Source organism: Bradyrhizobium sp. RD5-C2 (assembly GCF_019972155.1).
Classification (GTDB): Bacteria; Pseudomonadota; Alphaproteobacteria; order Rhizobiales; family Xanthobacteraceae; genus Bradyrhizobium.
Window position 1 is genome coordinate 51,597 of record NZ_BOVL01000019.1, and the last position, 51,808, is coordinate 103,404.

The following is a 51,808-nucleotide window of genomic DNA, read 5'->3' on the forward strand; positions in this document are numbered from 1 at the left end:
ATCTCCCCTGTCTCTGGAATCCTTGATCACCCGGTTTCGCGGGTGATGACAGTCATGCATGCGGCGGCTTCAGGCCCGGCGGCGGACGTGCTAGAGCCGGGACATGAGTTCCCTTCCCTCCACGGTCGATGTCGCCATCATCGGCGCCGGCGCAGCCGGCCTCGGCGCCGCGCATGCGCTGAAGGGCACCGGCCTTTCCACCATCGTACTGGAAGCCCGCGACCGCCTCGGCGGCCGCGCCCATACGATCCAGGCCGCGCCCGACGTGGTGTTCGACGTCGGCTGCGGCTGGCTGCATTCGGCCGACCAAAACAGCTTTGTCGGCATCGCCGAACAACTCGGCTTCGTGCTCAACAAGGACCTGCCGCCGTGGCGCGAGCGCGCCTACGGCAAGGCGTTCCCGCAGGCCGATCGCGACGCGTTCATGCTTGCGCTCGACCAGTTCTACGATCGCATCGAGCAGGCCGCGCGCGGCGACAAGGATGGCTCAGCCGATCGCTATCTCGAGCCCGGCAACCGCTGGAACCCGATGATCGACGCGATCTCGACCTATGTGAATGGCTGCGAGCTCGACCAGCTCTCGATCCTCGACTTCGACGCCTATGAGGACAGCAACGTCAATTGGCGCGTCAGGCGCGGCTATGGCGCGCTGGTCGCGGCCTATGGCGAGCAAGTATCGGTCGCGCGCAATTGCGAGGTCCGGCTGATCGATCACGCGGGCCCGCGCCTCCGCATCGAGACCTCGCGAGGCGTGCTTGAGGCGGACAAGGTGATCGTCACCGTGCCGACCAGTCAGATCGCCGACGAGGCGATCCGCTTTTCGCCTGCGCTGCCGGGCAAGCTCGATGCCGCGCGCGGCCTGCCGCTCGGCCTCGCCGACAAGGTGACGCTGGCGCTCGCCGAGCCTGAGGCTCTGCCCAAGGAAGGCAATCTGCGTGGCGCCACCATGCGCACCGAGATGGGCACCTATCACATCCGCCCGTTCGGCCAGCCCTGCATCGAGGGCTTCTTCGGCGGCCGCTTTGCGCAACAGCTCGAAGACGCCGGCGACGGCGCCATTGCCGCCCACAGCATCGATGAGATCGTCTCCTTCCTCGGCAACGATTTCCGCCGCAAGCTGAAGCCGCTCAACGAATCCCGCTGGGCGCACGACCCGTTCGCCCGCGGCTCCTACTCGCACGCATTGCCCGGCCACGCCGACAAGCGCGCCGTGCTGGCCGCACCGATCGACAGCCGGCTGTTCTTCGCAGGCGAAGCCACTTCGCCGCATTTCTTCTCGACCGCGCATGGCGCGCGGGACAGCGGAGAGCGGGCGGCGAAGGAAGTGTTGGCGGCTTTGCCGCGCAAATAGCAGCATCGTCATTGCGAGCGGAGCGAAGCAATCCATCGCGCCGCATTCGGATAGATGGATTGCTTCGTCGCTTTGCGCCTCGCAATGACGGCAGAAACTACTCCAGCACCCTCGCCCGCATATCGGCATCCGGCACGAAGCACGTCTCATACTTCCCGAAGATCTTGTAGCGGTTGCGGGCGATGAGGCCGTAGACCGCGTCGCGCAGCGGTTTTGGGACTGCGAACAGCGTGCCGGTCCAGCCCCAGCCGGGGAGATGGCTCAGCACCGTCAGCGCGGCGTCGGATTTCATCCAGGCGATGCCGTCATGGACCACGGCGTTGGTGTCGGGATCCTCGGGGTCGATGCCGAAGGTTTTTGCCAGCCGCGTGCCGTAATCGGACTGGATCGGCGTGAAGCGGAAGCGGCGCGCTGTGTCGCGCGCGATGACGAAGCGGACCCAACGCGAGCAGAAGATGCAGACGCCGTCGTAGAGGATCACGTCGTCGTCAGGCCACTTGCTCATCTTGATTTCCTTCGACGCGTTTTCTTCACGCGAACCGGTTCCCACTTCGCTCGAAAACGCTATCGGTTATCCAGCATCAAGAGCGCCACCAGCATCAGCACGATCGCAGGCCCGGTCTTTACCAGCGCGCCGAGCGGCTCGATCCAGAGATCGGGCGTCAGGATCGCCGATCCGGCCATGTAGCCGAGCGAGGCGATGATGCCTGCAACAAGACCGAACGCCGCGGTGCGACGGAAGGCGATCAGCACACCGATGCTCATGTCCGTCAGGCTGGTCAAGACCGTCACCGGCCCAACCAAGGCAGGCGGGAAATGATGCGCGCTCAGGATGCCGGCCGCAGCGTCGTAGGAGACGACCAGCGAGATGAAGCCGGACGCGACCCAGAACAGCACGAGGCTTGCGAAGATCAGCGCCTTGATCAGGAACAGCCGGGCAAACCATTTGTCCTGAATGGTCGCCGGCCGCCCGCCGACGGCTTGCGCGATGGTCTTCGGCACGATGCCGGTCGCTTCCATCCAGGCTGTGGGATCACCGGTGACGCCGCGGCGCAGTTCGGCGATCGCATTGGAGCGCAGCGGCGGCATCCACCCCAAGCGACTCGTGAGATCGCCGAGGCGGGCGCCGAGATCGATCAGGAACGGCGGCGTCGGAAGCCGAAAATGTTTTGCCGTGCCGAACGACCAGCGGAACTGGGCGATGACGCCGCCGAGCGAGATCGGCTGCGGCTGCATCAAATCCCATGTCACCGATCGCACCGCCTCGTCGGCGACGTCGCGCGAAGCGAGCCAGGCGATGGTGGCGGCGATATCCTCGACCGCGACCGGCTGAAACGGCGTCGCCGCCTCGTCGGCCGGCAGATCGACCGGCAGCGCCGCCAGCGCGCGCAGCATGGCGCTGCCGCCATTGGCCGAAGGCGCGATGACAAAGCCCGGGCGCAGGATCGCATGCGCGATCCCGGACGCCGCGATCAGCCGTTCGGCCTCGCGCTTGGTGGTGCTGAAGGCCGTGCGATCCTCACTAGCCGCGCCCGGAATCGAAATATGCACGAGACGGATGGCGCGATGGCTGTCGCTGATCGCTTGCAGCAGCCGCGCCACGAAGTCGCGATGCACCGCGCTTGTGTCGCTGCCGGGACCATCCTGCAAAACACCGAGGCAATTGACGACGATGTCCGCCTCCTGCGTGCGAAGCAGCTGCGCCAGCGCCGCAGCATCCATCGACATCACGGGAAGCTCGAGGTCGGCCGCACTCATCTTCTGTGCTGGCGTGAAATGCCGCGCGATCCCGATCACGTGAAAGCCGCGCGCCCTCAGATCGTCGGTGACATAGCGACCGATCAGGCCCGACGCGCCGAGCACGAGGATATTGTGTGATGCATCGTCACTCATGGGAGCCGGATCATGCTCTAAAATGGTTTTGCGATCATCAGCCACAGGATGACCATCACCGATCCGAAACCGGGAATCCCGAACAGAAACCAGCGGCGAAACAGCGCATCGTAACGCGGCGGCAGCGGAAGACCCTTGTCGACAGCCGCCTGCGCGAGGTCGCGCATCTCCATCTGCATGAAGATGACGGGAACCCAGAACGCGCCGGCCAACGCGTAGAGCGCCAGTGAAACCAGCAGCCAGCGCTCGGTCAGGCTCGTGGCCGACAGCATCATGAGCAGTCCGCCGCTCACCGGCTGCAGCAGCACGGCGCTCAACGTGAAGATCATGTCTGCGATCACGACGGTTGCCGCCGTGCGCGCGATGAAGGCCGCATCGCGCGTGCGATGCGCCGCCAGCATGAAGAAGGCGATGCCGGTCCCGGTGCCGAGGATCACAATGGCGCCGAGCACATGCAGGTATTTGATGAGGAAGTAGAGCGTCATTGCGGTCCGCTCGTGATCAGGCCGGTCTCGGCGCGTACAGATACCGCCGCTGCCATAGGCCGGACGCGCGCGGAAATCCACTGCGGCGGCGCAGAAGCAGAACGCGCGATGCACCCGCGTTGCGCCTGGATTCGCTCGCAAAATTCCTGCGACGAATCAGCGCCGAACGGCCTATTTCCGAGCTGCGGCATTGTCATACGGCGCTCGCGAGCCACGCTTTGCACAGGCCGGGATCGGCGATCGGTCCAGCGAACCCGACGAGTGTCCTCTTTCGGTACATGTTTTCATGACACTGATGCAAAAAATCCACACGTTAACCGATAATTAACGATGGACCTTGAAGGCGGCCCTCCGACTTGCTTTGATTACAAACATGAGCACAACGCTAATCGAGGTCCGGCCGGCCAAAGCTGCAGACGCAGCCTCGGTGGCGTCTACCCATGACGAAGCCTGGCGCTCGGCGTATCAGGGAATCATCCCCGGCGCCGAACTCGAAAAGCTGATCAATCGCCGTGGCCCGCAGTGGTGGGACAGCGCCATCCGCAAGGGCAGCCGCGTCAGCGTGCTGGTGTTCGGCGACAGGATCGCAGGCTACGCCAATTACGGCCGCAACCGCGCCCGCAGCCTGCACTTCGAAGGCGAGATCTACGAGCTCTATCTGCGGCCCGAATTCCAGGGCCTCGGCTTCGGCCGGCGCCTGTTCGCCGCAGCCCGCCGCGACCTCCTGCAGAGCGGTCTGAAGACCATGGTGATCTGGGCGCTCTCCGACAACGAGCCGGCGACCGAGTTTTACCGGGCGCTGGGCGGCCGCATGGTGGCGCGCTCCTCGGAGCGGTTCGGGCCGAAGTCGCTCGACAAGGTCGCTTTCGCCTGGACTAACTGAAAATCCTGCTTCTCTCGCAGCTGCAGCAAGGCTAAACAGCCTGAGCGTTTGCGCGCGACGGCCAGCCCGGCCCCACGGCCGGGCCTGATGCTGTTTCGCGGCCTGGCGGCGCCAAGCAAAAAATCACATCGTTCTCAACTTCCAAAGGCCACGCGGAGCAATCCATGCGTATCGACGCCATATCGATCGGAAAAAATCCGCCCCACGACGTCAACGTCATCATCGAGGTTGCCGTCGGCGGCGAGCCCATCAAGTACGAGATGGACAAGGAGGCCGGCACACTGGTGGTGGACCGCTTCCTCTACACGCCGATGCGCTATCCAGGCAATTACGGCTTCATCCCGCACACGCTGTCGGGCGACGGCGATCCCTGCGACGTGCTGATCGTCAACACCCGCGCGATCGTGCCGGGCGCCGTGATGAGCGTCCGCGTCGTCGGGGTGCTGCTGATGGAAGACGAGGCCGGCGGTGACGAGAAGATCATCGCGGTGCCGTCCTCGAAGCTGACCCAGCGCTACGACAAGGTGCAGAACTACGACGATCTGCCCGACATCACGCTGCAGCAGATCCAGCACTTCTTCGAGCACTACAAGGATCTCGAGAAGGGCAAGTGGGTCAAAGTGCTGCGCTGGGGTGACGCCGAGGAAGCCCGCAAGCTGATCCTCGAAGGCATCGAGCGCGCGAAGAAGAAGTGACGGTGTAGCCGTCATTCCGGGGCGATGCGTTAGCATCGAGCCCGGAATCTCGAGATTCCGGATTCGCGTCTTCGACGCGCTCCGGAATGACGGCGGACTACACCGCCGGCGCCGGCAGGCCGGCAATCGCGCAGGCGGCGCGCAGCGTGTTGACCAATAGGCACGCCACCGTCATCTGCCCGACGCCGCCGGGCACCGGCGTGATTGCGCCGGCAACGCCAAGCGCTTCCTGGAATGCGACGTCGCCGACCAGCTTCGGCTTGCCGCCGGGCACCGGAATGCGGTTGATGCCGACATCGATCACGGTCGCGCCCGGCTTCAGCCAGTCGCCACGCACCATCTCGGGCTTGCCGACCGCCGCATAGACCAGATCGGCCCGTGCGCAGAGTTTTGGCAGATCACGCGAGCGCGAATGCGCGATCGTCACCGTCGCGTTCTCGTTCAGCAGCAATTGCACCAGCGGACGGCCGACCAGATTGGAGCGGCCGATCACGATCGCGTTCATGCCCTCGAGCGAGGGGTGCACGCTCTTGGTCAGGATGATGCAGCCGAGCGGCGTACAGGGCGACGGCGCGGCCAATCCGCCGGCAAGCCGGCCGGCATTGTTCGGGTGCAAGCCATCGACGTCCTTGGCCGGGTCGATCGCGTTGATAATGGTCTCGGTGTGCAGCGATTTCGGCAGCGGCAGCTGCACCAGGATGCCGTGCACCTTCGGATCGCGGTTGAGCTGTGCGATCAGCGCCAGCAGATCGGCCTGCGACACGTCCTCCGGCAGCTTGTGCTCGAACGAGGCCATGCCGGCGGCCTGGGTCTGGGTGTGCTTGCTGCGGACATAGACCTCGCTCGCCGGATCATGGCCGACCAGCACGACGGCGAGCCCTGGCGTGAGCGCATGGTCGCGCTTGACGCGGGCGACCTCGTCGGCGACGCGGGCGCGAAGCTCGGCGGCGATGGCTTTTCCGTCGATGATGCGGGCAGTCATGTCAGTCCCTTGTCTCCTGCTGGGTCAGCTTCCTCAACATTTCGCCAAGCGCTTTCGGGTCACCGTCGACCGCCACCTGCTTCAGCCGCGAGGTGGCGCCGGACAGCAGCTTCACCCTGGCCTTGGGCACGCCGAGCGCCTTGGCGAGCAGCTCGGTCACCGCGCGGTTGGCCTCACCGCCTTCTGCGATGGCGCGGACCCGAACCTTCACCACCGAGCGGCCATTGGCCAGCGTCTCGATCCCGTCGATGTCGTCGCGGCCGCCGCGCGGCGTCACGCGCAACGCGATGCTGATGCCCCCGGTGGAATAGCGCCAAGGATCCATCAGCCCTCGCGCAGGATCAGATCACGTTGGGATAGATGTAATAGGCGATCACCCGCTGGATGAACATGATGATCAGGATCACGATGATCGGCGAGATATCGAGCCCGCCCAGACTCGGCATCACGTTGCGAATCGGCCGCAGCACCGGCTCGGTGATCCGGTACAGGAACTCGGCCACCGCGGAGACGAACTGGTTGCGCGTGTTGACCACATTGAAAGCGACCAGCCAGGACAGGATGGCGGAGGCGATCAGGAGCCAGACATAGAGGTCGAGGACGATGATGACGATGTCGAGAACAGCGCGCATATGATGGGGGCTCGCGGGTGGGACGACCAAGTGAAGCGCAACGGGACCGGACTGGGCCGCCAGCGCGCTTCTCGTTTGAGCAGGATCTTTTCGGAAAGCCGCGACGCACTTTTTGCTGGCGCGGCCCGCCGGGTCCGGATCATGCTCTAAATATCGGTTCATCCCCCCGCAAACAAGGGAAGTTCCCGGCGGGAAAGGCCGAAAACCGTTGTTTCAGCGTTCTTGACTTGGCCTTGGGCGGGACTGTAAATGGCGCCCGACTGACGGCCGGGATACTCAGCAACACCCGGCCGCAATGGGGCCATAGCTCAGCTGGGAGAGCGCGTCGTTCGCAATGACGAGGTCGGCGGTTCGATCCCGCCTGGCTCCACCACGCTTCGCCCTTCGGGCTACGCGTGGCGCAGCCGCGCAGAGCCCGAAGGCCGAAGCGTGGTGTCCGGCGAAGCCCAAAGGGCGAAGACGGACCTTAGCCCAACCCCTCTCCTCAAGTCCCGGTAAACCTCGGCGGGCGCTTCTCGACAAAACTCGCAACCCCCTCCCGGAAATCATTGCCCTTCAGCGCGATCTGCATCTCGCGGTTGGCGTCGATGGTGGCTTCGGCGAGCGACTGGAACGGCACGTCGTAGACCTGGCGCTTGATCACGGCGATCGCGCTCGGCGAGACGAAATCGGCGAGATCGCGGGCATAGGCATAGGTTTCCTCGCGCAGCTTCTCCGGCGAAGAGAGCCGGTTGACGAGGCCGATGCGCAGCGCCTCCGCAGCCGACACGCGCCGCGCCGACATCAACAGATCGAGCGCGTTGGCGTGGCCGACGATGCGCGGCAGCATCCAGCTGATGCCGTGTTCGGCGATCAGGCCGCGCCGCGCGAAGGCGGTGGTGAACACCGCGCTGTCGGCCGCGAAACGCAGATCGCAATACAGCGCGTGGACCAGGCCGATGCCGGCGGTGGCGCCGTTGAGCATCGCGATCACGGGCTTCTTGATCGCGGGGTAATAGGCGTAGCGCGTCTGCCAGTCGGCGCGGCGATTCATGTCGAACGGAATATTCTCGCCGCGCCTGACCTCGTTGGGATCGATCCCCTTCAGCGCTTCCATGTCGGCGCCGGCGCAGAAGCCGCGGCCCGCGCCGGTCAGCACGATGACGCGAACGTCGTCGTCGTTGGCCGCCGCCTCCATCGCGTGGCGCACGTCACGCTCCATGATCGCGGTCCACGCATTCATGCGGTCGGGGCGGTTGAGCGTGATGGTCGCGATCCTGTCGCTGACCTCATAGAGGATGTGTTCGTAGCTCACGGCGATCTCCCTGTGCCTTGTTGTTATTGATACGCGCGGCGATGCGGGCCGCGCGCGAGCAGCCGCGGCAAGACTAGCACATCCCTGCAAATGAAAAGGCGGCGTGAAATTCCGCGCGGCGGCTATTCCGCGGCCTGCAGCATCACCGGCCGCGGCACGCGCGCGATCCAACCATCGATGAAATGCTTCAGCCACGCGCGCTCGGCGGCATCGTGCACGGCGCGCGCGGCGAAGTGCAGATGACCCGGCTGCGCGCCCGGCGAATCCATCCGCGCGCAACCGCGCGTGGTCCAGCGATGCATCATCGCGTAGGTCACGTCGGGATGGAATTGCAGGCCGAAGGCATTGCCGAACTGGAACGCTTGCACCGGGAAATCATCGCCCGCCGCGAGCAGGTCCGCGCCGTCAGGCAATTGAAAGCCCTCGCCATGCCAGTGATAGACCCGCGCCGGCCAGTCCGGGCACAACACGCGGCCAGCCTCGGTCGGCCGGACCGGGTAATAGCCGACCTCGACGCGGCCTTGCGGATGCGGCGCGACCTCGGCGCCGAGTTGCCGCGCCAGCATCTGCGCACCGAGGCAGATGCCCAGGAACGGGCGCTGCTCGCGCAGCGGAACCGAAATCCAGTCGATCTCGCGCCGGATATAGTCGTCGGGATCGTTGGCGCTCATCGGGCCACCGAAGATCACCGCACCGGCATGTGCCTCGAGCGTGTCGGGCAGCGCGTCGCCGAAACGCGGGCGGCGGATGTCGAGGGGGTAGCCCAGCGCGCGCAGCGCGTTGCCGATTCGGCCGGGGGTCGATGTCTCCTGATGCAGCACGACCAGCACCGGCCGCAGCGAAGCCTGGTCCGAGATCCGATCCTTGGGCGTGATCGCGGCCGGCCTTCGGCTCGCGAAGGGCACCACGACACGGCTCTGGTCAGACCGGAACAACATTGCCTTTGCTTAAAGTTTCGGCACGTAAGGCACGATCATAGCTAAGTGGTCGTTAACATCGTGTGAGTTTGCGCACACCCGTGCGAAGCAAATCGCGGGCCAGAAACAGGCTTAACGGCGATGAATGTGCTTTTGCAGGTGAAGCTAGCGCTTGCGCAGCTGAAAGCCGCCGACCGCGGTCAGGATGAAGGAGCGCGGAAACAGCCGGAGCAGGAACGGCACCATTTTGATGAAGGCGCCCGGCAGCACGGCGCGCTTGTTGGCCATCAGGCCGCGATAGGCCTGGCGGGCGACCTCGGCCGGCGCGACGTTGAGGATGGCGGAATCGAATCCGGGGGCAAAGCCGGCGCGGTCCTGGAATTCGGACGGCACGGGGCCCGGACAAACCACGGTGACGCGCACCCCCTTCGGCGCCAGTTCACAGCGCAACGCCTCGGAAAACGACAGCACATAGGCCTTGCTGGCGTAGTACACCGCCATGCCGGGGCCCGGCAGGAATCCGGCGATCGAGCCGAGATTGAGGATGCCGCCGCGGTTGCGGATCAGCTGGTCGGCAAAACGCAGCGTCAGGTCGGTCAGCGCGCGGATATTGAGGTTGATGATGTTGAGCTGTTCGGCGCGGTCGCGCTCCACGGCAAGCCCGAACAGGCCGAACCCGGCATTATTGACGAGATATTCGACCTCGACGCCGGCCTCGGTCAGGGCCCGCGCGATCTGATCACCCGCATCGGTCTGCTGGAGATCGCAGGGAATCACGATCGGCGCCGCGCCGCCCTTGGCTCCGAGCTCGTCGGCGAGGGTCTTCAGGCGATCGGCGCGCCGCGCCACCAGCGCCACGCGGTGACCATTCGATGCAAACACGCGCGCCAGTTCGGTGCCTATGCCCGCCGATGCCCCGGTTATCAGCGTCACACGCTCAGTCACGTTTCAAACTCTTACTGCAAATTCTAGTGAGGTCCCCAACGGGGCGACGAGAGCATAGGGACGCGGTGTGACGCAAGCCGCGTATGGGCTTGTGGATAGCGGCGGGGCCGCTGGTTTCGTGACGAAATGACCGATTTTCAGTCGGATCGCCCGCAATCGCGGCGGACATTAAAATTTCGTCATCCGCCATGCAGGCAGGGGGCGTCCGCCAGCGCCAGGCAGCCGTGTCAGATTGCCGCGTCGGCCGTGCCCCAGGGGCCCTTTGGCAGCTCCGCCTGCTTCTCGGCGACCCGGTGCTTGAGATCGATGCGGTCGCGTGAGGAAATGCCGAGCAGATCGGCGGCGCGCCAGACGACATTGTCCTCGAACTCGCTGACCTGGCCGTCGGCATAGACCAACTCCCACATCATCTCGACGATGCGCAGCCGCCCCTCCTCATTCACCGAGCGCATGATCACACTGGTAAAGTGATAGAGATCCACGGCCTCGCCCTCGACGCGCATGGCGGAGGCGATCAGTCGGTCGGCAGTGCCGGGATCGAGCTGGAAGCGGCCCTCGATCAGGCTGTGCAGCTTGAGCTTTTCGGCAGGCGTCGGCTCGCCGTCGAGCGAGACGACATGCACCAGGAGCGCGGTCGCCGCCAGACGATAATCGCTGTCATCGAAGGCGCGGTCGGTCTGGGCATCGGGGGAGACGATATCGGCAATGAATTGGCGGAGTCCGTCGAGCATCGCTCTCTCTGTGGAATGAAGCCTGGAAGCTTTGATTGAGCATCTGTCCGGAAAACCGCTACGCACTTTTCCGGACCATGCGCTGTTGAAATCTATATGGCGTGGAAACAGAACCGGCGCAATCCGCGCGGGTTCCCGCTGCGGCATTACGTTTCAGCAAGCATTACGTGTCGGCAATGTGACTACGGTATCTCGTACACCACGAGCTTGTCGGCAATGCCGCGCAGCGCCGCTTCCTTCTGGATCGGCTTGATCGCCGCGCGATCGAGGATGCCCGCGACCTCCGCTGCTTCCATCACCGGCTGGGTCAAATGGATTTCCTGTGACGTCGACAGGCTCTGTACCCGTGCGGCGATATTCACGGTCTGGCCGAAATAGTCCTGCCGCTCGTTCAGCGTCACCGCGAGGCACGGCCCCTCATGGATGCCGATCTTGACGACCAGATCTTCCTTGCCGCGCTCGGTGTTGAGCTGCTTCATCGCGGCCCGCATGCGCAGGCCCGCCGACAATGCGTGCTCGGGCCGGATGAAGGTCGCCATCACCGCATCGCCGATCGTCTTCACGACGGCGCCGTGCTCGGAGGCGATGATCTCGAGCAGTGCGTGGAAATGCGCGCGCACCAGATCGAATGCGGCGAGGTCGCCGACCCGCTCATAGAGCGCTGTCGAACCCTTGAGATCAGTGAACAGGAAGGTCAGCGCGGTGATCTTCAGCCGCTGGTCGACGGTGAGGTTGTCGGCCTTGAACACGTCGCGGAAAGTCTGGTTCGACAGCATCCGCTTCGCGGTGAGGATCGGCTTGCGCTTGCCGAGCAGCTTGTGCAGCGGATCGCCCGCGATCCACACCGAAGGCAGCACGCGAACGTCGGCGTGATTCTCCAGCGAGAGCCGCAGCGGCCCCGGTCGCATCGTCGAGGTGCCTGTCGGCGCATGCGAGTTGTTGAAGGCGATCGAGAACTGCTGACGCTCGGTGGTCGGCTCGCCCTCGACAGCCAAGAAATGCGCCGAATGCGTCACCGGCTCGAACAGGATGACGAACTGGTTGGGCAGGTTGAGCGACAGGATCGCCTTTTCGCCTGGCGGCAGCTCGAGCCCCTCCAGCGTCACCTCGTTGATCAGGGTCGACACCGAGCTCTCGTCGAACTCGATCCCCGAGCTCCAGAACATCTGCCGGAAGTATTCCCAGATCGGCAACGTGTTGGGATCGTGCGCGGCAATGCGCCGAACGCGCGGACTGACAGTGAAGGCAACCTCGACTTGCTCGTCGACCGAAGCCTCGTAGCCGGCCGCGCACAGCGCGCAATTGTAGTCGTCATGGCGCAACGACTTCAGCGTGGTGTGAGCATCGAGCACGCCGCCACAGCCCGGACACAGCACGTTCCAGCTCATGTCGAACAGGCCGAGCCGGGAAGCATGCAGGAAACCGGAGATCACCTTCTCCTGGTCGAGGCCGGTACGGCTGGAGAAATCCAGAGCGTTGATGCGATTGAGCTCGCGATCGTGACCATCGGCGATCAATTGCTGCATGGCATCGACGACGGCCGGATCGGTCGTCTGCCTGAGGACTGCGAAGTGGGCTTGCGTATCGCTCATGGTGAACCCCTAGAGCATGATCCGGAAAAGTGCGTAGCGGTTTTCCGATAAGATCATGCTCAAAACAAAAAGAGATAGAGCGGGATGACAATTCGACGAAGAGTCATCCCGCTCAAGATGAGCATTTGGACACCGCCGCGCAAGATCAGCGCGGCTTGATCGTGAACACCGGGGAGCGGTTCGGCTGTGTCGTCACCACGCCGATCGGAAGCACCGGCTCCTTGTCCACCAGCGCGACGCGGAACGCACCGATGATCTTCGCGAGCGCGAGCGTCGCCTCGACCAACGCGAAATGCGCGCCGATACAGACCCGCGCACCGACCCCGAACGGCAGATAGGCGAACCGATCGGGCGGCGTCTCCGTCATGAAGCGCTGCGGCACGAACGCGTTCGGCTCGTGCCACAGCTTTTCATGCCGGTGCAACAGCCACGGCGCGATCAGGATTACGTCATGCTTCCTGACCGGACGGCCCGCGATCGTATCGGGACCGGCAGCCGCTCGCGCGATCAGGAACGCCGGCGGATAAAGCCGCATGGTTTCGTCGACCACCGCGCGGGTGAATTTCAGCCGCTCGATGTCGAGCGCGCCCGACGTCGTCACGCTCCTGACTTCTGCTGCCAATTGTTCCTGGGTCTCGGGATCGAGCGCCAGCAGATAGAGCGCCCAGAACAGCGCGGTCGCGGTGGTCTCGTGGCCGGCCAGGATCATGGTCGCGACCTGGTCACCGAGCTGGGCGTCGGTGAAGGCCTCGCCGGTTTCAGGATCGCGCGCAGCGTCCATCAGGTCGAACAGGTCGCGCCCCGGCGCGTTGTCATCCTTGCCGGCGGCGCGACGCTCGGCCATCAGCTGGCCGACAAACGCGGTCCAGCGCTTGCGGAAACGGGCGCGCCGGAAATCCTGCGGAGTGGGCCAGTTCAAGGGCAGCACCAGGTCGAGCATATGCGGCCGCGCCAGCGTGTCGCCATACTCCATCACGAAGTCGCGCAGCGCGGCGCCGTGGCGATCCATGCCGAACGAGAACATGGTGCGGCCGGCGATCTCCAGCGTCATGCGCTGCATCACCTCGCGCAGATCGACCGGAGCGCCGCTCGCGACCTTCAGCTTGGCGATGGTCTCGTCGACCGCCGCGATCATGTACGGCACCAGCGTCGTCACCGCGCGCGGCGTGAACGCCGGCGCCAGCGTGCGGCGCTGATACTTCCAGGCGCGGCCCTCGGCGATCAGCAATCCCTCGCCCAGCATCGGACGCAGCACGCGAAGGCCGGCCGGCGTGCGGGTGTAGTTTTCGTAATTGTCGACCAGCACGTGGCGGATCGCATCCGGCGTATTGAGGATAAAGCTCGAGTGATTGAGGAAGCGGCCCTGGACGATGTCGTCCTCATAGGCGCGCTGGCCCCAGGTCTCGATCGGCGAGTTGCGCATCACCCGCATCCGCTGGAACGCGCCCATGCCTTCGGGCGCGCGCGGCGGCGCCGGCGGGACCAGGGGACGCCGCGTGACCGTGACGTCGTAGACTTCGGCTATGCTCATGGTCCTCGCTTCCTGCCTCACGCAATGGCCGATCCGGCCACGCGATCCCGGCGCCACAAAGGCGCGCGGACCCCGCACAAGACCTAATAAGTCAGCTCGGCGACTGCAATCCGATTCTCCGACGCCGGCCAAGCCCGTGCCACGATGCGTTCGCCGTTGAAGATCGCGGCCACCGGACGGCTGAGATCGGCCGCGGGGAGCCGCAACGTCGTCACCGCATCGGTCGGCACGCCGGATTTGACATCGGCCGGTTCCTTGCCGTCGAACAGCACGATATCGCGCGGTAGCCCGAAATAGCCGCGCGGCCGTGACATCAGCATGACGGCGCCCGCACCGGCATCAGCAGGCAGCAGCGGTCGCGCCGCGCGCAGATGCACGATCTCGGACGAGCGCGGAAACGGCGAGCGATAGATATGCGTCGTCACGGCATCGGGCGAGGTCAGTACGAATTCGAGCGACCAGGATGGATCGACCTGCGCGGGCCCCCAACGGCCGTCGGCGCCGGTCTGCGAGCTGTGCAGCGGGCCACTGAGGCGCTCGCCGGTTTCCGCCGACACGCGATAGATGTCGACCGTGGCACCCGGCACCGGCCGGTTGGTCGGCACGCCGCCGGGCGTGCCCGTGACGAGGCCGCTCAGCCTCACCGCCGTCTCCGGCACGATCTCGATCCGCGACGGCTCGTGCCCCGCGATGAATTTGTAGATCTCGCGAAAGGCGCGCGGATGATATGCGGTCTCGCGATGATCCACGGCGCCGAGCACCAGATTGGTCGCGCCTTTCAGTGCCGGACCTTCAGCGGTGACGTTGGTCGGCGTGCCCGGCTTGCCGATGAAGCGGCCGTCGGCCTGGGCATATTTGTCGAGGCCATCGCTGCGCAAGGTCAGGAAGGCGGTGACAGCAGTCACTTCGCTGTCGCCATCGTTCAGCCCGAGCAGGAACGGACCGTGCCCGTTGAACTCGTTGCCGAGCCCATCGTCCGAGGCATACACACCGTGATTGGGCGTGCCGCACAGCACCGCGTGGCTGATGTCGCCGCCGCCACCATTCTTGACAAAGTTGCGGATCGCATTGCCGCCGCGGGAATTCCCGACCAGCGCGATACGCGCGGCGCCGCTCTTTTGCTTCAGCTCCCTGACCGCCTCGGCGAGCTCGCGGCGCGCATCCTCGGTCGAGGAGCGGCCCGCCTGCTCGACCTTGTCGTCCGTGCGCGCCAAGGGATCGGTGAAGTTGATCGCGGCCATGCGCTCGCGCGGCACGCCGTTGGATTCCATCCGCCAGAGCGTCGTCAACCAGAGCGCAGCGTGATCGCCATTGCCGTGCACGAACAGGATCGGCGGGATGTCGCTGGCGGGCGCGGACTGGGCCAAGGCCGACTGAGACAGGGCCGAGGTACCGAATTGGCCCCCCAGCAAGGACAGCGCGCCTGCCCCCTTCAAGATCGTCCGTCGCGACAGGTCCATGCGTTCCCCCCAAACTTTTCAGCACTTTAGCTGTGCCCACGGCCGCGAACAGGTCATAACTGCCCGGGCATGAGACGCTTTTCGCAGTCATTTGCGACCCTGGCTCGGATCATCAACAAGCCGGAGCAGGGCAAACGGAACCGGATATGAGCGAACCGCCAGTACGCACCGACAGTATCACAGCACCGCTACGTCACTCGATCTTCAGGCGAATCTGGCTCGCCAGCCTGCTCTCCAACCTCGGCATCCTGATCCAGGGCGTCGGCGCCGCCTGGGCGATGACCCAGATGACCGCGGAGGCCGACAAGGTCGCGCTGGTGCAGACCGCGCTGATGCTGCCGGTGATGCTGATCGCGATGCCGGCAGGCGCCATCGCCGACATGCATGACCGCCGCATCGTGGCGCTGGTGTCGCTGGCGATCGCCCTCTCCGGCGCCACCACGCTGACGGTGCTGGCCTGGCTCAATCTGGTGACGCCGAACATCCTGCTTGCGCTGTGCTTCGTCGTCGGCAGCGGCATGGCGCTGTTCGGCCCGGCCTGGCAATCCTCGGTCAGCGAGCAGGTGCCGTCGGAGACGCTGCCCGCCGCGGTCGCGCTGAACGGCATCAGCTACAACATCGCGCGCAGCTTCGGTCCGGCAATCGGCGGCATCGTGGTCGCATCCGCAGGCGCCGTGGCGGCCTTCGCGGCAAATGCGGTGCTGTATCTGCCCCTGCTCGTCGTGCTGTTCCTGTGGAATCGCGTCAGCGAGCCGTCGCGGCTGCCGCGCGAACGGCTGAACCGCGCCATCGTTTCCGGCGTGCGCTACATCACCAATTCGCCGTCGATCAGGATCGTGCTGACCCGCACCATGGTGACCGGCATCATCGGCGGCTCGGTCTCGGCGCTGATGCCGCTGGTGGCCCGCGATCTGCTGCATGGCGGCGCGCAGACCTACGGCATCATGCTCGGCGCCTTCGGCATGGGCGCGGTGATCGGCGCGCTCAACATCAGCGAGATCCGCAGCCGGCTCAGCGGCGAAGCCGCGATCCGCGTCTGCGCGTTGACGATGGGCGCGGCGATCGCCGCTGTTGCCGTGAGCAGGCAGCCGGTGATCACCGCCGCCGCGCTGGTGGTTGCCGGCGCGGTGTGGATGCTCGCGATCGCGCTGTTCAACATCGGCGTGCAGCTGTCGGCGCCGCGCTGGGTCGCAGGCCGTTCGCTGGCGGCCTTCCAGGCCTCGATCGCCGGCGGCATCGCAATCGGAAGCTGGTGCTGGGGCCGCATCACGGACCTCGGCGGCGTCGAGATGGCGCTGTTGATCTCCGCCGGGCTGATGCTACTGTCGCCGGTGCTCGGCTTCTGGCTCAGGATGCCGCCGATCGGCGCGCGCAACGAGGACGCGACCGATATGCTGGCCGATCCCGAGGTGCGGCTGCAGCTGACCGGGCGCAGCGGGCCGCTGGTGGTCGAGATCGAATACCGGGTGGCGCAGGACAATGCCCGCGCCTTCCACAATGTGATGCAGGACGTGCAGCTCAGCCGCCAGCGCAACGGCGCCTATGGCTGGTCGATCGCCCGCGACATCGCCGATCCCGAATTGTGGACCGAGCGCTATCATTGCCCGACCTGGCTCGATTTCCTGCGCCAGCGCAACCGCGCCACCCAGATCGAGCGCGCGCTGCATCAGAAGGCGGCCGACTTCCACATCGGCGCCGAGCCGATCCGCGTGCGCCGGATGCTGGAGCGTCCGTTCGGCTCGGTCCGCTGGAAGGACGAGACCCCGGACCGCGCCGCCAAGGAAGTGATCCCGGTAGTCGCGACCGCGGCGGGCAGCAGTACGTAAATCTCTCAATCGTCATTCCGGGATGGCCCGAAGGGCCAGGCCCGGAATCCATACTCACGATCGTGGTTATGGATTCCGGGCCCATCGCTTGCGCGATGTCCCGGAATGACGGTTGGTTAGTCTACTGCCCGTTATCGATGAGCGTCTGCTGGCAGGCCTTGCTGAGGCGGCTGCGGTGCTCCTTCAGGCAGGCCAGCACGACCTGATCGCCCTCGCTGAGATGGGCGCGGCAAAACCGCGAGGCGTCGCGTGAGCAGGCATCGCGCCCCTGCTGCTGTGCCGAGGCGGCCGACGTCAACAGAACCAGTGCAACGACGGCGAACAGAAATCGGGTCATCTTCAAAGCCTCTAAGGAATGCAACGCTGGTTCTATAGTGTTTCAGGGTCGCGAAGAAGCTCGAAACCGCCCGCGCGAACCGGCCGGTTCCGGTCCGGGGCGACCGCTCGAAGACGGCTTGCGTCTCGTCGCCGCAGGTCTGCCCCGTTAGATGCCGTGCAAGATCACTCGGCGGCGGCCCTGCGCTGCGCGGCGAGATCGCGGTCCAGCACGACGCGGCAGCCGCTGCTCAGCTGGGAGCGATTCTTGACCATGCAGGCAGTGATCCTCGGGATGTTCGGGATCTCCGCGCTGCACAGCCGGAACGCATCGCCCGAACACATCTGCTGCGCCTCGGCGCTGAACGCAAAGCTCGCGGTCGACGACAGCACGGAAACGGCTGCCGCAAACGCCAGCGTGACGCCGGCGCTGCGAACGGCACGTTCCAGAACCCGACTCTTCACGATGGTGGTCATGATCGGCTCCAATCGGCGCCGCAAATGGCGGGGCCCTCTGTTTGATGGGTCCGATCCTGCACGGCAGCGAGCTGACCGACTGTGATGGCCGTCACGCAGGCGTAAGCCGCACTTTTTCTTGCCCTTCCGGCGTCGTGTTGGGATCGCGTTAAGACCTTGTTGGCATTAATCGCTCGTTACGGGTGTGGCGTATCCTTGAGTTCCGAGAGAGTGTAGCGATGCGTAGTGCGTTGGGCCTGATGCTGGCCAGTGTTGTAGCGGCGATCGTGATCGCCGGCGTGTGGTTCTGGACCTCCTCGCCGCGTGCCGACGCGGCTCCTCCGCAGACAACTGCCGCAGCCAAGGCCGAGCCGCTTCCTGCGGCCGCGGCAAAGCAGGCTGCCAGGGACGATGTCGAGACGACGGCCGCGCTGTCGAAGCGCGCCGATGCCAGCCAGCCGGCAGCCCCGGCCGCTGCACCGGCACCAGCACCGGCCCCGGTCGCGGCCATGCCCAAATGTGCCAATCCCGATGCGCTCGGCATCACCCGCACCGTCGTCGTCGACACCACCGGCGGCCCGGGTTTCGGCTTCCTGCAGTACAAGCAGTATGACTTCCTGACCGACCATGAGGTCGTGCTGACTTTCGACGACGGTCCGTGGCCGACAACGCCCGCCGTGCTCAAGGCCCTGGCGGACGAGTGCACCAAGGCGGTATTCTTCCCGATCGGCCTGCACACAACCTATCACCCGGACATCCTCCGCCAGGTCGCCGCCGCCGGCCACACCATCGGCGCCCATACTTGGTCGCACGCGCATCTGGCGGGCAAGAAGATCACCGAGCAGCAAGCCAAGGACGAGATCGAGAAGGGTTTCAGCGCAGTGAAGCTGGCGCTGGGTGCGAACCCCGCTCCGTTCTTCCGCTTCCCAGCGCTGGCGCACACCCCGGCGACGACAGCCTATCTCGGCACCCGCAACATCGCGATGTTCTCGGTCGACGTCGACTCCAACGACTTCAAGTCGAAGAGCTCCGACGAGGTCATCAACAATGTGATGACCAAGCTCGACAAGGAGCACAAGGGCATCATCCTGATGCACGATTTGCAGAAGCACACCGCGCAGGCACTGCCGACGCTGCTGCGCAAGCTGAAGGCAGGCGGCTACAAGGTGGTCTGGATGAAGGCCAAGACCCAGATCGAGACGCTGCCCGAATACGACGCGATGATGGCGAAGACCGAGAAGCCGATCGCAACGGGCCGGCCGATAGGCAACGTCGTGCAGACGGTCGCCGAGTAACGCAGCGAACTCACTCAACGCAAAGCGCCCCTGGATCCGATCCAGGGGCGCTTTCGCTTTCCGATCGCAGCCACCTTCTGCTGGTCCGATACGGCCGAATGACCTTCAGCGCGCCGATGCGCCTCCGAGAGTGGCGCCATCGCGCCCGGTAGCTGCGGCTGCCACCAAATATCGAAAACAACCCCATGCGAAGTAGCCGGCGCCGGCGCTCGGCAAGGCGTGGCTACCAGTAAATCCCGTGGCGATGCAGCTCGCCGATGATGCGGCCCTCGGTCCAGCGCCGGGCGTGGCGGCGACGGCTCGACCTGTACGAAGTCGTCCGCTGCTCCGGCGCCGGCCTTGCGTATGACACCGCCGAAGGCTGGACATTCGCTTGCTGCTGCACGGGCGCCTGCTGCAAGGCCGGCTGGGCTTGCGGCTGCGGAGCGGGAGCCGCAACCGGCGCTGCCCGCTCGACATATTTTGGCGCTTCCGGCGGCATTGGCGGCGGCGCGACGGCGGGCGCCGCCGGCGCATCGGCAACCTTGTCCGCCGCATTGACCGAATTCGACGCGGCGGCCGGTAGCGAGCCTGCCCCGCCCAACGACAGGCTTCGTTCGCCGGCCTGCGCGGAAGCGGAAGCCAAAACCACCGCCGTGATCAGGATGAGTTTGCGCATTGTTGTTCTCCCGTTGGTGGCGGGAGACTAGCCACGTCGTCCGAGCCACAGTGTGAGCTGCTTCACGCAGCCATCGCGCGCCGCCTTCATCTCCCTGTGATCGTCAGTCCCAACAACGCCGCCACCTCGGCGGCGTCCTGGACAGAGTCATCTCCGCCTTCCCCGCCTTGCGGCAGCCTTGATCTGGATCAACGGCGGCTTCTCGTTGGGTCGTTCAATGGGATTGCAGGTTCGGTTCGTTGTGTACGTCGCATTTGCTTGCCTGAATATCCCAGCGCAGCGCGGCTCTTATGAAGACCTTCGATATCACGTATCGCTATAGCAGCGACGATGTCTCGATCAGGCCAACCCCGCCGGACAGTCATGCGGCTTTGCTGCGTCTGGAGCAGGGCAACAAGAGCTTCGCCACGTTCCTTGACTGCGACGAGGGGGCGAGCGTGGTACAGCAGATCATCCCGGTCGATCTGCGTGACCTGGGCCTGCCGGCCGACAGCGCCGTACCGAAGCAAAGACCGTTTGCGGCCGTGCTCGGCTGCTCGGACGCCCGCGTACCCGTTGAACTGATTTTCAACGAAGGACCCAATGATCTCTTCGTGGTCCGCGTCGCGGGCAACGGGCTGGGAATTGAGGTGCTTGGAAGCCTCAAATACGCCGTCGAGAATCTTGGCGGGAGCCTCAAGCTCATCGTCGTCCTCGGCCACAGCGGATGCGGCGCGCTCACGACAGCCGTCGATGTATTCCTGAATCCGCGTGAATACTTGCCGCTCGCGACCAAGCGTTCGCTCCGCAGCATTCTCGACGGCGTGCTGGTCGTGGTGCAGACTTCCGAGAGAAAGCTGGTCGCCGCGTTCGGGCCAGCGGTGGTACACGAGCCCGGATATCGAAAAGCCTTGATCGAGACGTCGATTGCCACCAACGCCGCGCTGGCTGCTTACTCAATACAAGAAGAATTGAGGAGCAACGCCTACACCGGGATCGAAGCGGTTTACGGCGTCTATCTTCTGGAGAGCCGCGCGATATGGGCTCCCCGTTCCAGTGATGCCGATGGGATTGGGCTGGCGGCGGCACCTCGAGACCTTGCAGCGTTTGTGGAACTCGGCAACGCCATCGTGCGCTCGCGGCGTATTGAATCGCTTGTGAACGAGAAAGATTGATCGGAGCCGTCTCCCCTTCCCTATCCGAACGGAGACCATGCCCGTGCCGGGAGACCAGCCGCGTCGGGCCCAGGATCCCATGAGCTGCATCACGCCAGGAGAATGGTAGCTGCCAAAAGGCTGGCATGGTTCAGCCGGATTGTTGAAACTCGGTCCTATCGGTCGGCTCGCATCCGCGTACGGTTGTGCACCTTGAGACACGGTCTCGGCGCAACGTCGTTTGCCTGCGCACGCCAGCGCCCACAGCACTGACTTGTGTGCCGCCCCTCAGGCGGGGAGCCGGGAATAGACTCGTCGATTTGGGTTTCTCCTTCGCACAATGCCTGAACTCTGGAGACCTCAGTGAGTGCATTTGAACAAGGTCGCGTACGGCCCGGCGACGATGGCTTGGCGAATGCGGCCGCCGAAAGGCTCCGTTCGATGATCCCGGCCGCCGGCGCGATCGCCTATCCGTTCCTGCTCGATGGATTTCATCTCGCGGTCTCTCCCGCGAATGGCCACCCCTCGCCTGGCCGGATGGTTCTGGCGGCGTTTTGCCTGCTAGCCGCGACGGCCGCGCCCTTGCTGGGTCTGGCCTGCGCCTATTGGATGACCAAGCTGGCGCCTTCGTCGTTCGAGCTGCGCGCCCGGCGGCTTGCGTATATCAGCATCGCCGCGCCGCCACTGTTCGTGTTGACCGGCGTCGGCCTTGGACTGCTGCACATCCCTGTCAGCGATGAGCTCGTCTGGGTCGCAGGTTGGCTCGCCGCGTGTCTTTACGTGCTGCTCGGCAACGAACAAGAGCGGCCGGCAACATCAACTGCGATGGCTCCGTCCATTGCCAGATGGCGTGTCACGCATGGCATCGCCGCGGCGGTCATCCTTCTCTATGTCGCGTTTCACCTCACCAATCACCTGCTGGGCCTGCTTGGACCGGAGGTTCATGGCGCCGTGATGAAGCTCGGCCGCACGGTCTATCGATCCTCCGTGGTCGAGCCGATGCTTGTCGCCTTGATGCTGTTCCAGGTCACCATCGGCGTGCGGCTTGCCTGGCGCTGGAGCTCGCGGCCGGCGGACGGATTCCGCGTGTTTCAGATCGGCTCCGGCGTCTACCTCGCGGCGTTCATCGTCACCCATCTGAACTCTGCATTCGTCTCGGCGCGGGCCGTGCACCACATCGACACCAATTGGGACTGGGCGTCGGGCGCACCGACCGGCCTGATCCACGACGCCTGGAGCATCCGCCTGGTGCCGCACTACGCACTCGGCGTCTTCTTCGTGCTCGCGCATCTCGCTTCAGGATTGCGCGGCATCCTGATCGCGCACGGCGTGACCACCGCGGTCGCTAACCGAATCTGGGCAACCGGGCTCGCAGCAGGCGCGCTGATCGCAATCGCGATCATGAGCGGACTGTGTGGCGCGCGGATCTAGAGCGTTTTCGAGCGAAGTGGGCACCGGTGCGCGTGAAGAAAACGCGTCAAAAATGCTCTAGGCAGCGCAAATCGTTTGATAGGCGGCCAATTGAAGCGCGACGACCCGCCGCGCGGAATGACACTTCTCAAACCACAGACGCGCGGCATCGCCGCGGCCATTGCCGTCCAGCGGGTCAGCAAGTACTTCGAAAATCCGGGCCGCGCACGTCTTTACGCTGTCGGCGGCTAGGCAGGGCGGCGCTACTCCAAAGAACTCCGCTGATTGGGTTTCATCAAGATTGGTTATGACTCGGCGTCCGAGCGCCATTGCTTCAAAGGTAACGCCGCCGATCGCCGGTATCCTGAACTGATCGACGACGACATCGCTCGAACAGTAAAGCTGTCGAAGCTCCGCCTTGTTCAACGACGGTATCCACGAAACCATCTCTTCAATTCGAAGTTCCTGAATCAGGTCCTTGCTTCGGTGAACGTCAACACCCCACTCGACCAGGATGATACGAAAATCGCGGTCGGTCTGCGCAACCTGCGCTGCCGCCCTCAGGAAAAGGTCATTGCCCTTCTGCATCGAAACAGGTGCAGCCTGCCAGTGATGGCGCGACGGACTAAAGAATGTGGTGACCTTGGGGTCCAGCTTCGGGATTTTGAGTCCCGCTCGAAAGGTTGAGATTTTTTCATCGTCGAAGGCATGCGGAAGATAAACGGTCCGCTCCCTCTTCAATTTCAGCCGCGCCACGGACGGCAGCACATCCGAATTGGTTACGAAGGAGAAAGCCGCATTCTTGTACGACGCCGAACAAAGAATGCCATTGTAGGTTTTCTCGAAAGGCAGTTCGCGCAACGTGCCGTGCTCGTAACACGTGTAATTCTTGAGCCCGTTGATGAACGGAATGAACCCGTCGATCGAATAGCCCTGAATGATGTCGTAGTGCTCCAATACGTCGGCGAATTCATTGGCAATGGTGGATGCGAAGGCTTCGACCAAGACCAGGGCTTCTGCCGGATAGTCCGTGAACTGTCGCAGCAGGTCACCAAGAAGCACCTCACGTTGCGAGGCGTTTCGATCCTCTCCCTTGCCGTAATTCTCGAAGTAGCGAAACTCCGGGCGGTCGATGATCTCCGGCTTGGTCACCACCAGAATTGCTGACGAACCGACGTCAGCGGCCGCGCTGTTGCCTGTAACCGGTGTCACAGCGTGGGGATCTGGGATCGTGAAGCCATCGCTTTCGCTTGCAACCGGCGTCGCGGCGTCAGGATCCGGCATCTCGAAGACGTCAGAAGGAAATTCGAAGTCATAGCGCGGCAAGCCGCGGCTGCGCCTCTGACTTCGCCAGATTGCGACCGCCAAACTCGGCCTGGCGGCAACGCCGCTTTCCGCCTCACGCCGCAAATGAGCAAATACATATTTCGTCAGCAGGGAACGATAGATCGATGTAAGGCCGCCTGGTCCTTTGGGATTTGGCGACCGCGAATCGCGAAACGTCGCATCTTCATTGCTTTCGCCTGTAGCCGGCGTCGCGGTGTCAGGATTCGGAGTTGTGAAGACATCGGCAGGAAACTCGAAGCCGAAACACGGCAAGCCGCGGCTGCGTCTCTGACTTCGCCAGATTGCGACCGCCAGACTCGGTCCGGCGACAACCCCGGTTTCCGCCTCACGCTGCAAATGAGCAAATACATATTTCGTCAGCAGGGAACGATAGATCGATACGAGACGGCTTGGTCCTTTGGGATTTGGTGACCGCGAATCGCCGAACGTCCGATATTTATCGCTTTCGCTTGCAGCCGGCGTCGCTGTGCCAGGACTCGGCATCGTGAAGACGTCAGCAGAAAACTCGAAGCCAAAACGCGGCAGGCCGCGGCTGCGTCTCTGACTTCGCCAGATTGCGACCGCCAAACTCGACCCGTCGACAACCCCGGTTTCCGCCTCACGCTGCAAATGAACAAAGACGTACTTCGCCAGCAAGGCGCGATAGGTTGATACGAGGCGGCCTGGTGCTTCGGGATTTGGATATTCGTTGGCGAGAGATCGGCTTTGCTCCGGCCGCGGATCTAGCGAGGCCGACTTTGATGAGGTCAGCGAAATCGGAGAGGATGCAGATTCAGGTTCTATGGTCACCCCTGGCAGGACGATGGTCGGCTGATCGGGCGGCTGCGGGATTGCCTTGCTTGCCTGGAAGTCCTGAAACTCGCGCGCAATTGAAATTGTATCTGCCAGATGCTCCGGCATCGGTGGACGGACCCGGCTCTCTGCGGCAGCGATGCCATCGAGCATCTCCCAATATCTTGCCTGCAACAGCGTCCAGAAAAATGCTGCGGCTCCGCTGTCACCGGCGTTCTTCGCACGAAGGTACGAGAGGCAATCGAGAACGGGACCTTGCACAAACCAATCCGGTCGACGCCAACCGCCCAACTCGGTGGCCCACCAATCCGGGAACATGTTGTCGACGTTGCCGTCGAAGCTTGCGGCCTCCCACTCCGGGCAACCCATGACGTGATAGTAGTTATAGCAAATGACGTCCGCTTCGATTCCGAAGCGCCGCTGAATCAAGGCATTGTTGTAGGCGTTGTTCGCGATGTTGCCGATATGCAAGACGCGCAGCGGGCGATCGTGGGCGCGTTGGAACTCCCTCAGGAAGGCAAGCTGTAGTTGAAAGTCGCTATCACGATCCTTCGGCACGAACGTCATTCCCCAGCAATCGTAGTTCAGGTATTAGGCTTCCGCGCGAGAACGCACAATCTACGAACACCGATTCCGCCGCGCTTATTCTGCTCCATGTCGCGCCTCATCTCACCAATCATTTAGTCGGCTTGCGCATCGGATGCGGTTGGTGTTGCGCTGGAGTTCGCGACCGGAGGATGTGTTCCGCGTGTTGCAGATCGGCTCGGGCGTTTACGTCGCCAGATTCACGTCACCCATCTGAATACCGCGTTCGTCTCGGTGCGGGCCGCGCATTCGGCGTTTTCTCCGTGTTTTCGCATCTCGCGCCGGGGTTGTGCCATGTCCTGACGCACCGCGGAGCCGCCACGGTCGCCAACCGGGCAGCCGGCGGACCGGTCGCGATCATATGCAGATTGTGCCGTGGGAGAATCCAGGCGAGTAAATCTCGCCTGCGCATCGAGACGGGGGATGTTCCTGAGGAGTGGTGCCGCAAGAGGGACTCGAACCCCCGACCCCGTCATTACGAATGACGTGCTCTACCAACTGAGCTATTGCGGCGAACCGTTCGGCAACGGTCTGACAGCGCGAACCTGATATCGGGCATGACCCCGATTGGCAAGGAAAACGCAGCTATTGAACCGCACACCGGTTATCTAACCGCCGATTAGCTTCCCAAACGTGACAGAAATCCGCGCCAACCGCCGATCTGGGCCTTGGCCGGGCCGATTTGTTCCGCAAATTCGTCCACGGCGCCGTCCTCGTCGACCCCGGGGTCGTCGGGGGCCCGGACGATGGGGATCACGGCCGGAATGGGCGCGGGCGCCGCCTTCGGCAGGTCGGTCCGGGAACGGAACAGGGGGGCGGGGGCCGGGGGAGCCGATTCGGCGGCCGGCGGCGGCTCCGGCACCGGCTCCGGGGCGGGCGGATCGGCCTGAATTGGGGCCGGGTCGACCTCGATCGCCGCCGGCACCGGGGTGTTGTCCTGCACAGGCAACGCGACCGGCTCGACGGGCTTGATATCGACCGGCTCAGGCGGCTTGGGCGGAGGCGGCTCGCTGGCGACTTCCTTTGGCGGCTCGACCCGGCGCGGCGCCAGCATCGCCTCCTCGAACGGCGAGGGCTCGATCGCATTGCCCTTGTCGGACGGCAGCGCCGCCACCGGCGTCTGCCACTGGAAGGCATCGAGACGGCCGGTGACCGGCGACACCGGACGCCAGCGGTCGGAGACGTAGCCGTCCGCGGTCCACACCGGATCGTGCAGCGCGCGCACCGCGCGCAAGGTCCAGGCCCGCGCCCGGCCGCCGTCGCCATGTTCGGTGCGCTCGAGCTCCGCCATCAGCAGCGCGACCCGCTGCGTCGGCGCTGCGGTGAACGGCTCCAGCGCCGCACGCGCCTTGGCGAATTCGGTCGCATCGATCGCGGCGCGCGCGATCGCCAGCGCGCCTTCGATATGCCCGGGCGTTTTCGCCGCCAGCGTCTCGACCCGCACCAGGCGCTGGCGCGCGGCATCGCCGAGCCGCACATGCGAATAGGCATCGGCGAGATCGGGATGCGGCTGCGCCAGCCACGCGGTCTCGACGATCCGCATCGCACGGCGCACCTGATGCGCCTCGCTCTCGAATTTGGCGGCAAGCACCGCGGCCGGGATCAGCGTCGGCGCCAGCTTGAGCGCCTCCATCACGCTCGAGCGCGACAAATCGCGATCGACGGTCTCGAACTCCAGCGCACGCGCCGTGAGCAGCACGCCGCGTTGCCGCCGATAGGTCGCCTTGTCGATCAACCCGGCGGCCTGGTTGTTGTCGATGATCGACAGCGCACCGGCCCAATCGCCCTTGGCGCAGCAGAAGCCGAGCACCGCATGCGAGGCCCATGACGACGACGGCGACATTTTCAGCGCTTCCTCGGCAATCATTACTGCCGCCACCGGATCGTCGGCGCGCTGCGCCTCGATGAACAGGCCGCGCAGGCCGAGCAGCCGCGTGTCCGCGCGCTCGGCCATGGCACGGAAGGCGCGCTGCGCGCCGTCGCGATCGCCGTCGAGCTGCGCCGATTGCGCGTGCAGCAACAGCGCCAACGGATCGCCGCCGGCGTGGCGCCGCGCCACTTCGGCATGCGCGCGGGCGCCTGCGGAATCGCCATGCCCGATCGCGAGCAGGCCTTGCGTGATGGCATGACGGCCACGCGCGTGGCGCCGCTCGCGCCTGCCGCGGCGGACGTGACCCGGGATCTTCCACAGGCCGCGCAGGATTACGCCGGCGACCATCGCAACGACGATGACGAGACCGAGCAGATACATCGGCTGCTTGGACGTGAAGCGCAAGCCGCCCCAGTTCAGCACGAGATCGCCGGGCTGATCGGCCAACCAGGCCGCACCCGCTGCAGCGAGCGCGATCAGCAGCAGGAACAGAATGATCCGGATCATCGAGAACCTATTGCAAGGATTTACTGGTTGACCGTGGCGAGCGCCGCCATGGCGTTGTCGGCAAATTTCCGCGACGCGTCGAGCGCGGCGCGGCGCGCGTCCACCTTGGCGAGCCAGGCTTGCGCCGCGGTGCGATCGGCCGGCGGCAACGACTTCAATTCGCGCTCGGTCAATGCGAGATCATTATGCACGGCGGCCGATGTCACGCGCGCGACGATGCTGCCGCGGTCGGTCCCGGTGCCGTCGGTCCGCTCGATCTGGATCAGGGTGGAGGCGCCGGCCTTCAAACGATCGACCAGCCCGGCGCTGGACGCCGCAGCTTCCGGCGGCGCGAGCTGCGGCACGATCTCGATCAGATCGCGGCACAGCTTGTTCGGACTAGGCACGCCTGACGCAGCGAAGACGTCGAGCGGCTTCAGCACGTCGGGATTGTCGGCGATCGCTTTCGCGGCCTCGAGCGCCGAGGCGTAGGGATCGCCGTGACGAACCGCGACGTCGAGCAGCGATGCCGCGACCACGCGGCGCAGCGGCACGTCGTCCGCCTTCGCCTCGGCCTTGGTGTCGGCGATCTTGCTGTCCTGCTTGGCGATCGCGGCACCCTGCGCCTTCACCGCACCCTCGACCTTGTCGATGCGTGCCGTGATGCCGGAGATGTCGGGCGCAGCCGCGCCATCGCGCGGCGCGGCCTTCACATCATTGACCGCTGCCGCAAGCTTGTCGGATTGCGCTCGCGCAGCAGCGAGCTCGGTGCGCAACGCGGCGATCGATTTGTCGAGCGCCTCCAGCCGCGCGGCCGCCGCGGGATCGGCGGCCGCAGCGACCGGTCTGCCGGCTTTCGATTCAAGCGCGGTCAGGCGCGTGCCGAGCTCGTCCACCGTTGCGGCGCTGGGCTGCGGCGCCGACGCCGGCGGCACCGCGGGCCAGCCGAGCAACCAGCCGACCCCGATCACCAGCGCTGCCGCGACCGCGCCCGATACCGGCGCCACCACCCAGGGAGATACCGGCCGTGACGGCTCGGCCTGGGACGCCGCGGCGGCGGGCTCGGGCTGCGGCTCGGCGTGGGGAGCAGGATCGGGATGAGGCTCCGCCTCGGGCGCGGCGGCCTCCGCTGCCTTGTCGGTATCCTTTGGGGCTTCCTCGCCCCCCTCGGCCTTTGGCGGCTCGCTGGAGATCTCGGTCGCCTGAAGATCGATGGTCGGCGGCGCGCGCTTGGGCCGGGAATCCGGCGAAGGTCCTGGGTCGTCGGGCCTTTCATCAGCCATCGCGAGGGTCCTCAAAACTACTGGCCGCACATTGTAGCAGAATCGGCCGACGTTCTTAGAGCACGATCCGAAAAACGGAGCATTGCCTAACATCATGGTCAGACGAAAGAATTATTCCGCTCACGGCCGCAGGGTGCGCACCAGCGCCTCCAGCAGGGCGTTTTCGTCCGGGCGCGCCGCCACCACCACCTTGGTCGCGCCGGCATCATGGAGCACCGCGGCGACCGCGGGCGAGATGCAGCATTGCGGCAGTGCGAGCGCCGAAATCTCGATTCCGTCGGCCCGTATGGTGTCCAGGAACGCCTGCGCGCTGCGGCGGGAATAATGCAGCACCGCGGTGATCCGGTTGCCCAGGAAGGCGTCACCGACCTCCGTCGGGAAGCCGGCCACCGGCGCCATCCGGTAGGTGGTGTGGGTGACGACGGTAAGCCCCGTTTCGCTGAGCTCGCCCGCCAGATCGCGCGACAGGTCGGCGCCGGCGAGATAAAGGAGCGTGGCTGACGCCGCGAGTTCGCCGGCCTTGACCCGCGCGAGCACGAGATCGCGCAAGCTCACCGCATCGCCCTTGGCCACCATCACCTTGTCGAAGCCCGCGGCGCGCGCGGCGTCGGCGGTGTGCGCGCCCACCGCGAACAGCGGCAGCCGCAACAGCCGGCTGCCGGCGAGATCGATGGCACGCGGCGCGTTGGCGCTGGTCAGGATAACCGCGTCATAATCCGCATCGTCGTCATGGAACGGTAACGGCTCGAAGCGCAGCACCGGCGCCGCGAGGGCCTCAAAGCCGCGTTGGCGCAGCGTCGCCAGCGTCGCGTCATTGTCCGGATGCGGTCGTGTGACAAGGATGGTCACGGATCAGGCCTCCCGCCCTGCGAATTGGACCTTGCCGACCGATTGCACTTCAAGACCTCGCAATGCTACCCCGGAGGGGACAGTTTGATGAACATGATCTTGCCGGAAACCGGTTCCGGCCTGTCCGGATCATGCTGGTAGCACAAGGGCCGAAATTGGGACACGAACCGCCGATGCTGGTGCTGGGGATCGAGACCACCTGCGATGAAACCGCAGCCGCGGTGGTCGAGCGCCAGGCTGACGGGCAGGCAAGGATCCTCTCCAACGTCGTGCGCTCGCAGATCGACGAACACGCCCGCTTCGGCGGCGTGGTGCCGGAGATCGCGGCGCGCGCCCATGTCGACCTGCTCGACGGGATCGTCGCCTCCGCCATGAAGGAGGCCGGTGTCGGCTACGGACAATTGTCGGCGGTCGCAGCCGCCGCCGGCCCCGGCCTGATCGGCGGGGTGATCGTCGGCCTCACCACCGCGAAGGCGATCGCGATGGTGCACGATACGCCGCTGATCGCGGTGAACCATCTCGAGGCGCACGCGCTGACGCCGCGGCTGACCTGCGCGCTGGCGTTTCCCTATTGCCTGTTCCTGGCCTCGGGCGGGCACACCCAGATCGTCGCCGTGGTCGGCGTCGGCGAATATGTCCGGCTCGGCACCACGGTCGACGACGCGATGGGCGAGGCGTTCGACAAGGTGGCGAAGATGCTGTCGCTGCCCTATCCCGGCGGGCCGCAAGTCGAGCGCGCAGCCGCCGGCGGCGACCCGACGCGATTTGCGCTTCCGCGCCCGATGCTCGGACGGCCCGATGCGAATTTCTCACTGTCGGGATTGAAGACGGCGGTGCGCAATGAAGCGAGCCGGCTGGAGCCATTGGAGCCGCAGGACATCAGCGATCTCTGCGCGAGCTTCCAGGCCGCGGTGCTGGAATCGACCGCGGATCGGCTGACCGTCGGCTTGAGGTTGTTCGAGGAGCGGTTCGGCACGCCGCGCGCGCTGGTCGCGGCCGGCGGCGTTGCCGCCAACCATGCGATCCGCAGCGCGTTGCAGGACGTCGCGGCGAAAGCGCAGACCACGCTGATCATCCCGCCGCCGGCGCTCTGCACCGACAATGGCGCGATGATCGCCTGGGCCGGCGCCGAGCGAATGGCGCTTGGGTTGACCGACACGCTGGAAGCGCCGCCGCGGGCCCGCTGGCTGCTCGATGCCAACGCCAAGGCGCCGGCCGGCCACGCCAACAGCCGCGCCGGATATTGAACTGAGGGTTCCGATGCCCGCGCATATGTCAGTCAGCGTGATCGGTGCCGGCGCCTGGGGCACGGCATTGGCCGAGGTCGCGGCCCGCGCCGGACGCACGGTGACGCTGTATGCGCGCAATGCCGAACATGCCGCGCAGATCCAGGCGACGCGGGTCAATCCGAAGCTGGCCGGTGTCCAGCTTCAGCCCGGCATCGCGGTGACATCGGATATTGCGGCGGCCGCGCATGCGGACATCGTCCTCGCGGTCACCCCGGCGCAGCATCTGCGCGCGGCGGTCAGCCACATTGCGTCGCACCTTGCGCCCGATACGCCCGTCATCGCCTGCGCCAAGGGCATTGAGCACGGCACGCACAAATTCATGACCGAGGTGATCGCCGAAGCCGCACCGCGCGCCGTGCCTGCGATCCTGTCGGGACCGAGCTTTGCCGACGACGTCGCGCGCGGATTGCCGACGGCCGTGACGTTGGCAACCACGGACGAGGCGCTGGCACGCGCGCTCGTCCAGGCGCTCGGCTCGGCGACCTTCCGGCCCTATCACACCACCGATGTGCGCGGCGTCGAGATCGGCGGCGCGGCCAAGAACGTGCTGGCGATCGCCGCCGGCATCGTCGTGGGCAAGAATCTCGGCGCTTCCGCGCTCGCCGCGCTGACCACGCGCGGCTTCAGCGAGCTCGCAAGATTGGGCCGCGCTTGCGGGGCGCGCACCGAAACCCTCGCCGGCCTCTCTGGATTGGGCGATCTCCTGCTCAGCTGCTCGACCGCGCAATCGCGCAATTTCGCGCTCGGCCTCGCGCTCGGTCGCGGTGAAGCGGCGCCGGTCGGCAAGCTCGCCGAAGGCGCGTTCACCGCGCCGGTGCTGTGCGAGCTCGCCGCTGTGCAGAAGGTCGATATGCCGGTGTCAAACGCGGTCGCCGCGATCCTGAGCGACCGGCTGACGATCAATGACGCGATCGAAGGCCTGCTGACGCGGCCATTCAAGGCCGAAGGCTAGCGCTTGTCGCATTGACGTTTTCTCCACGCGAACCGCTTCGCGCAATGACGCCTGATCACCGCGCCGTCGCGAAGGCGACGAGGTCGTGCAGTCCCGCCCCCGCTCCATCGGGCGTCACGCCGAGTTCCTCGGCTGATGCGTTGGTGCGGTTGACCCAAAAGGTCGGATAACCGAACCATTTTGCGCCGGCCACGTCCCATCCGGCGAATGCGGCGAAAATGATCTCCTCTTTCTTCAGTCCGAACGCGTCGACACCCATCTGATAGGCGCGCGCATCCGGCTTGAAGGCCGCGACCTTGTCGGTGCTGAGGTGTTCTTCGAACAGTCCCTCGAGCCCGGAATTCCTGATCACCGCGTCCAGCATCGGCGCGGTGAAGTTGGAGAGAAACGCCAGGCGCAAGCCGGCAGCACGAAGCTGCACGAGCGCCGGCGCGACGTCCGGCCACGCCTTGAGTTCCAGGTAGGTCTGCATCAGGCGGTCGCGCTGCTCGGGCGAGAGCGAGATCTTCGTCGCCTTCGCCGCGAACAGCAGCGCGTCCTCGGTGACGCGCCAGAAGTCGGCATATTTCCCGCCGAGCGTCCTGAGCCAGCCGTATTCGAATTGCCGGGTTCGCCACACAGCGCCCAGCTCCGCGCCCATGCCGGGGAACATCTCTTCCAGCCGGGCGGATACGGGACGGGGATCGATCACGGGGAAACCGTCGAAGGCGACCGCCCGAAAAGGCGAGCGGCCTGCCGCGCGCGACCGACCGGACAGCACTGTCGCAGCCGTGACGGAAGCCGCGGCCATGGTCGTAAACGTCCGGCGATCCAGAAGCATGTCGTCTCCCCGCATTGCGTGCAGCCAGCGTTCACACAATTGCGTGTTGGCACAATCGCCCGATTTCAGCAGAGATCATTCCGTGTTTCAGAACAATCAGGGAGGGGATGACGATGGATCGGCTCGATGAGCTCCGCCTGTTTCTCGCGATCGTCGACAGCGGACAATTTGCGGCCGCCGGCCGCAAATTCGCACGCTCCCCCTCCTCGACGACACGGATCGTCGCCGAGCTCGAGCGGCGCCTCGGCACCCGGCTGCTGCAACGGACCACGCGAAAGCTGTCGCTGACCGACTCCGGCGCGCGGCTTGCCGCGCAGGCGCGCCGCCTGCTCGCCGATTACGACGACGCGATCGATGGCGCCATCGGCGAGGCCGCAAGCCTGCGCGGCAACATCAAGCTGTCAGCGCCGACGCTGTTCGGCAGCCGTCACGTCGCGCCGCTGGTGCGCGGATTCCTTGAACGTCACCCCGACATCACGCTGCAACTGACGCTCGAGGATCGTCTGGTCGATCTGATCGACGAACGGATCGACATCGCGCTGCGGATCGGCCATCTGACGGACTCCTCGCTGAGGGCCCGGCGCGTCGGGGAAGTCCGGCGCATTGTCGTCGCAAGCCCCGATTATCTGAAGCGGCACGGTCGGCCGCGCAGACCCGACGATCTTGCGCAGCATCACGCCGTGACCTTCGTCAATCAGGCGAGCCCCGCGGCGTGGTTGTTCCAGAACAAGCAAGGGGCTCCGCAGAAGATCAAGGTATCGAGCCGCATGGAGGTCAACCGCGCCGAGACGGCGATCGGACTGACGCGCGACGGCATGGGCTTGACGCGCGTGCTGTCCTACCAGGTTGCGGATGAACTCGCGGTGGGGTCGCTGGTCCGCGTGCTGAGGGAGTATGAAGTCGCGCCCATACCGGTGCAGCTGATCTATCCCAGCGCACGCCTGATGGCGCCGCGCATTCGGAGCTTCCTGGATTTCGCCGCGGGTGAGCTACCGCAGACGGCGTTCAACCACCCATAGCGGGTCTGCGCCAGTCGCGCTTGACGGCGCAGACTTCCACGCGGAGACAACGCGCACTGTGCTAGCGTCGCGGCGACCGTCGGATCCCGTTCCAACAACAAGAAACCGAAACTTGGGGAAGTACATGCGTCAACCGCATCGCGTTATCGCTTCGATCAGCATTCTGCTTGCCGTCGCCACCTCCAGCACCACCACGCGCGCGCAAACGGCCGCACCTTACGACGAACTCGCCAAGCGCGAGGCTGCGGCGAACGCCGAGGATGGCAAGCGGGTCGCCCCGCTCAAATCGATCGGCAATCCCTCAAGTGACGTCTCGGCGGAGATGCAGGCGATGATCGGCGCGCCCTACCCGCCGCATTTCAACGCCGACCCGAAAACCCCTGCGGAGTGGAAGGAGCTGATCGACCGCCGCGCCAAGCTTTTGATCGCGGGCATTCCGGCCATGAAGGCGAAGCTCGGCGTCAAGGTCGAGGAAACCAGGATTGCCGGCGTGCACTGCTACGTCGTGACGCCGAACAAGATCGCGCTCGAGAACCGGCGACGCCTGCTGATCCACGTGCATGGTGGCGGCTACGTGTTCGGCCCCGGCGAAGCCGCGTTGCCGGAAGCCATCATGATGGCCGGCTTTGGCGGCTTCAAAGTGATCTCGGTCGACTACCGGATGCCGCCGGACTTCCCCTATCCGGCCGCGATGGACGACGCGATGGCGGTCTGGAAGGAGGTTCTGAAATCGCACGAGCGCCACCGGCTGGCGATCTTCGGCACTTCGACCGGCGGCGCGATGACGCTTGCGATGGTGTTGCGGGCGAGGGACGAGAAGCTGCCGCTGCCGGCCGCCATCGCGCCGGGCACACCGTGGTCCGACATCGACAGGATCGGCGACAGCTACGCGAGCAATGAGTGGGTCGACAACGTGCTGGTGACCTGGGACGGATGGCTCGGCCGCGCGGCCAAGCTCTATGCCAACGGGACCAGCTTGAAGAATCCCTACATTTCGCCGATCTACGGTGACTTCAAGGGCTTTCCGCCGACCATCCTGACATCGGGCACGCGCGACCTGTTCCTCAGCAACACGGTTCGCACACACCGCAAATTGCGCCGCGCCGGCGTGATCGCCGATCTCAATGTCTATGAGGGGCAATCCCACGCGCAGTACCAGATGAACATCGATGCGCCCGAGACCAAGGAAGCCTTCACCGACATCGCCAAATTCTTCGATCGATATCTGAAGCAGTGAGTGACGCCATCAAGACCGGATGCCCGCGCTTGTCGCGGGCGCCCGGGTGCCTGTAGATTGCCGCGCGATGAGCGATCGAGCACGGGGTGAGTTGCGATGAATTACTGGCTGGTGAAATCCGAGCCGTCGGTCTGGTCGTGGGACCAGCAGGTCGCCAAGGGCGCGAAGGGCGAAGCCTGGACCGGTGTGCGCAACTTCACGGCGCGGCAGAACCTCGTCAACATGAAGAAGGGCGACAAGGCGTTCTTCTATCATTCCAACGAGGGCAAGGAGATCGTCGGCATCGCCGAGATCGTCAAGGAAGCCTATCCCGATCCGACCGACAAGACCGCCAAGTTCGTCTGCGTCGACATCAAGGCCGACAAGCCGCTGAAGACGCCGGTGACGATGGCCGCGATCAAGGCCGACAAGAAGCTCGCCGACATGGCGCTGGTGAAATATTCGCGGCTCTCGGTGCAGCCGGTGACATCAGAGGAATGGAAGTACGTCTGCAAGATGGGCGGGCTGTAGCGTTCCGCTACTGTCGTCCCGGCGAAGGCCGGGACCCATAACCACTGCTCCGCATTATTGGAGCGCGCTGGGGCCACAGCTCGCTTCAACAATCACCATTTGGGGTAATGGGTCCCGGCCTTCGCCGGGACGACGGAGAGAAGCTTACGCTCCGGCCGCCATCACCACCTGCGCCAGCAACTGCTCGCGTTTGGACTGGGTGCGGTAACCGCCCATTGTCGCGGCGAAGCGCTCGAGGATGCCGTCTTCGAAGGCGGTGACGATGGTGTCGTGGACATAGCTCTTGCGGCAGATCGCCGGCGTGTTGGAGAGCTGGTCGGCGGCGGCGCGGATCGCATCCAGCACCTGGCGCTTGCGGCCGCGCTGGCTGGCGGCCGGCGTGATCCGCGACAGCGATTCCACGACGACGGCCGACGCCATCAGGGTGCGGAAATCCTTCAGCGAGATCTTGATGCCGGCGAGCTCGCGCAGGAACGCGTTCACCGCCGTGGTCGAGGCAGCGCGGACGACGCCGGAGCGGTCGTGATACTGGAACATGCGCTTGCCCGGGACATCGCGCAGAATGCCGATCGCACGCACCAGCTTGGCCGCGTCGCACTCCTTGCGCACGGCCTTGCCGCCCTTGGCCTTGAAGGTCAGCACCAGCGAATCATCTTCCAGCGTGACGTTGGACTTCAAAAGCGTGGTGGCGCCGCGGGTGCCGTTGAGGCGGGCATAGGATTCATTGCCGGGCCGGATCGCGGTGCGCGCGATCAGCTCGATCACCGCCGACAGCGCGAACTCGCGCGTCGGCTCGTCACCGGACAGGAACGCCGAGACCTTGCGCCGGATCTTCGGCAGCGCGGCGACGAGCTTGGCCAGGCGATGCGCCTTGCGCTGCTCGCGGACCTTCTCCCAGTCGGCGTGATAACGGTACTGCAAGCGGCCCGCGGCATCGCGGCCGACCGCCTGCAGATGCGAGCTCGGATCGCTGGAATAGCGCACCTGGCGATAGGCCGGCGGAACCGCCATCGCATGCAGCCGCCGGATCGTGCGCGCATCGCGGACGCGCGAACCATTGGCACGAACGAATGAATAATTCTTGCCGCGCTTGATGCGGCGAATGGTCAGCTCGTTCTGGTCGCCGAGCCGAAGACCGAGATCGCGCGCCAGATCCTCGACGGCGGGCGCGGCGAGCTTGAGCTTTGCCGACGGCTGGAGCTTGGCTCGTGGCGACTGCAACTTTGCCTGCGGCTGCTTGGGCCATTGGCCCAGCGCCTTCGCCAGGGCGACAGCGGGATCGGCGGACATGGGCCGCACAGCCGCGATGTTCTGCTGATCCATCATACTTCCAAGACGCCTTGTTCCGCTGTTCTCCCGGTAATGCCGTTGCTTCGGGCTTGGTTCCGGTTGGCCATCCGGCCTCGATTTCGCGATTTAGGGCGTCAGGGCTGACATTGCGAGTCGCGAATCGGTTATCAACGGTTTCTAATTACCTTTCATGGGTGCCATTCGCCCACTAACCTTGATTTTGGCCGCTCCAGGATCGGTCAAAATTGCGGGAGCCCGACTTGGGAACCGGGCTTTTGGGCGCGACCAGCACGACCTGGCTGCAGCAGGCAGGTCAGGCACCGTGCCGTTTCGTACCGGATCCCCGGACGGAGTCACCGCACCTCACGATCCACCCGGCTCTTCCGGACAGCGCCAGCCGCACAGGCGGTTCGGGCGAAATCGTCGGCGCAGATCGTCGCGGCGGCCCTGCGATCATTCATCGAAATGCGCGGCAGTTGGTCCAGCAGAATTGGCGTCTAGGCGCGTCGCAGTCAGCGTCACCTCGCACCCAAACATTGCTTTGAGGCTCTCCCATCTCGGCATCAGGCGGATCGCGGTCCGCGATTCTTTCGCGACAGCCGCCGTCCGCCGTGACGGCGTAGGACGCCGGCGAGTTGAGCAGAGAACGATACCACTACGACCAAGAGACCAGTGACCCGGAGCGGACGATGAAGCATAGGTTTCACTCGTCAACGAGGCGCGGTAAACCGCCCCATCAGATGAGGAAGCCGACGGGATGTCCGGCGGCTTCGACGCGACGAAAGTGACAGTCCTTTTTCCTTGCCGGGCCGGAATGCGGCAACGCATAATCGCGGCAATGATCAAGACGTCTTGCCGTCGCGTCGTTTGCGATCGGCAATGAGTGGAGGAAAGCGATGTCCGAGAAGATCTATGACGTGTCGGCCGACTGGGCCAAGCGCGCCTATATCGATGACGCCAAATATCATGAGATGTACGCGCGCTCGGTCAAGGACCCCAACGGCTTCTGGGCCGAGCACGGCAAGCGGATCGACTGGATCAAGCCCTTCACCAAGGTCGAGAACGTCTCCTTCGCGCCCGGCAACATCTCGATCAAATGGTTCGAGGATGGCGTGCTGAACGTCGCCTGGAATTGCATCGACCGCCATCTCGAGAAGCGCGGCGACCAGACCGCGATCATCTGGGAGGGCGACGACCCCTCCGAATCCAAGCACATCACCTACCGCCAGTTGCACGACGAAGTCTGCAAGATGGCCAACATCCTGCGCACGCGGAACGTCAAGAAGGGTGACCGCGTCACGATCTATCTGCCGATGATTCCGGAAGCGGCCTACGCCATGCTGGCCTGCGCGCGGATCGGCGCGATTCACTCGGTGGTGTTCGGCGGCTTCTCGCCCGACAGCCTTGCCCAGCGCATCAAGGACTGCGATTCCAAGGTGGTCATCACCGCCGACGAAGGCCTGCGCGGCGGCAAGAAGGTGCCGCTGAAGGCCAATGTCGATGCCGCGATCGCAAAAACCGGCGGCGTCGATTGGGTCGTGGTGGTGAAGCGCACCGGTGGCAAGATCGACATGAACCCGACCCGCGACCTCTGGTATCACGAGGCCGCCGAGATGGTGACGACGGAATGCCCGGCCGAGCACATGCATGCCGAGGACCCGCTGTTCATCCTCTACACCTCGGGTTCGACCGGCACGCCGAAGGGCGTGCTGCACACCTCGGGCGGCTATCTCGTGTTCGCGTCGATGACGCATCAATACGTGTTCGACTACCACGACGGCGACATCTACTGGTGCACCGCCGACGTCGGCTGGGTCACCGGCCACAGCTACATCCTCTATGGACCGCTCGCCAACGGCGCGACCACGCTGATGTTCGAGGGCGTACCGAACTACCCGGACAATTCGCGCTTCTGGAACGTGGTCGACAAGCACAAGGTCAACATCTTCTACACCGCGCCGACCGCGATCCGCGCGCTGATGCAGGGCGGCGACGAGCCGGTGAAGAAGACCTCGCGCAAATCGCTGCGCCTGCTGGGTTCGGTCGGAGAGCCGATCAATCCGGAAGCCTGGGAGTGGTATTACCGCGTGGTCGGCGACGACCGCTGCCCGATCGTCGATACCTGGTGGCAGACCGAGACCGGCGGCATCCTGATCACGCCGCTGCCTGGTGCGACCAAGCTGAAGCCGGGATCGGCGACGCGGCCGTTCTTCGGCGTGGTGCCTGAAATCGTCGATGCCGACGGCAAGACGCTGGACGGCGAGACCTCGGGCAATCTCTGCCTGACGAAGTCATGGCCGGGCCAGATGCGCACGGTCTATGGCGACCATGCGCGGTTCGAGCAGACCTATTTCTCGACCTACAAGAACAAGTACTTCACCGGCGACGGCTGCCGGCGCGATGCCGACGGCTACTACTGGATCACCGGCCGCGTCGACGACGTCATCAACGTCTCCGGCCACCGCATGGGCACCGCCGAGGTCGAGAGCTCGCTGGTCGCGCACGAGGCGGTGTCGGAAGCCGCCGTTGTCGGCTACCCGCACGACATCAAGGGCCAGGGCATCTACGCCTATGTCACACTGATGAAGGGCACCGAGCCGACCGAGGCCTTGCGCAAGGAGCTCGTCGCCTGGGTCCGCAAGGACATCGGCCCGATCGCCTCGCCGGACCTCATTCAATTCGCGCCCGGCCTGCCGAAGACACGCTCCGGCAAGATCATGCGCCGCATCCTGCGCAAGATCGCCGAGGACGAGCCGTCCAGCCTCGGCGACACCTCGACCTTGGCCGATCCAGCCGTGGTCGACGACCTCGTACAGAACCGGCAGAACAAGAAGTAGTCCGGCAACGGCAATATCGGGACCTTGAAGAAGGGCCGCGCGCGATCTCCGCTGCGGCTTTTCGCTTTTTTTCATCACGCGAACCGGCATCCGCTTCGCTCGAAACGCTATGGGCGCGGCCATTTCACGGGATTGTCAGAGGCGCGGCGCGATTGCGGCGCGTTTGCGGCCAAGTGTTGTTTTCAAGTCATTTACTTTAATCCGAACTTTTCCTTTTCTGCCCGCCATCAGGACGTGTCTCGCGGCCGGTGTGAAACCACCCGGTTAAGACACGCGGTTAATATTGCGTGCGCGAGACCGGCGGGCCCGGTTTTTTCAGGGCTCTGCACCTTCGTTTTTGGCTCCTTCACCGGAGCTGTTGGGAAGTGGAGAGGTTGATGTCGATGAAGTTTGCGGTGGCGCTGGCTGCCACCCTTGGTGCTGTTGTTGTGATGTCGCAGACGGCCGAAGCGCGGCCGGAAATGGTCGGAATACACGCCGACAATTATGAGCCGGGCACCATCGTGGTGAAGACCAACGAACGGCGGCTCTATCTCATTCTCGATTCCGGTCACGCGATGCGCTACCCGGTCGGCGTCGGCAAGTCCGGCAAGCAGTGGGCCGGCACCACCCGGATCGACGGCAAGTATCGCAACCCGGCCTGGTCGCCGCCCGCCGAGGTCAAGCGCGACAAGCCGAGCATCCCGAACGTGATCGCAGGCGGTTCACCCGCGAATCCGATGGGCGTCGCCGCGATGACGCTGGCCGGCGGCGAATACGCCATCCACGGCACTAACGTGCCGGGCTCGGTCGGCGGCTTCGTCTCCTACGGCTGCATCCGCATGCTGAATCCCGATATCACCGATCTCTATCAGCGCGTCTCGGTCGGCACGACGGTGGTCGTCACCCGCTGATTGGGCACGGCGCCTCGCCGAAAGAAAAGCCGCGCAGATGCGCGGCTTTTGTTTACCTGTTCAGCACGGGCGCGGCCGTGACGCTGTTACTCAGCGCGCGAAACCTCCGCACCAGCCGAAACGGTGCCCGCCATTGTAGGCGCGCGCATGACCTGCCGCGAGCAGCGCGGCCGAAACATTATCGGTCTTCCTGGTCGCGACATCGGCGACGACGCGGCCCTGATATTTGTCGGGACCGATATTGTAGATCGCGACGTCGCCCTGGCCTAGCAGATCGCGCAGCGCCACCGTGGCCGCTTGCGCCATCTGCAGCTCGCGCGCGCAGGACGCCTTCAGCTCCGGCGCATCGATGCCGCGCAGCCGGACCCGCGTATACAGATCGGGTCCCGGCGTGAGATGCACCCGTGCCTCGAACGTGTCACCATCGATCGTCCTGATCACATCAACAGCATGGCGCGCATCAGGCGCGCCGCCGCGCTGCCAGATCATTTCGGCATCGCGCGACCGGCCCAACGACCAGTGTGACGGCGAAGGCACCCATTCAGGCACCCATCGGCGGATCGGCAATGTGCTGCCGACGGCAATGCCGAGCACGAACACCCACGGCAGCGCTGCCGAGACACGGCGGCCCCAAGGTGAGCGGCGGAAGGGCGGACGTCCCGTCCCACGATAAGGATTTATTCTCTCGTATGGGGACATATTCCTAGACTGGCCTGAGTCGAACGGTCAGGCAAGACACTCCAAAACCTCTCAGAAGTCCGAGGCGATGCCCTTGGTCTCCCAATCGCCGTAACGCGTCGGTTCCGGTCCCTTCGGGCCCTGGAATTCCTTCGGCCGCGCGGCCGCATCCTTTGCAGCCAGCTCCTCGGCCGCCTTGCGCCGCGCCGCGGCCTCGGTGAGCGCGCGCTGCGCGGCCGGCGTCAGCGGCTTGCGCGGCGCGGGTTCCGGCGACGATGGCAATGGCGATGGCGATTTCTCAGACATGGCGGGCCTTCTTGGCGAACGTTTCTCGGCAAAACTTTCTGCCTGCGAATTTCGTATCTCTGTGCTGGCTCAGTGACGGCATCACGATCAAGAAATCCTGCAAAGCGATTCTTACATTTGGCATATTCGCATGCCAGAGGTGTTTTCGAGTTGATGGCATGAGCCGAACGTAACTCAGCACCTTCGAGATATCTCCGCTCCATGCCTCCTTCAAGATTTGCAGTCCCTGCCGAAGTCCCCGGTCTCGCGGCGCGCCGTATCGCGGCCGACATCCTCGATGGCGTGCTGCACAAGCACCGCACGCTCGACGATCAACTCGACGGCGCCGGCGCGCATCCCGGGCTGAAATCGCTGGCCGATCGCGACCGCGCGCTGATGCGCCGGCTGGTGTCGACCATCCTGCGCAAGCTCGGCACGCTCGGCCATCTGCTGTCGCGGCTGCTCGACCGCGGCGTCCCGACCGATGCCCCGCGCGCGCAGAGCGCGCTGCTGATCGGCGCGGCGCAGATCCTCTGGATGGATGTGCCTGACCATGCCGCGGTCGATCTCTCGGTGCGGCTCGTGCAGTCGGACCGCCGCGCGGCGAAATATGCCGGGCTGGTCAACGCCGTGCTGCGCCGCTGCGCGCGCGAGGGCCAGGGCCTGATCGACGAGATCAGCCCGCAGACGCTGGACCTGCCGCAATGGATGCTGGCGCGCTGGAACGCGCATTACGGTGAAGCCACCGCGCGCGACATGGCGCTGGCGCTCGGCCACGAGCCGTCGCTCGATCTCACGGTGAAGTCGGACGCGCCGCAATGGGCGAGCCGCCTGCATGGCGAGATCCTGCCGACGGGAACCGTGCGCACGCTGCTGCAGGGTTCCGTCACGATGCTGCCGGGCTTTGCCGAAGGCCAATGGTGGGTGCAGGACGCTGCCGCAGCCCTCCCGGTGCGCCTGTTCGGCGACATCAAGGACAAGGCGATCGCCGATCTCTGCGCGGCGCCCGGTGGCAAGACCGCCCAGCTCGCACTGGCCGGCGCACGCGTCACCGCGGTCGACCGCTCGCCGGCGCGGGTCGCGCGGCTGCGCGACAACCTCACGCGGCTGGAGTTGCAAGCCGAGACGGTTGTCGCCGACGCCGCCGAATGGCCGGCGGAGGCCGCGAGCTTTGACGGTATTCTGGTCGATGCACCCTGCACCTCGACGGGAACCATCCGCCGCCATCCAGACGTCGCCTGGCTGCGCCAGGAAGGCGACATCGCCGCATTGACGGCGCTGCAGAAGCGGCTGCTGCATAAGGCCGCCAATCTGCTGAAGCCCGGCGGTACGCTGGTCTACTGCACCTGCTCGCTGGAGCCGGAGGAAGGCGAGCACGCGATTGCCGCGCTGCTGGCGAGCGAATCAGGCCTGCGCCGTGCGCCGGTCGAGAAGGACGAGGTTGCCGGCCTCGCCGACATCATCACCGCAGACGGCGATCTGCGTACCCTGCCCAGCCATTTGCCCAACGCCGACCCGCGGCTCGGCGGGCTGGACGGTTTTTACGCCGCCCGGCTGGTCAAATCCTGATTTTAAACTTCAGTCTTCTAAGCTCGAAGTGATTCGCGCGGTATCAAGAGGGCATCTTGGATATCAAGAGGGTGTCTTGGCCGCGTTTCCGGATTAAATAAGGATTCGTTGAAAATTCCCTCCCCGCAAGGTTAGGCGTGTCGGTCGCTCAAAGCAGACGCATCTCGACGCTGATTGCTGGCCGCTTTGCCCGCAGCATAATGGCGCGCGCCAGCGGGAGCACGGTTGCGCTGTCGCGGCTCTGGCCCGGCCGCACCGACCGGCTGATCATCGCGCCGCATGACCTCCGCACCGCCGACGCCACCCGCGCGGCCGAGATATATGCCGGGCGATTCGTTTTCGCCGGCAAGATCGTCACCTGCCACGGCCGCTCGATCTTCGATCTCGAACCGCCGTCGGAGGATTGGGAAGCCGCCCTGCTCGGTTTCGGCTGGCTGCGCCATCTGCGCGCCGCCGACACCGCGCTGACCCGCGCCAATGCCCGCTCGCTGGTCGACGACTGGATCTCCAACCAGGCCCGCAAGCGGCCGCTGGAGCGGCGCGCCGACGTGCGCGCGCGGCGGGTGATCTCGCTGTTGTCGCAGGCGCCATTGGTGCTCGGCGACACCGACGGAAAATTCTACCGCAAATATCTGCGCGGGCTGGCGCGCGAGATCCGCTATCTGCGCCACTCCACGCTCGACAATGACGGCGTGCCGCGCCTGCAAGTCCTGATCGCGCTGTGCTACGCCTCGCTCTGCCTCGCCAACCAGGCGCGCAACATCAAGTCCGCCACGCGCAGGCTGTCCGACGAATTGCAGCGCCAGATCCTGCCCGACGGCGGCCACATCTCGCGCAGTCCCGGCGCGCTGGTCGAATTGCTCAGCGATCTCTTGCCGCTACGGCAGACCTTTGCTGCACGAAATATCGCGCCGCCGCCGGCGCTGCTCAACGCCATCGACCGCATGATGCCGATGCTGCGCTTCTTCCGGCACGGCGACGGCAGCTTCGCGCTGTTCAACGGCATGAGCACCGCGCCCTCCGACCTCGTCGCGACGCTGCTCGCCTATGACGACACCCGCGGCGTGCCGATGTCGAGCATGCCGCATAGCGGCTTCCAGCGCCTCGATGCCGGCAACACCACCTTGATTATCGATACCGGTCCGCCGCCGCCGGCCAGCGTCAGCCAGGATGCACATGCGGGCTGCCTGTCGTTCGAGCTGTCCTCCGGGGTGAGCCGCATCGTCGTCAATTGCGGCATGCCCAACACCGGGCGCGACAATTGGCGGCCGTTCGCACGCTCCACCGCGGCGCATTCGACGCTGACCTATCGCGATACCTCGTCGTGCCAGTTCGTCGAGCTGTCGGCGATGAAGCGGCTGTTGCGCGGCGCGCCGGTCACCAGCGGGCCGAGCAATGTCGAGAGCTACCGCGAGGCCATCCCCGGCGGCGATGTGCTGACCGCCTCGCATGACGGCTATCTCTCACGCTTCGGCGTGATCCACCGCCGCGTGCTGATGATCGCCCAGGACGGCACCCGGATGGAGGGCGAGGACTCGCTGTCGCCGGCACCTGGCGGGCGCATCAAGGGCAGCGAGGCCGATTTCGCGCTGCGATTCCATCTTCACCCCTCGGTGAAGGCGAGCCGGCTGTCGGACGCCCGCGGCGTGATGCTGGTGCTGCCCAACCGCGACGTCTGGACCTTCGAGGCGCTGGACGACAAGGTCGATCTCGAGGACAGCGTGTTCCTGGCCGGCAATGACGGCCCGCGCCGCACCTCCCAGATCGTGATCCGGCAGGACGCAAGGCAGGCCGCCGCCATCCGCTGGAGCTTCGTGCGCTCCTCGACCTCGGCCACCGCGACCAACGCCCGCCGCAACGCCCGCCGCGAGCCGGAACTACCGCTGTAGGACAGACCCTAGACCGTCATCCTGAGGAGCCGCGAAGCGGCGTCTCGAAGGATGCACGGCCCGGCTGGTGGCCGTCGACCCTTCGAGACGCGCGGAGCCTGTCATCGGGTCGCGCTTCGCGCGGACCCGTTGGCGCTCCTCAGGGTGACGGGGATAGATTCCCGGGAATCGGCCCCGGAGACCGGTTTCGTACCGTACAAAACCATGCTACCCGGCTGCCTTAACAGCCAGGGATTTTCTGATATGACTGAACAGCTTCGCCGCGTGACCCGCGCTCTGTTGTCCGTTTCCGACAAGACCGGACTGATCGATTTCGCCAAGGCGCTTTCCGACCATGGCGTCGAGCTGGTGTCGACAGGCGGCACCGCCAAGGCGATCGCGGCGGCCGGGCTGAAGGTCAAGGACGTCTCCGAGCTCACCGGTTTCCCTGAGATGATGGACGGCCGGGTGAAGACGCTGCATCCGAAGGTGCATGGCGGCCTGCTCGCGATCCGCGACAACAAGGAGCACGCCGCCGCGATGGCCTCGCACGGCATCGCGCCGATCGACCTCCTGGTCGTCAATCTCTATCCATTCGAGGCCACCGTCGACAAAGGCGCCGGCTTCGAGGAGTGCATCGAGAACATCGACATCGGCGGTCCCGCGATGATCCGCGCCGCGGCCAAGAACCATGACGACGTCGCCGTGGTGGTCGAGGCGAACGACTATTCTGCTGTTCTCGACGAGCTCGCCGCGCACAAGGGCGCGACCTCGCTCGGTCTGCGCCGGCGGCTCGCCGCCAAGGCCTATGCCCGCACCGCGGCCTATGACGCCGCGATCTCGAACTGGTTCGCCGTGCAGCTCGACACCAAGGCGCCGGATTTCCGCGCCTTCGGCGGCAGACTGATCCAGTCGCTGCGTTATGGCGAGAACCCGCACCAGACCGCTGCGTTCTATGCCACGCCGGAGAAGCGGCCGGGCGTTGCGACCGCACGCCAGCTGCAGGGCAAGGAACTGTCCTACAACAACATCAACGACACCGACGCGGCCTATGAATGCGTCGGCGAGTTCGACCCGCAACGCACCGCGGCCTGCGTCATCGTCAAGCACGCCAACCCCTGCGGCGTCGCCGAGGGTCCGGATCTTGCGACCGCCTATGCCCGCGCGCTCGCCTGCGATTCCACCTCGGCCTATGGCGGCATCATCGCGGTCAACCGCAAGCTCGATGCGGACGCCGCGCGCGCCATCATCGGCATCTTCACCGAGGTGATCATCGCGCCCGATGCGACCGAGGAGGCGATCTCGATCATCGCCGGGCGGCGCAATCTGCGCCTGCTGCTCGCGGGCGGCCTGCCGAACGCGCGCGCGCGCGGCCTCACCGCCAAGACGGTTGCCGGCGGCCTCTTGGTGCAGAGCCGCGACAATGCCGTGGTCGAGGACATGAATTTGAAGGTCGCCACCAAGCGCGCGCCGACCGACGCTGAGCTGCGCGACCTCAAATTCGCCTTCCGGGTGGCAAAACACGTCAAGTCGAACACCATCATCTATGCCAAGGATCTCGCGACCGTCGGCATCGGCGCCGGCCAGATGAGCCGGGTCGATTCCGCGCGCATCGCCGCGCGCAAGGCGCTGGATGCGGCGGCCGAGCTGAAGCTCGCCGAGCCGCTGACCAAGGGTTCGGTGGTCGCCTCGGACGCGTTCTTCCCGTTCGCCGACGGCATGCTCGCCTGCATCGAGGCCGGCGCGACCGCGGTGATCCAGCCCGGCGGCTCGATGCGCGACGACGAGGTGATCAAGGCCGCCGACGAACACGGCATCGCCATGGTGTTCACCGGCGTGCGGCACTTTAGGCATTGACGTCATTCCGGGGCGCGCGAAGCGCGAACCCGGAATCCATTCATCCGCGGAACAATGGATTCCGGGCTCATCGCTGCGCGATGCCCTCAGGTGCGCAATTGCGCACCGGGGAATGACGACGGTTAGTTACTCCTGACCTTCGCCAGCAACACCAGCCCGACCACGAAAAACCCGACCAGCACCGCCATGCCGTATTTCTGGCTCGCGGTTGCTGCCGTGATCGCGCCGATCAGCAGCGGGCCGATGAACGACGTCACCTTCCCGGTGAGCGCGAACAAGCCAAAATACTGCGCGATGCGATCCTTCGGCGCGAGCCGGATCAGCAGCGAGCGCGAGGCCGCCTGCAACGGCGCGCCGGTGGCGCCGATCAGGCAACCGAGCACGATGTAGGCGCGCTCGGCGGCGCCCGCGAACAGCGGGCCGCCAGGCACCGGCGGCGCGACCGGGATGAACAAGATGGAATCCTTGTTCACGGTGAGGATCACGACGATCGCAAACAGCAGGATCACGAGGCTGCCGGTGATCACGCGTTTCGGTCCGAACGCATCGTCGAGCTTGCCGCCGAGCCAGCCGCCGAACGTCCCGGCAACTGCCAAGATGATGCCGAAGGTGCCGATCCGGATCGTGTCCCAGCCGAACGTGCCGGCGGCATAGATGCCGCCGAACGCGAACAGCGAGACCAGCCCGTCGGTGTAGATCATGTTCGCCAGCAGGAACCGCGCCAGCGACTTCTGCTTCGGCAGGCTGACCAATGATTCCCTGAGCTCGCGCAGACCTTCGCCGAGCGCCTCGCGCATCGGCCGTTTCGCCGGATAGTCCGGCGTGAACAGGAACATCGGCGTCACGAAGATGATGAACCACAGCCCGGTCAGCGGCCCGGTGATGCGATCGCCTTCATGCATGACGGGATCGAGACCGAACAGCGGCGTGAAGCCGAACAGCGTGCGGCCGGTCTCGGCATTGGCGGCAAGGAAGCCGAGCACCAGCACAAGGCTCAGGATGCCGCCGACATAGCCGGTGGCCCAGCCGGTGCCTGACAGCCGCCCGATCCGGTCGGGCGGCACCAGCGTCGGCATCATCGCATTGTTGAAGACGGTCGCGAACTCGACGCCGACGCTGGCGATCGCGTAGGCGAGCAGCAGCATTGGGATGATGTCAGGGTTGCCGGGCTTGCCGATCCACATCGCGCTCGCGCCGATCACCAGCAGCGCGCCGAAAACCGCGATCCATGGCTTGCGCCGGCCGCTGGCATCGGCGATCGCACCCAGCACCGGCGACAGCAGCGCGATCGCAAGTCCCGCGGCCGCTGTGGCAAAGCCCCACAGCGCCTGCCCGCTCGCGGCATCGGGCGCGATGAAGCTCGCGAAATAGGGCGCGAACACAAAGGTCGTGATCAGCGTGAAATAGGGCTGCGCGGCCCAGTCGAAGAAGATCCAGCTGACGACCGCGGCGCGACCCGGATAGGTCTTCGCATGTTCAGTCCCCGTCTGCATTATTGCCGTCATCGCGAAACATATTCCCCAACTCGAACCACAGGCAGGCTTTTGCCGCTTCAATCCGTTCCCATATAGCATGGGCCGGTTTGCTGATACGGCGATGAACAGGGCAGGACATTTCGATGGCGCTGACAGCAACGATGTCGCGACGGCTGTTTGCCGCTCTCCTGGTGATCGGCATCGCGACACCGGCCTTAGGCCAGGTGCAACGTCGCGCTTACGAGCCCTCCGCCAACAATACGCTTCAAAGCATTCACGCCGAACACGGCATGGTGGTGGCGCAGGAGAAGCTCGCGGCGCGGGTCGGCACCGACATCCTGCGGCAAGGGGGCAACGCCGTCGACGCCGCGGTCGCCACCGGCTTTGCGATGGCGGTGACCTATCCGCGCGCCGGCAATATCGGTGGCGGCGGCTTCATGGTGATCCATCTCGCCGGCCGCAATGAAGACGTCGCAATCGACTATCGCGAAACCGCGCCGCAGGCCGCGACGCGCGACATGTTCCTGAATGCCGACGGCAAGCCCGATCCGGACAAGTCGCGCAATTCCGCGCTCGCGATCGGCGTACCCGGCACGGTTGCCGGTCTCGCGTTGGCGCTGGAGAAATACGGCTCCGGCAAGTTCACGCTGGCGCAGATCATCAAGCCGGCCATCGACCTCGCCCGCGACGGCTTCATCGTCACCGACGATACATCGGACACGCTGTCGGATATGTATCGCCGCATGTCGCGCTGGCCCAATTCAGCCAAGACGTTCTCGCATGCCGACGGCACGCCGCTGCATGAGGGCGACCGCCTGATCCAGGGCGATCTCGCCGGCGTGCTGACCGCGATCGCCGAGCAGGGACCGCGCGGCTTCTACGAGGGCGCGGTCGCCGAGAAGCTCGTCGGCGGAATCAAAAATGCCGGCGGCATCCTCACGCTCGAGGATCTGAAGGCCTACCAGCCGGTGATCCGCAGCCCGATCCGCGGCACCTATCGCGGCTACGATATCGTCTCGATGCCGCAACCTTCTTCCGGCGGTGTCGTGCTGCTGGAGATCCTCAACATCCTCGAAGGCTTTCCGATGTCGGACATGAAGCAGGGCTCGGCGGCCTCGCTGCATGTCATGATCGAGGCGATGAAGCGGGCCTATGCCGACCGCGCCCGCTATCTCGGCGACCCTGCCTTCGTCGACGCGCCGACGCAATTGTTGATCGACAAGGATTATGCCGCCAGGCAGCGCGCCACCATCGACCTCGCCCGCGCCACGCCCTGGACCGATGTCCGGAACGCCAAGCAGCCGCACGAGGGCGACAACACCACGCATTATTCGGTCGTCGATGCCGGCGGCAACGCCGTCAGCAACACCTACACGCTGAACTTCCCCTACGGCGTAGGCCTGGTCGCCGACGGCACCGGCGTGCTGCTCAACAATGAGCTCGACGATTTCACCGCGGCGCCCGGCGCCTCCAACGCCTTCGGCCTGGTCGGCTTCGAGGCCAATCTGCCGGGGCCCGGCAAGCGCCCGCTGTCATCGATGTCGCCGACCATCGTGCTCAAGGACGGCAAGCCGGTGCTGGTGACCGGGTCGCCGGGCGGCAGCCGCATCATCTCCGCGGTGACGCAGATCATCGTCGACGTCGTCGACTACAAGATGGACATCGCAGCCGCGGTCGCCGCACCCCGCATGCATCATCAATGGCTGCCCGACGAAGTCCGGATCGAGCGCGGCTTTCCCGACGAGGTGCTCGCCGAACTGCGCGCCAAGGGCCACAAACCGGTCGAGCCGCTCGGCTACTCCTCCGCGAACTCGATCGTCGTCACGACCGGCGGTCTGCTCGGCGCGCCCGATCCGCGCACGCGCGGCTCCGAGGCTGCAGGATACTAGAGCTTGATCCGGACCGGTACGGCCGCGCTAGCGCAAAGTGCGAAGCGGTTTTGCCGCGGCAAACGCGAAGCGTTTGCGCCGAGATCATCCTCAAACTAAAGACCTAGAGGGCAAACGCGGCTTTGCCCGGCCTGCAACATCGCGATAGATTGGCGGTCCGCGCAACTCCGGCCGCGGATCGCAAACAGCCGGTGAATGATTTCTCCGGGGAACGCGCATGAGCACGGCCGAATCCAAGTCAATCGAAGTCGCAGAGATCGAGGACACCAGCCTCCTCGCCTTCTATCGCGACATGAACCTGCCGGAGCGGCGCACGTTCTGGGCCTGCGCCTCGGGCTGGACGCTCGACGGCATGGATTTCATGATCTATCCACTGGTGATCGGCACCATCATCACGCTGTGGAAGGTCGACCCCGGCACCGCGGGCCTCGCCGGCACCGTGACCTTGCTGGCCTCCGCCGTCGGCGGCTGGCTCGGCGGCTATCTCTCCGACCGGATCGGCCGGGTCAAGACGCTACAGCTCACCATCATCTGGTTCTCGTTCTTCTCGCTGGTCTGCGCCGTGGTACAGAATTTCGACCAGCTGCTGATCGCCCGCGCGCTGCTCGGTCTCGGCTTCGGCGGCGAATGGGCGGCCGGCGCGGTGCTGATCGGCGAAGCGATCCGGCCGCAATATCGCGGACGCGCGGTCGGCTCGGTGCAGTCGGGCTGGGCGATCGGCTGGGGCCTTGCGGTGCTGGCGCAGGCGATCCTGTTCTCGATCCTGCCGCCGGAGAACGCCTGGCGCTGGATGTTCGTGATCGGCGCGCTGCCGGCGCTGCTGGTGTTCTATCTGCGCCGCTATGTCACCGAGCCTGAGATTTCCGCCGCGACGATGGCGCAGCAGCAGGCATCCGGCAGCGGGCCCGCCGCCTTGTGGGAGATCTTCCAGGGACCGATCCTGAAGACCACGCTGCTGGCGTCGCTGGTCGGCACCGGCATGCAGGGCGGCTATTACGCCATCACCTTCTGGGTGCCGCGCTTCCTCACCACCGAACGCAAGCTCTCGGTGGTCGGCTCGACCGGCTATCTCGCGACGCTGATCATCGGCTCCTTCATCGGCTATCTGGTCGGCGCCTGGCTTGCCGACCGGATCGGCCGGCGCAATCTGTTCCTGATCTTCTCGCTCGGCGCCATCGCGATCGTGCTGCTCTATACCCAATTGCCGCTCTCCAACGAGGTGCTGTGGGTGCTGGGCTTCCCGCTCGGCTTCTTTGCCTCAGGCTATTTCTCCGGCATGGGTGCGTTCCTGACCGAGCTCTATCCGACCCGGCTGCGCGGCTCCGGCCAGGGCTTCTGCTACAATTTCGGCCGCGGCGTCGGCGCGCTGTTTCCGTTCCTGGTCGGTGCGCTCTCGACCACCACGACGCTCGCCAACGCGATCGCGATCTTCGCGGTGGCGGCCTATGCCGTGTTCTTCATCGCCGCCTACGCGCTGCCGGAAACGCGCGGGCGCGTGCTGCATGCGGGCGGGTAGAATTGTAACGGCGCCTGCGCGAGCCGCGACATACCGTCGTTCCCTCCCCCCTTGTGGGGGAGGGCTAGGGAGGGGGGTGGCCGCGAAGGCGGTGTATGTGGCTTACCCCTCCCCCCCCACCCCCTCCC

At 65.3% G+C, this 51,808-nt stretch carries 44 protein-coding genes and 2 tRNA genes; 20 read left to right on the forward strand and 26 right to left on the reverse strand.

Annotated elements, in window-relative coordinates; all coding sequences use genetic code 11:
• Positions 1–103 precede the first annotated feature (103 nt).
• Complete coding sequence (locus BraRD5C2_RS21230; protein WP_223971097.1) at positions 104–1,351, forward strand: flavin monoamine oxidase family protein; 1,248 nt, start codon at positions 104–106, stop codon at positions 1,349–1,351.
• 97 nt (positions 1,352–1,448) lie between these two features.
• Here the strand turns inward: BraRD5C2_RS21230 and BraRD5C2_RS21235 are convergent, their stop codons facing one another.
• Genes BraRD5C2_RS21235 through BraRD5C2_RS21245 form a run of 3 tightly spaced genes read right to left on the reverse strand, consistent with a single transcriptional unit; the run spans position 1,449 to position 3,729 of the window.
• Positions 1,449–1,856 carry a thiol-disulfide oxidoreductase DCC family protein gene (locus BraRD5C2_RS21235; RefSeq protein WP_223971101.1) on the reverse strand — a complete coding sequence of 136 codons (408 nt, stop codon included), beginning with the start codon at positions 1,854–1,856 and terminating at the stop codon, positions 1,449–1,451.
• A 59-nt stretch (positions 1,857–1,915) separates the two neighbouring features.
• On the reverse strand, positions 1,916–3,244 hold the full coding sequence (locus BraRD5C2_RS21240; RefSeq protein ID WP_223971104.1) for an SDR family oxidoreductase: 1,329 nt from the start codon (positions 3,242–3,244) through the stop codon (positions 1,916–1,918).
• A gap of 17 nt (positions 3,245–3,261) precedes the next feature.
• On the reverse strand, positions 3,262–3,729 hold the full coding sequence (locus tag BraRD5C2_RS21245) for a DUF2269 family protein (RefSeq protein ID WP_223971109.1): 468 nt from the start codon (positions 3,727–3,729) through the stop codon (positions 3,262–3,264).
• Between the two features lie 373 nt (positions 3,730–4,102).
• Between BraRD5C2_RS21245 and BraRD5C2_RS21250 the strand changes: the two genes are divergently transcribed.
• Both BraRD5C2_RS21250 and ppa read left to right on the forward strand, forming a co-directional pair.
• Positions 4,103–4,612, forward strand: a complete 510-nt coding sequence (locus BraRD5C2_RS21250) for a GNAT family N-acetyltransferase (protein ID WP_092121284.1) — start codon at positions 4,103–4,105, stop codon at positions 4,610–4,612.
• Positions 4,613–4,776: 164 nt separating this feature from the next.
• A complete protein-coding gene (gene ppa / locus BraRD5C2_RS21255) occupies positions 4,777–5,307 on the forward strand; it encodes an inorganic diphosphatase (protein ID WP_223971112.1) in 531 nt (176 codons plus the stop codon).
• A gap of 97 nt (positions 5,308–5,404) precedes the next feature.
• Here the strand turns inward: ppa and BraRD5C2_RS21260 are convergent, their stop codons facing one another.
• The 3 genes from BraRD5C2_RS21260 to BraRD5C2_RS21270 are packed head-to-tail and all read right to left on the reverse strand — an operon-like array spanning position 5,405 to position 6,921.
• Positions 5,405–6,289 (reverse strand): bifunctional methylenetetrahydrofolate dehydrogenase/methenyltetrahydrofolate cyclohydrolase, encoded by an 885-nt coding sequence (locus BraRD5C2_RS21260; protein ID WP_223971115.1) that lies wholly within the window; start codon positions 6,287–6,289, stop codon positions 5,405–5,407.
• Between the two features lies 1 nt (position 6,290).
• On the reverse strand, positions 6,291–6,614 hold the full coding sequence (locus BraRD5C2_RS21265) for a DUF167 domain-containing protein (RefSeq protein WP_223971117.1): 324 nt from the start codon (positions 6,612–6,614) through the stop codon (positions 6,291–6,293).
• Positions 6,615–6,630: 16 nt separating this feature from the next.
• Positions 6,631–6,921, reverse strand: coding sequence for a YggT family protein (locus BraRD5C2_RS21270; protein WP_097676856.1), 291 nt, complete (start codon positions 6,919–6,921; stop codon positions 6,631–6,633).
• 297 nt (positions 6,922–7,218) lie between these two features.
• Here BraRD5C2_RS21270 and BraRD5C2_RS21275 point away from each other — a divergent pair.
• Positions 7,219–7,294 (forward strand) — tRNA-Ala (locus tag BraRD5C2_RS21275).
• Between the two features lie 111 nt (positions 7,295–7,405).
• Here the strand turns inward: BraRD5C2_RS21275 and BraRD5C2_RS21280 are convergent.
• From BraRD5C2_RS21280 to BraRD5C2_RS21310, 7 genes are all read right to left on the reverse strand, one after another.
• On the reverse strand, positions 7,406–8,215 hold the full coding sequence (locus BraRD5C2_RS21280; protein WP_223971120.1) for an enoyl-CoA hydratase: 810 nt from the start codon (positions 8,213–8,215) through the stop codon (positions 7,406–7,408).
• Positions 8,216–8,337: 122 nt separating this feature from the next.
• Positions 8,338–9,153 carry a glutamine amidotransferase gene (locus BraRD5C2_RS21285; protein ID WP_223971124.1) on the reverse strand — a complete coding sequence of 272 codons (816 nt, stop codon included), beginning with the start codon at positions 9,151–9,153 and terminating at the stop codon, positions 8,338–8,340.
• A 144-nt stretch (positions 9,154–9,297) separates the two neighbouring features.
• Positions 9,298–10,077, reverse strand: coding sequence for an SDR family NAD(P)-dependent oxidoreductase (locus BraRD5C2_RS21290; RefSeq protein ID WP_223971127.1), 780 nt, complete (start codon positions 10,075–10,077; stop codon positions 9,298–9,300).
• 227 nt (positions 10,078–10,304) lie between these two features.
• Positions 10,305–10,808 (reverse strand): tellurite resistance TerB family protein, encoded by a 504-nt coding sequence (locus BraRD5C2_RS21295; protein ID WP_223971129.1) that lies wholly within the window; start codon positions 10,806–10,808, stop codon positions 10,305–10,307.
• Between the two features lie 182 nt (positions 10,809–10,990).
• Positions 10,991–12,400 (reverse strand): adenylate/guanylate cyclase domain-containing protein, encoded by a 1,410-nt coding sequence (locus BraRD5C2_RS21300; RefSeq protein ID WP_223971130.1) that lies wholly within the window; start codon positions 12,398–12,400, stop codon positions 10,991–10,993.
• Between the two features lie 145 nt (positions 12,401–12,545).
• Positions 12,546–13,931 (reverse strand): cytochrome P450, encoded by a 1,386-nt coding sequence (locus BraRD5C2_RS21305; protein ID WP_223971132.1) that lies wholly within the window; start codon positions 13,929–13,931, stop codon positions 12,546–12,548.
• Positions 13,932–14,014: 83 nt separating this feature from the next.
• Positions 14,015–15,391, reverse strand: a complete 1,377-nt coding sequence (locus tag BraRD5C2_RS21310; RefSeq protein ID WP_223971134.1) for a hydrolase — start codon at positions 15,389–15,391, stop codon at positions 14,015–14,017.
• 146 nt (positions 15,392–15,537) lie between these two features.
• On the opposite strand from BraRD5C2_RS21310, the gene BraRD5C2_RS21315 reads away from it, so the two are divergent.
• A complete protein-coding gene (locus BraRD5C2_RS21315) occupies positions 15,538–17,217 on the forward strand; it encodes an MFS transporter (protein WP_223971136.1) in 1,680 nt (559 codons plus the stop codon).
• A gap of 121 nt (positions 17,218–17,338) precedes the next feature.
• Here the strand turns inward: BraRD5C2_RS21315 and BraRD5C2_RS21320 are convergent, their stop codons facing one another.
• Positions 17,339–17,554, reverse strand: a complete 216-nt coding sequence (locus BraRD5C2_RS21320; RefSeq protein ID WP_212320160.1) for a cysteine rich repeat-containing protein — start codon at positions 17,552–17,554, stop codon at positions 17,339–17,341.
• A 164-nt stretch (positions 17,555–17,718) separates the two neighbouring features.
• Entirely contained in the window at positions 17,719–18,009 is a 291-nt protein-coding gene (locus tag BraRD5C2_RS21325; protein ID WP_223971138.1) for a hypothetical protein, read from the reverse strand.
• Positions 18,010–18,227: 218 nt separating this feature from the next.
• On the opposite strand from BraRD5C2_RS21325, the gene BraRD5C2_RS21330 reads away from it, so the two are divergent.
• Positions 18,228–19,283 (forward strand): polysaccharide deacetylase family protein, encoded by a 1,056-nt coding sequence (locus BraRD5C2_RS21330; protein ID WP_223971140.1) that lies wholly within the window; start codon positions 18,228–18,230, stop codon positions 19,281–19,283.
• Between the two features lie 223 nt (positions 19,284–19,506).
• Here the strand turns inward: BraRD5C2_RS21330 and BraRD5C2_RS21335 are convergent, their stop codons facing one another.
• Entirely contained in the window at positions 19,507–19,941 is a 435-nt protein-coding gene (locus BraRD5C2_RS21335) for a hypothetical protein (RefSeq protein ID WP_223971145.1), read from the reverse strand.
• A gap of 290 nt (positions 19,942–20,231) precedes the next feature.
• Here BraRD5C2_RS21335 and BraRD5C2_RS21340 point away from each other — a divergent pair, with 290 nt between their 5' ends.
• Together BraRD5C2_RS21340 and BraRD5C2_RS21345 are read left to right on the forward strand one after the other, a co-directional pair.
• Positions 20,232–21,095 carry a carbonic anhydrase gene (locus BraRD5C2_RS21340; protein ID WP_223971146.1) on the forward strand — a complete coding sequence of 288 codons (864 nt, stop codon included), beginning with the start codon at positions 20,232–20,234 and terminating at the stop codon, positions 21,093–21,095.
• A gap of 342 nt (positions 21,096–21,437) precedes the next feature.
• Positions 21,438–22,505 carry a hypothetical protein gene (locus BraRD5C2_RS21345; RefSeq protein WP_223971148.1) on the forward strand — a complete coding sequence of 356 codons (1,068 nt, stop codon included), beginning with the start codon at positions 21,438–21,440 and terminating at the stop codon, positions 22,503–22,505.
• 57 nt (positions 22,506–22,562) lie between these two features.
• Here the strand turns inward: BraRD5C2_RS21345 and BraRD5C2_RS21350 are convergent, their stop codons facing one another.
• From BraRD5C2_RS21350 to BraRD5C2_RS21370, 5 genes are all read right to left on the reverse strand, one after another.
• Positions 22,563–25,190, reverse strand: a complete 2,628-nt coding sequence (locus tag BraRD5C2_RS21350; protein ID WP_223971150.1) for a glycosyltransferase — start codon at positions 25,188–25,190, stop codon at positions 22,563–22,565.
• A 455-nt stretch (positions 25,191–25,645) separates the two neighbouring features.
• Positions 25,646–25,721 (reverse strand) — tRNA-Thr (locus BraRD5C2_RS21355).
• 106 nt (positions 25,722–25,827) lie between these two features.
• Positions 25,828–27,585: a heme biosynthesis protein HemY gene (locus BraRD5C2_RS21360; protein ID WP_223971152.1), complete on the reverse strand. Its 1,758-nt coding sequence runs from the start codon at positions 27,583–27,585 to the stop codon at positions 25,828–25,830.
• A gap of 20 nt (positions 27,586–27,605) precedes the next feature.
• Positions 27,606–28,847: a COG4223 family protein gene (locus BraRD5C2_RS21365; RefSeq protein ID WP_223971154.1), complete on the reverse strand. Its 1,242-nt coding sequence runs from the start codon at positions 28,845–28,847 to the stop codon at positions 27,606–27,608.
• Positions 28,848–28,967: 120 nt separating this feature from the next.
• On the reverse strand, positions 28,968–29,696 hold the full coding sequence (locus BraRD5C2_RS21370; protein ID WP_223971156.1) for a uroporphyrinogen-III synthase: 729 nt from the start codon (positions 29,694–29,696) through the stop codon (positions 28,968–28,970).
• Between the two features lie 173 nt (positions 29,697–29,869).
• Here BraRD5C2_RS21370 and tsaD point away from each other — a divergent pair, with 173 nt between their 5' ends.
• Together tsaD and BraRD5C2_RS21380 are read left to right on the forward strand one after the other, a co-directional pair.
• Positions 29,870–30,943, forward strand: coding sequence for a tRNA (adenosine(37)-N6)-threonylcarbamoyltransferase complex transferase subunit TsaD (gene tsaD / locus BraRD5C2_RS21375; protein WP_223972491.1), 1,074 nt, complete (start codon positions 29,870–29,872; stop codon positions 30,941–30,943).
• A gap of 13 nt (positions 30,944–30,956) precedes the next feature.
• The gene (locus BraRD5C2_RS21380; protein WP_223971158.1) at positions 30,957–31,937 is read left to right on the forward strand and encodes an NAD(P)H-dependent glycerol-3-phosphate dehydrogenase; all 981 of its coding nucleotides are present in this window, start codon (positions 30,957–30,959) and stop codon (positions 31,935–31,937) included.
• A gap of 55 nt (positions 31,938–31,992) precedes the next feature.
• On the opposite strand, the gene BraRD5C2_RS21385 is transcribed toward BraRD5C2_RS21380, so the two are convergent.
• Complete coding sequence (locus BraRD5C2_RS21385; RefSeq protein ID WP_223971161.1) at positions 31,993–32,757, reverse strand: haloacid dehalogenase type II; 765 nt, start codon at positions 32,755–32,757, stop codon at positions 31,993–31,995.
• 113 nt (positions 32,758–32,870) lie between these two features.
• Here BraRD5C2_RS21385 and BraRD5C2_RS21390 point away from each other — a divergent pair, with 113 nt between their 5' ends.
• From BraRD5C2_RS21390 to BraRD5C2_RS21400, 3 genes are all read left to right on the forward strand, one after another.
• The gene (locus tag BraRD5C2_RS21390; protein WP_223971164.1) at positions 32,871–33,776 is read left to right on the forward strand and encodes a LysR family transcriptional regulator; all 906 of its coding nucleotides are present in this window, start codon (positions 32,871–32,873) and stop codon (positions 33,774–33,776) included.
• Between the two features lie 124 nt (positions 33,777–33,900).
• A complete protein-coding gene (locus BraRD5C2_RS21395) occupies positions 33,901–35,013 on the forward strand; it encodes an alpha/beta hydrolase (RefSeq protein WP_223971167.1) in 1,113 nt (370 codons plus the stop codon).
• A gap of 96 nt (positions 35,014–35,109) precedes the next feature.
• A complete protein-coding gene (locus BraRD5C2_RS21400) occupies positions 35,110–35,523 on the forward strand; it encodes an EVE domain-containing protein (protein ID WP_223971169.1) in 414 nt (137 codons plus the stop codon).
• Between the two features lie 144 nt (positions 35,524–35,667).
• Here the strand turns inward: BraRD5C2_RS21400 and BraRD5C2_RS21405 are convergent, their stop codons facing one another.
• On the reverse strand, positions 35,668–36,849 hold the full coding sequence (locus tag BraRD5C2_RS21405; protein ID WP_223971170.1) for a DNA topoisomerase IB: 1,182 nt from the start codon (positions 36,847–36,849) through the stop codon (positions 35,668–35,670).
• An 860-nt stretch (positions 36,850–37,709) separates the two neighbouring features.
• Here BraRD5C2_RS21405 and acs point away from each other — a divergent pair.
• Together acs and BraRD5C2_RS21415 are read left to right on the forward strand one after the other, a co-directional pair.
• Complete coding sequence (gene acs, locus BraRD5C2_RS21410; protein ID WP_223971172.1) at positions 37,710–39,650, forward strand: acetate--CoA ligase; 1,941 nt, start codon at positions 37,710–37,712, stop codon at positions 39,648–39,650.
• A 377-nt stretch (positions 39,651–40,027) separates the two neighbouring features.
• Complete coding sequence (locus BraRD5C2_RS21415; protein ID WP_223971174.1) at positions 40,028–40,543, forward strand: L,D-transpeptidase; 516 nt, start codon at positions 40,028–40,030, stop codon at positions 40,541–40,543.
• 90 nt (positions 40,544–40,633) lie between these two features.
• Here the strand turns inward: BraRD5C2_RS21415 and BraRD5C2_RS21420 are convergent, their stop codons facing one another.
• Positions 40,634–41,242 carry a thermonuclease family protein gene (locus tag BraRD5C2_RS21420; RefSeq protein ID WP_223971176.1) on the reverse strand — a complete coding sequence of 203 codons (609 nt, stop codon included), beginning with the start codon at positions 41,240–41,242 and terminating at the stop codon, positions 40,634–40,636.
• A gap of 51 nt (positions 41,243–41,293) precedes the next feature.
• A complete protein-coding gene (locus BraRD5C2_RS21425; protein ID WP_223971178.1) occupies positions 41,294–41,527 on the reverse strand; it encodes a DUF1674 domain-containing protein in 234 nt (77 codons plus the stop codon).
• 201 nt (positions 41,528–41,728) lie between these two features.
• Here BraRD5C2_RS21425 and BraRD5C2_RS21430 point away from each other — a divergent pair, with 201 nt between their 5' ends.
• The 3 genes from BraRD5C2_RS21430 to purH all read left to right on the forward strand — a co-directional run bounded on the left by BraRD5C2_RS21430 (position 41,729) and on the right by purH (position 46,800).
• Entirely contained in the window at positions 41,729–43,075 is a 1,347-nt protein-coding gene (locus BraRD5C2_RS21430) for an RsmB/NOP family class I SAM-dependent RNA methyltransferase (RefSeq protein ID WP_223971180.1), read from the forward strand.
• A 137-nt stretch (positions 43,076–43,212) separates the two neighbouring features.
• Positions 43,213–44,964: a heparinase II/III family protein gene (locus tag BraRD5C2_RS21435; protein WP_223971183.1), complete on the forward strand. Its 1,752-nt coding sequence runs from the start codon at positions 43,213–43,215 to the stop codon at positions 44,962–44,964.
• A gap of 243 nt (positions 44,965–45,207) precedes the next feature.
• Positions 45,208–46,800: a bifunctional phosphoribosylaminoimidazolecarboxamide formyltransferase/IMP cyclohydrolase gene (gene purH / locus BraRD5C2_RS21440; RefSeq protein ID WP_223971186.1), complete on the forward strand. Its 1,593-nt coding sequence runs from the start codon at positions 45,208–45,210 to the stop codon at positions 46,798–46,800.
• 122 nt (positions 46,801–46,922) lie between these two features.
• Here purH and BraRD5C2_RS21445 read toward each other — a convergent pair whose 3' ends face one another.
• Positions 46,923–48,293: an MFS transporter gene (locus BraRD5C2_RS21445; RefSeq protein WP_223971189.1), complete on the reverse strand. Its 1,371-nt coding sequence runs from the start codon at positions 48,291–48,293 to the stop codon at positions 46,923–46,925.
• Between the two features lie 125 nt (positions 48,294–48,418).
• On the opposite strand from BraRD5C2_RS21445, the gene ggt reads away from it, so the two are divergent.
• Positions 48,419–50,164, forward strand: a complete 1,746-nt coding sequence (gene ggt, locus BraRD5C2_RS21450; protein WP_223971191.1) for a gamma-glutamyltransferase — start codon at positions 48,419–48,421, stop codon at positions 50,162–50,164.
• A gap of 217 nt (positions 50,165–50,381) precedes the next feature.
• On the forward strand, positions 50,382–51,680 hold the full coding sequence (locus BraRD5C2_RS21455) for an MFS transporter (protein ID WP_223971193.1): 1,299 nt from the start codon (positions 50,382–50,384) through the stop codon (positions 51,678–51,680).
• The last annotated feature ends 128 nt before the right edge of the window (positions 51,681–51,808 follow it).

Bases quoted from the DNA above. Each gene is read 5' to 3' on its own strand.
- BraRD5C2_RS21360 (WP_223971152.1), bottom strand. From the start codon at position 27,585: ATGATCCGGATCATTCTGTTCCTGCTGCTGATCGCGCTCGCTGCAGCG.
- BraRD5C2_RS21240 (WP_223971104.1), bottom strand. From the start codon at position 3,244: ATGAGTGACGATGCATCACACAATATCCTCGTGCTCGGCGCGTCGGGC.
- BraRD5C2_RS21295 (WP_223971129.1), bottom strand. From the start codon at position 10,808: ATGCTCGACGGACTCCGCCAATTCATTGCCGATATCGTCTCCCCCGAT.
- BraRD5C2_RS21285 (WP_223971124.1), bottom strand. From the start codon at position 9,153: ATGTTGTTCCGGTCTGACCAGAGCCGTGTCGTGGTGCCCTTCGCGAGC.
- BraRD5C2_RS21305 (WP_223971132.1), bottom strand. From the start codon at position 13,931: ATGAGCATAGCCGAAGTCTACGACGTCACGGTCACGCGGCGTCCCCTG.
- tsaD (WP_223972491.1), top strand. From the start codon at position 29,870: ATGCTGGTGCTGGGGATCGAGACCACCTGCGATGAAACCGCAGCCGCG.
- BraRD5C2_RS21310 (WP_223971134.1), bottom strand. From the start codon at position 15,391: ATGGACCTGTCGCGACGGACGATCTTGAAGGGGGCAGGCGCGCTGTCC.
- BraRD5C2_RS21445 (WP_223971189.1), bottom strand. From the start codon at position 48,293: ATGCAGACGGGGACTGAACATGCGAAGACCTATCCGGGTCGCGCCGCG.
- BraRD5C2_RS21405 (WP_223971170.1), bottom strand. From the start codon at position 36,849: ATGATGGATCAGCAGAACATCGCGGCTGTGCGGCCCATGTCCGCCGAT.
- BraRD5C2_RS21315 (WP_223971136.1), top strand. From the start codon at position 15,538: ATGAGCGAACCGCCAGTACGCACCGACAGTATCACAGCACCGCTACGT.
- ppa (WP_223971112.1), top strand. From the start codon at position 4,777: ATGCGTATCGACGCCATATCGATCGGAAAAAATCCGCCCCACGACGTC.
- BraRD5C2_RS21430 (WP_223971180.1), top strand. From the start codon at position 41,729: ATGCCTCCTTCAAGATTTGCAGTCCCTGCCGAAGTCCCCGGTCTCGCG.
- BraRD5C2_RS21230 (WP_223971097.1), top strand. From the start codon at position 104: ATGAGTTCCCTTCCCTCCACGGTCGATGTCGCCATCATCGGCGCCGGC.
- acs (WP_223971172.1), top strand. From the start codon at position 37,710: ATGTCCGAGAAGATCTATGACGTGTCGGCCGACTGGGCCAAGCGCGCC.
- BraRD5C2_RS21415 (WP_223971174.1), top strand. From the start codon at position 40,028: ATGTCGATGAAGTTTGCGGTGGCGCTGGCTGCCACCCTTGGTGCTGTT.
- BraRD5C2_RS21340 (WP_223971146.1), top strand. From the start codon at position 20,232: ATGAAGACCTTCGATATCACGTATCGCTATAGCAGCGACGATGTCTCG.
- BraRD5C2_RS21420 (WP_223971176.1), bottom strand. From the start codon at position 41,242: ATGTCCCCATACGAGAGAATAAATCCTTATCGTGGGACGGGACGTCCG.
- BraRD5C2_RS21425 (WP_223971178.1), bottom strand. From the start codon at position 41,527: ATGTCTGAGAAATCGCCATCGCCATTGCCATCGTCGCCGGAACCCGCG.
- BraRD5C2_RS21260 (WP_223971115.1), bottom strand. From the start codon at position 6,289: ATGACTGCCCGCATCATCGACGGAAAAGCCATCGCCGCCGAGCTTCGC.
- BraRD5C2_RS21300 (WP_223971130.1), bottom strand. From the start codon at position 12,400: ATGAGCGATACGCAAGCCCACTTCGCAGTCCTCAGGCAGACGACCGAT.
- BraRD5C2_RS21335 (WP_223971145.1), bottom strand. From the start codon at position 19,941: ATGCGCAAACTCATCCTGATCACGGCGGTGGTTTTGGCTTCCGCTTCC.
- ggt (WP_223971191.1), top strand. From the start codon at position 48,419: ATGGCGCTGACAGCAACGATGTCGCGACGGCTGTTTGCCGCTCTCCTG.
- BraRD5C2_RS21250 (WP_092121284.1), top strand. From the start codon at position 4,103: ATGAGCACAACGCTAATCGAGGTCCGGCCGGCCAAAGCTGCAGACGCA.
- BraRD5C2_RS21455 (WP_223971193.1), top strand. From the start codon at position 50,382: ATGAGCACGGCCGAATCCAAGTCAATCGAAGTCGCAGAGATCGAGGAC.
- purH (WP_223971186.1), top strand. From the start codon at position 45,208: ATGACTGAACAGCTTCGCCGCGTGACCCGCGCTCTGTTGTCCGTTTCC.
- BraRD5C2_RS21330 (WP_223971140.1), top strand. From the start codon at position 18,228: ATGCGTAGTGCGTTGGGCCTGATGCTGGCCAGTGTTGTAGCGGCGATC.
- BraRD5C2_RS21270 (WP_097676856.1), bottom strand. From the start codon at position 6,921: ATGCGCGCTGTTCTCGACATCGTCATCATCGTCCTCGACCTCTATGTC.
- BraRD5C2_RS21380 (WP_223971158.1), top strand. From the start codon at position 30,957: ATGCCCGCGCATATGTCAGTCAGCGTGATCGGTGCCGGCGCCTGGGGC.
- BraRD5C2_RS21235 (WP_223971101.1), bottom strand. From the start codon at position 1,856: ATGAGCAAGTGGCCTGACGACGACGTGATCCTCTACGACGGCGTCTGC.
- BraRD5C2_RS21400 (WP_223971169.1), top strand. From the start codon at position 35,110: ATGAATTACTGGCTGGTGAAATCCGAGCCGTCGGTCTGGTCGTGGGAC.
- BraRD5C2_RS21385 (WP_223971161.1), bottom strand. From the start codon at position 32,757: ATGCTTCTGGATCGCCGGACGTTTACGACCATGGCCGCGGCTTCCGTC.
- BraRD5C2_RS21320 (WP_212320160.1), bottom strand. From the start codon at position 17,554: ATGACCCGATTTCTGTTCGCCGTCGTTGCACTGGTTCTGTTGACGTCG.
- BraRD5C2_RS21245 (WP_223971109.1), bottom strand. From the start codon at position 3,729: ATGACGCTCTACTTCCTCATCAAATACCTGCATGTGCTCGGCGCCATT.
- BraRD5C2_RS21350 (WP_223971150.1), bottom strand. From the start codon at position 25,190: ATGACGTTCGTGCCGAAGGATCGTGATAGCGACTTTCAACTACAGCTT.
- BraRD5C2_RS21390 (WP_223971164.1), top strand. From the start codon at position 32,871: ATGGATCGGCTCGATGAGCTCCGCCTGTTTCTCGCGATCGTCGACAGC.
- BraRD5C2_RS21365 (WP_223971154.1), bottom strand. From the start codon at position 28,847: ATGGCTGATGAAAGGCCCGACGACCCAGGACCTTCGCCGGATTCCCGG.
- BraRD5C2_RS21325 (WP_223971138.1), bottom strand. From the start codon at position 18,009: ATGACCACCATCGTGAAGAGTCGGGTTCTGGAACGTGCCGTTCGCAGC.
- BraRD5C2_RS21265 (WP_223971117.1), bottom strand. From the start codon at position 6,614: ATGGATCCTTGGCGCTATTCCACCGGGGGCATCAGCATCGCGTTGCGC.
- BraRD5C2_RS21395 (WP_223971167.1), top strand. From the start codon at position 33,901: ATGCGTCAACCGCATCGCGTTATCGCTTCGATCAGCATTCTGCTTGCC.